31 protein-coding genes (1 of these 31 only partly in view) are annotated in these 41,498 nt (G+C 36.3%); 23 read left to right on the top strand and 8 right to left on the bottom strand.

The features are described 5' to 3' along the window. Positions 1-223 precede the first annotated feature (223 nt). Entirely contained in the window at positions 224-2,971 is a 2,748-nt protein-coding gene (locus tag HX004_RS04425; RefSeq protein WP_286441120.1) for a TonB-dependent receptor, read from the bottom strand. 185 nt (positions 2,972-3,156) lie between these two features. Here HX004_RS04425 and HX004_RS04420 point away from each other — a divergent pair, with 185 nt between their 5' ends. The 5 genes from HX004_RS04420 to HX004_RS04400 all read left to right on the top strand — a co-directional run bounded on the left by HX004_RS04420 (position 3,157) and on the right by HX004_RS04400 (position 6,621). Further along, complete coding sequence (locus HX004_RS04420) at positions 3,157-3,846, top strand: response regulator transcription factor (protein ID WP_286441119.1); 690 nt, start codon at positions 3,157-3,159, stop codon at positions 3,844-3,846. A gap of 4 nt (positions 3,847-3,850) precedes the next feature. Next, entirely contained in the window at positions 3,851-4,918 is a 1,068-nt protein-coding gene (locus tag HX004_RS04415; RefSeq protein ID WP_286441118.1) for a sensor histidine kinase, read from the top strand. 75 nt (positions 4,919-4,993) lie between these two features. Beyond that, positions 4,994-5,665, top strand: coding sequence for a tRNA (guanosine(46)-N7)-methyltransferase TrmB (trmB, locus tag HX004_RS04410; RefSeq protein WP_286441117.1), 672 nt, complete (start codon positions 4,994-4,996; stop codon positions 5,663-5,665). 3 nt (positions 5,666-5,668) lie between these two features. Beyond that, positions 5,669-6,292: an amino acid permease gene (locus HX004_RS04405; RefSeq protein ID WP_286441116.1), complete on the top strand. Its 624-nt coding sequence runs from the start codon at positions 5,669-5,671 to the stop codon at positions 6,290-6,292. Next, the gene (locus tag HX004_RS04400) at positions 6,292-6,621 is read left to right on the top strand and encodes an MGMT family protein (RefSeq protein WP_286441113.1); all 330 of its coding nucleotides are present in this window, start codon (positions 6,292-6,294) and stop codon (positions 6,619-6,621) included. Before HX004_RS04405 ends, HX004_RS04400 begins: the two co-directional genes overlap by 1 nt. Position 6,622: 1 nt before the next feature. On the opposite strand, the gene HX004_RS04395 is transcribed toward HX004_RS04400, so the two are convergent. Together HX004_RS04395 and HX004_RS04390 are read right to left on the bottom strand one after the other, a co-directional pair. Further along, positions 6,623-7,948 (bottom strand): sensor histidine kinase, encoded by a 1,326-nt coding sequence (locus tag HX004_RS04395; protein ID WP_286441111.1) that lies wholly within the window; start codon positions 7,946-7,948, stop codon positions 6,623-6,625. Positions 7,949-7,960: 12 nt separating this feature from the next. After that, on the bottom strand, positions 7,961-9,304 hold the full coding sequence (locus HX004_RS04390) for a sigma-54-dependent transcriptional regulator (RefSeq protein ID WP_286441108.1): 1,344 nt from the start codon (positions 9,302-9,304) through the stop codon (positions 7,961-7,963). Between the two features lie 154 nt (positions 9,305-9,458). Between HX004_RS04390 and HX004_RS04385 the strand changes: the two genes are divergently transcribed. The 12 genes from HX004_RS04385 (at position 9,459) to HX004_RS04330 (ending at position 24,546) form a co-directional block, all read left to right on the top strand. Continuing rightward, the gene (locus tag HX004_RS04385) at positions 9,459-10,703 is read left to right on the top strand and encodes an efflux RND transporter periplasmic adaptor subunit (RefSeq protein ID WP_286441106.1); all 1,245 of its coding nucleotides are present in this window, start codon (positions 9,459-9,461) and stop codon (positions 10,701-10,703) included. A gap of 2 nt (positions 10,704-10,705) precedes the next feature. Then, entirely contained in the window at positions 10,706-11,410 is a 705-nt protein-coding gene (locus HX004_RS04380) for an ABC transporter ATP-binding protein (RefSeq protein ID WP_286441104.1), read from the top strand. A gap of 12 nt (positions 11,411-11,422) precedes the next feature. After that, entirely contained in the window at positions 11,423-12,178 is a 756-nt protein-coding gene (locus HX004_RS04375; RefSeq protein ID WP_286441102.1) for a GIN domain-containing protein, read from the top strand. A 9-nt stretch (positions 12,179-12,187) separates the two neighbouring features. Continuing rightward, positions 12,188-14,569: an ABC transporter permease gene (locus HX004_RS04370; protein WP_286441100.1), complete on the top strand. Its 2,382-nt coding sequence runs from the start codon at positions 12,188-12,190 to the stop codon at positions 14,567-14,569. A gap of 2 nt (positions 14,570-14,571) precedes the next feature. Continuing rightward, positions 14,572-16,980 (top strand): ABC transporter permease, encoded by a 2,409-nt coding sequence (locus tag HX004_RS04365; RefSeq protein WP_286441098.1) that lies wholly within the window; start codon positions 14,572-14,574, stop codon positions 16,978-16,980. A gap of 17 nt (positions 16,981-16,997) precedes the next feature. After that, positions 16,998-17,807, top strand: a complete 810-nt coding sequence (locus tag HX004_RS04360; protein WP_286441097.1) for a GIN domain-containing protein — start codon at positions 16,998-17,000, stop codon at positions 17,805-17,807. 10 nt (positions 17,808-17,817) lie between these two features. After that, a complete protein-coding gene (locus HX004_RS04355; RefSeq protein ID WP_286441096.1) occupies positions 17,818-20,244 on the top strand; it encodes an ABC transporter permease in 2,427 nt (808 codons plus the stop codon). Beyond that, on the top strand, positions 20,237-21,532 hold the full coding sequence (locus tag HX004_RS04350) for a TolC family protein (RefSeq protein WP_286441095.1): 1,296 nt from the start codon (positions 20,237-20,239) through the stop codon (positions 21,530-21,532). The genes HX004_RS04355 and HX004_RS04350 overlap by 8 nt, the downstream gene beginning before the upstream one ends. Positions 21,533-21,649: 117 nt before the next feature. Further along, positions 21,650-22,780 carry an Mrp/NBP35 family ATP-binding protein gene (locus HX004_RS04345; protein WP_286441093.1) on the top strand — a complete coding sequence of 377 codons (1,131 nt, stop codon included), beginning with the start codon at positions 21,650-21,652 and terminating at the stop codon, positions 22,778-22,780. A 22-nt stretch (positions 22,781-22,802) separates the two neighbouring features. Then, complete coding sequence (locus tag HX004_RS04340; protein WP_002987908.1) at positions 22,803-23,042, top strand: NifU family protein; 240 nt, start codon at positions 22,803-22,805, stop codon at positions 23,040-23,042. A 110-nt stretch (positions 23,043-23,152) separates the two neighbouring features. Then, positions 23,153-24,205 carry an NAD(P)/FAD-dependent oxidoreductase gene (locus HX004_RS04335; RefSeq protein WP_286441091.1) on the top strand — a complete coding sequence of 351 codons (1,053 nt, stop codon included), beginning with the start codon at positions 23,153-23,155 and terminating at the stop codon, positions 24,203-24,205. Between the two features lie 2 nt (positions 24,206-24,207). Next, positions 24,208-24,546 carry a 2Fe-2S iron-sulfur cluster-binding family protein gene (locus tag HX004_RS04330; protein ID WP_286441089.1) on the top strand — a complete coding sequence of 113 codons (339 nt, stop codon included), beginning with the start codon at positions 24,208-24,210 and terminating at the stop codon, positions 24,544-24,546. 69 nt (positions 24,547-24,615) lie between these two features. Here the strand turns inward: HX004_RS04330 and HX004_RS04325 are convergent, their stop codons facing one another. Continuing rightward, positions 24,616-25,308 carry a DedA family protein gene (locus tag HX004_RS04325; RefSeq protein WP_286441088.1) on the bottom strand — a complete coding sequence of 231 codons (693 nt, stop codon included), beginning with the start codon at positions 25,306-25,308 and terminating at the stop codon, positions 24,616-24,618. 33 nt (positions 25,309-25,341) lie between these two features. Further along, positions 25,342-26,589, bottom strand: a complete 1,248-nt coding sequence (locus tag HX004_RS04320) for a dicarboxylate/amino acid:cation symporter (RefSeq protein WP_286441086.1) — start codon at positions 26,587-26,589, stop codon at positions 25,342-25,344. A 285-nt stretch (positions 26,590-26,874) separates the two neighbouring features. Here HX004_RS04320 and HX004_RS04315 point away from each other — a divergent pair, with 285 nt between their 5' ends. From HX004_RS04315 to HX004_RS04305, 3 genes are all read left to right on the top strand, one after another. Beyond that, positions 26,875-28,776, top strand: a complete 1,902-nt coding sequence (locus tag HX004_RS04315) for a S9 family peptidase (RefSeq protein ID WP_286441084.1) — start codon at positions 26,875-26,877, stop codon at positions 28,774-28,776. Between the two features lie 185 nt (positions 28,777-28,961). Next, the gene (locus tag HX004_RS04310; protein WP_286441083.1) at positions 28,962-30,161 is read left to right on the top strand and encodes a C1 family peptidase; all 1,200 of its coding nucleotides are present in this window, start codon (positions 28,962-28,964) and stop codon (positions 30,159-30,161) included. A 25-nt stretch (positions 30,162-30,186) separates the two neighbouring features. Further along, the gene (locus HX004_RS04305; protein WP_286441082.1) at positions 30,187-31,014 is read left to right on the top strand and encodes a mechanosensitive ion channel family protein; all 828 of its coding nucleotides are present in this window, start codon (positions 30,187-30,189) and stop codon (positions 31,012-31,014) included. A gap of 344 nt (positions 31,015-31,358) precedes the next feature. Here HX004_RS04305 and dusB read toward each other — a convergent pair whose 3' ends face one another. After that, positions 31,359-32,351 carry a tRNA dihydrouridine synthase DusB gene (dusB, locus tag HX004_RS04300; RefSeq protein ID WP_286441081.1) on the bottom strand — a complete coding sequence of 331 codons (993 nt, stop codon included), beginning with the start codon at positions 32,349-32,351 and terminating at the stop codon, positions 31,359-31,361. 138 nt (positions 32,352-32,489) lie between these two features. On the opposite strand from dusB, the gene HX004_RS04295 reads away from it, so the two are divergent. Next, complete coding sequence (locus HX004_RS04295) at positions 32,490-34,856, top strand: hypothetical protein (RefSeq protein ID WP_286441080.1); 2,367 nt, start codon at positions 32,490-32,492, stop codon at positions 34,854-34,856. On the opposite strand, the gene HX004_RS04290 is transcribed toward HX004_RS04295, so the two are convergent. Then, the gene (locus tag HX004_RS04290; protein WP_286441079.1) at positions 34,837-35,994 is read right to left on the bottom strand and encodes a Pycsar system effector family protein; all 1,158 of its coding nucleotides are present in this window, start codon (positions 35,992-35,994) and stop codon (positions 34,837-34,839) included. The two genes, HX004_RS04295 and HX004_RS04290, sit on opposite strands and share 20 nt — an antisense overlap. Before the next feature lie 27 nt (positions 35,995-36,021). On the opposite strand from HX004_RS04290, the gene HX004_RS04285 reads away from it, so the two are divergent. Beyond that, entirely contained in the window at positions 36,022-39,729 is a 3,708-nt protein-coding gene (locus tag HX004_RS04285; protein ID WP_286441078.1) for a metallophosphoesterase, read from the top strand. Here the strand turns inward: HX004_RS04285 and HX004_RS04280 are convergent. Beyond that, complete coding sequence (locus HX004_RS04280) at positions 39,712-40,593, bottom strand: SdiA-regulated/phytase-like domain-containing protein (RefSeq protein WP_286441077.1); 882 nt, start codon at positions 40,591-40,593, stop codon at positions 39,712-39,714. The genes HX004_RS04285 and HX004_RS04280 overlap by 18 nt on opposite strands. A gap of 339 nt (positions 40,594-40,932) precedes the next feature. Between HX004_RS04280 and lepA the strand changes: the two genes are divergently transcribed. After that, positions 40,933-41,498, top strand: the start of a protein-coding gene (gene lepA / locus HX004_RS04275; protein ID WP_286441076.1) for a translation elongation factor 4. The gene runs 1,231 nt beyond the window's last position; the window shows 566 of its 1,797 coding nt (coding positions 1-566); its start codon is at positions 40,933-40,935; its stop codon lies beyond the right edge, outside the window.

The raw sequence follows: 41,498 nt of genomic DNA, 5'->3' as shown, positions 1-41,498 counted from the left end.
AAAGAGGAGAGAGGAGAAATCCCGTAGTGGCAAATGGTAATTTGCCAACTAGCTGGATGACAATTTCACAAAAAGGAGAGAGGAGAGAGGAGAAATCCCGTAGTGGCAAATGGTAATTTGCTATTAATCGAGAATTGACTCCTTTCTTCTTTCCTCTCTCTTCTCTCCATAAAAAAAGCCTGTGGCAACCACAGGCTTTTTTGTAAACAGGGATTTATCTTTTTTAGAACGTATATTTAAATCCTAAGCTAAAGTTTTGGCCAAGTTTGTAGGATTGTACCAATACATCTTGTGTTAGGTTTTCTTGTTTTCTTTCAATGGCTGGATCCAATAAGTTTTTAGCATTAAAACTCATTCCAAAGTTCTTCGTGAAATCGTATTTAAAGGTGAAATCTAAAAATCCGAATGCTTTATCTACTAAGTTTCCGCTTTGCTCAGTTCCTAAGGAATATAGTTTATCAGAGAAGTGTGCATAAGAAAGGGTTGCCATTAATTTTTGATCATTTGCCCATTCTTTGATATAAGAAATATCTGCATTAAGCAACAAATCAGAAGCTCCAGTAAAACTCGCATTGTCATGGGTGAATGAAGTGCTTAAATATTTATTCTCTTTATTTACTTTTTCGTTATCTAGCTTTTGGTATGTCTTCATAAAAGAAGCGTTTAATCCTCCAGTAATTTTATTGGTCAAAGCATCGTCAAAGCTAAATAAGTTTTTGCGAACTTCGATTTCCAATCCTGCAGCATATCCGTAGTCTCCAGTATTAGCATACGTAATATCATTTGATGAAGAGGCAGAAACGATTTCGTTAATTGGATTTTTGATGTATTTTCCAAACACAGTAGCAGAAATTACTTCATCTGTTTTAGGGAAATACTCCCATTTTAAATCCGCGTTGTAATCGTCTGATGCATATAAATCAGGGTTACCCACTTTGATTTCGGTTACATCTTCGTAGATGAAACGCGCTCTTTCTTTGAATTGCGGTAAGGTATAGGTTTTAGATAAAGCAAAACGCAAGTTGTTGTTGTCGTTTACTTCATATTTTAAAGATAAGCTTGGTAAGAAAGCATTTTTGGTAAACTTATTACTGGTTTTATCAGCGTCTAATTGGGTTTGCCACGTAACATCTTGTGAGATGGTTTCAAAACGAGCCCCTAATGATCCTGATAATTTATCTGTTAAACGGTATTCTACATTTACAAAACCAGCGTGGATAAATAATTCTCCATCATAGGTTTGAGGTAATAAAGCATTGGGTGTTCCTGCTCCTCCTCTAAAGGTATAGATATCAAAATATCCATTGGCAAAATTCGATTGATTGAAGAATTGATCTAAAGCACTTGGATTGATGTTATTGTTGTGTTCTCTGTTGATTTGGAAAACAAATTGTGTCGCTTTAAAGTTTCTGTCTTTTTTTCTGAAGTTATAACCAACCGTTAATTTACCGTCGTATAGATTCTCTTCATTTTTTCCGAATTTATAATCAGCAGCAATATTCGCTGCTAATTCGTTTTCTTTTAGATCTTCGTAATAACGGTTGTTGTCTGATCTTGAATTGATCGAGAATTGGTAGCTATCGCTGTTTTGTAATTTATTTAGAGTGTATTGCTGTCTGTCTGGTGTTTGAGCGGAGATATTGTTGAACGCTGCCCCCCAGTTTAAATCCAATTGATCGGTTAGTTTGTGATTACCCAATAATTGGTTCACCATTAATTGATCTTGGCGATATGTTTGTCTATTGATATAGGTATGATCTGAATTGTCTAAAGTAATATCTCTTACATATCCACGGTAGTCTTCATTTTTTTCTTTGGAATCGTTGACAAATAAGAAGTTGTATTTGATTGAGTTCGAATCGTTAATGTCAAATTTAGCATTTAACATTCCCGTTGTATTGGTGCTGTACTCGAAAGCCTCTAGATTTAAATCTTTCGTAAATGAGTTTTGTGCTTGAGCAGTGCGTGTAATTCCTTCTTTTTGTTTGAAGTTGTTTCCAAAAGAGGCTGTTGCAAATAAATGCAAAGCAGATTGACCAAAGAAGAAAGATTTTCCTGTATTGATATTCAATCCAGCTCCCCAAGGACTGCGTGTATCGGTCTGTGTAGAATTCTTGAAGTTATATCCTTTTAAGGCATTTCCTGGTATCTTCGTATCTGAAAAACCAAAGAAACTGCGATCAGATAACGTTTTAAAATGATCTTGTTTTACTGCATTGGTATTCATATTTGCACTTACTCCAACTTCTATAAAACCTTCTCCTGAGTGGTTTTTTGACGTGATGTCGATATTTCCCCCTGCAAAGTCTCCATAATTTCTAGCGAAATAAGTTTTGTCAATGGCAATATATTCAACGATATCAGTAGAGAAAATATTTAAATCAATGTTTTTCTTTTCAGGATCATTAGAGGCTAAAGGCAATCCGTTTAATGAAGTACTGTTGTAGCGATCTCCTAATCCTCTTACGAAAATCGTTCCTGTTCCTTCTTGTTTCGCTACTCCCGTTGTTTTAGCTACGGCACTTGCCACATCGCTTACTCCTTTTCTTGAAAGTTCTTGCGAACCAATGTGCTGTTTCATTTCAACAGAGCGTTGTTGTTCTATTAATAAGGTCGCTTCTCTAGACTTTGATCGGGTAGCCTGTACGACAACACCTTCCAGTTGTACACTCTCTGAGATTAAGTCGATAGTAATTTCAATGGTTTCGTTTGCTTTTATTTCAATCGCTTTATCAGCAGCAGTGTACCCAACATAATTGAAGGTTAAGATTTGTTTTCCTTCAGGTACTTCAAGGGTAAAGAAACCGTCTAAATCTGTATTCACTCCTTGTGTTGTTCCTTTCACACTTACAGAAGCAAAGGCCAGTGGTTCTTTTGTTGCTGAATCTTGTAAAATTCCTTTAATCGTTCCATTAGATGCCCCAACTATTTGGCTAATAAATAATAGGGCGAATAATAACTTTGATTTCATATTTATTATTTTATTTAAGCTAGTGCAAAGAACAAGCGTAAATATTTCTTGTGTGTTACCGCTAGTTTAACACATTTTACGATAAACGTTATTAAATCGTTACTAGATTAAATAATTGTAAACTTTACTTCACATAATGTATTATCTTTATCTTTGAACTGATTTATAACACACACAGATAAAGAATGAAAAATTCAGACATTAAAGTCTTATTAGTTGATGATGAGCAAGATATCATTGAAATCATCAGTTATAATTTAGAAAAAGAAGGCTATCAAGTAAGTACAGCAAGGAATGGGAAAGAGGCTATCGAAAAGGCAAAAAAGGAGCTTCCTCATCTGATTATCTTGGATGTTATGATGCCCGAGATGGATGGAATGGAAGCTTGTGAGAACATTCGAAGAATTGACAGTTTACAAAATGTAATTATTGCGTTTTTAACTGCAAGAGGAGAAGATTACTCTCAAGTGGCTGGATTTGATGCAGGGGCTGATGATTATATCACCAAACCGGTGAAGCCTAAGGTATTAATGAGTAAGATTAAAGCGTTATTACGTCGATTAAAAAATGTAGAAGAGACGGAAAATGGCGATATCATTCAAATTGGCAATATTGAAATCAATCGTGATGAATATAAAATCTTAATTGATGGAGTGGAATTGTCTTTGCCTAGGAAAGAATTTGAGTTGTTGTATTTATTGGCTTCAAAACCAGGAAAAGTGTTTACAAGAGAAGAAATCTTGGATCGCGTTTGGGGAAATGAAGTTGTGGTAGGAGGAAGAACCATTGACGTACACATCCGCAAGTTGAGAGAAAAAGTAGGAGACGATTGTTTCAAGACGATTAAAGGGGTTGGATATAAATTAGATATGTAATTTAATGTCGATACGGTTTAAAAGATCCTATAAATTTGCTGTTAAGTCAGCGTTGTTAATAACAATATGTTCACTTGTTATTACTTTACCTTTCGTTTTTTTAGTAAAACACGGGCCTTGGCCACTTTTAGCTATCCATACTGTTTTGGTTTATTTTGCCTCTTTTTTCGTGATTCAGTATAGAGTAGAACACTTTATCTACCGTCGAATCAAAAAGATCTACGATAAAGTTTCGCTTTTAGAACACACGGATCTTCGTGCTAGTGCAGTAACTACGGATATGAAAACCCTCACAGAGGAAATTGAAAAATTTGCTACCAATAAAAAGATTGAAATTGAATCCCTACAAGTTCGAGAAGAATATAGACGAGAGTTTCTTGGAAATATTTCTCATGAATTAAAAACGCCTTTGTTCATGATTCAAAGTTATTTGGAAACCTTGAGTGATGGCGCTATTGATGATTTAGAAGTTCGCGATCGCTATTTAGAACGCGCTGAACAAGGAGTAGATCGATTAATTTATATTGTAAAGGATTTGGATATGATTGCCAAATTAGAATCGGGAGATTTACACTTGAATATCGTTGAATTTGATCTGATTGAAATGATTCAAAATGCTTTTGATTTCTTAGAGTATAAGGCAAAGAAGAAAAATATTTCCCTTCTTTTTGATATGGGGTATAAAAAGCCGATTTACGTTAAAGGAGATAAAGAACGCATTGGTCAGGTGATTACGAATTTAATAGAGAATTCGATTAAATACGGCAAGGAGAAAGGAACAACAGAAGTAAGTATCGAAAACTTGGTCAAGAATAAATTAATCGTACGTGTAACCGATAATGGATTAGGTATTCGCAAAGAGCATATTCCGCGTTTATTTGAGCGTTTTTATCGCATTGACAAGAGTGGAGCGCGAAGTGTTGGAGGGTCTGGATTGGGCTTGTCTATTGTAAAACACATTGTTGAAGCTCATGATGAACACATCTATGTAGAGAGTAGTTATGGTTATGGGTCGGAATTTTCTTTTACTTTGGAAAAAGCGGTAAAAGAGAAAACGCAAAATGTAACTTAATTTGCGTTCCCTATAAAAAGGTTTTACTTTCGTTATATTTATTTAATTTTGCGTCAAATTTAAACGAGTAACCCTGTGGGAAGTAAAAACAAGTTAAAGCGATTTAGAGAAAACGAAACTTTTGGTAATGTTTTCCAACCATCAAGAGAAGAAGTGATTGTTAATTTGCCTCAGAAAGGCAAATGGGCATCGGAAGTATTTAAAAACAATAATCCTATTGTTTTAGAATTAGGCTGTGGAAAAGGAGAATATACAGTAGAGTTAGCGCGTCGTTTTCCCAATACAAACTTCATTGGTATTGATATCAAAGGAGCTCGTTTCTGGAGAGGAGCTAAAACTGCTGTAGAAGAAGGGTTGACGAATGTAGCCTTTTTGCGTACACAGATTGAGTTGATTGAATTTGCTTTTGAAAAAGGAGAGGTAAGTGAAATTTGGATTACCTTCCCTGATCCACAAATTAAATATAAACGAACTAAACATAGATTAACGAATACGGAGTTTTTACAACGTTACAAACGCATCTTAACGGATGATGGAATAGTAAACCTAAAAACGGATAGTGAATTTATGCATGGGTATACGTTAGGTTTATTACATGGAGAAGGACATGAAGTACTTTATGCCAACCACCACGTATATAAGAACGAAGGGGCACCTTCAGTAGTAACTGAAATCCAAACGTTTTATGAATCACAATATTTAGAACAAAATAAGGCCATTACTTATATTCAATTCAGAATTAAATAAAGAATGGACCATTACTTTATATTATTATTCTTAGGCTTTTTAGCAGCAGTGATAGGCGTTTCTCTTCCAGGGTTATTGAATATGACTGCTGTTAAAGTGGCACAAGAAAGAGGAAAAAAAGCGTCTATTTTATATATAGCAGGAGCTTTATCCGTTATTTTTATCCAAACCTATGTCGCTATTTTCTTTGCGAAACTCATCGATTCAAGCCCTTTTATAACTGAAATTTTACACGAAATAGGATTGGTTATTTTTGGATCCTTGACCATTTATTTTTTGGGATTTGCCAAGCAAAAGAGGAAAGAGGAAAATACGGAGGTTAAACGCTTAAAGAATCCTTATGTCTATGGCGCTTTATTAGCACTGATTAACGTATTCTCCATTCCATACTACGTGTTTTTAAGTGTAACATTGGCTTCTTACGCTTATCCTATTTTTGAATGGATTTACACGGTTATTTTCTCTGTTGGCGTAGTCATCGGTTCGGGATTAATGTTCTATGCTTATATTTCTATTTTCAAGAAAGTAGCCAATGAAGATGCTTTTCTATTGAGAAATATCAACTATGTTATTGGTTCAATAACGGGAATTATTTGTTTAATTACGCTTTATAAATTACTGCGTTAGTGAAGGATTCGGCTAACTTTTTTGAACGGGTTTACGATGTGGTTCGCGAGATTCCCTATGGGAAAGTAACGACCTATGGTGCCATTGCAAAAGCAATTGGAGCACCTCGTTCTGCGCGTATGGTAGGTTATGCAATGAATGCCTCTCATTTTGACGATTCTGTACCCGCACATCGCGTAGTGAATCGCCTGGGAATGCTCAGTGGTAAACATCATTTTGACGGTACCAATTTGATGCAACAACTCTTAGAAAGTGAAGGAGTAGTTGTAGAAAATAATCAGGTACAAGATTTTAAATCCCTCTTGTGGATTCCTCCTGTTGAATTCTAATCTATAGTAAAGGGAAATTAATGCTAAAATAGGTCAAAGCTTCTTTTCTATTGAAGGTTAAATAACCATTGTGCATTTCTACAATATTCTTGGATAGAGGCAGCCCAATTCCAGCTCCATCTTCTCGTGTGGTGTAAAACGGAATAAAAATTTTGGGTTTGATTTCCTCGGGAATACCACTTCCATTATCCACAATGTCAATCCACAATCGATTGTTGCGCTCATATACATGAAGGGCAATTTCTTTTTTTTCTTGATTTCGCACCGCATAAATAGCATTGGTCAATAAATTGATAAATACTTGTTCCATTTGTTTGGCATCCCAATACTGAGAAACCTGTGTCTCAATGTTCGTGTTAACAGTGATATGGTGTTGCTGACATATGGGCTTGAGGATGGCTAAGCTATGGACTACAATTTCTGCACTGTTTACCCATGTTTTAATAGGACTTGGCAACATGGTGAGTTTGCGGTAATTGTCAATAAAATGACGCAAGTGATCTGTTCTATTGGCAATGGTTTGTATACTGAGCTTTAAATCATCCATGTCATCCGCAGACAAGGTCGTTTCCTCCTCCAGAATTTCTAAGGTATTATGCGCTAGAGAGTGAATAGGAGTCAAGGAATTCATAATCTCATGTGAAATTACTTTCATCAGATTTTCCCAAGTATCTTTTTCTTTTTTATCTAATACTTTTTGAATCGAATCCAATAAGACAATATAGAATTCTTGATTTTGACTTATGGTTGTAGAGGTCTGCAACATAAAGGTTTGTTTTTCCTCTCCTTCTAGGCGCATATCCAAGGAAGTTTTAGATTCTTTGAATTCTAATTGCTCGATGTATTGTGTCAAATTGGGCAGTAAACGCGATAGATTTTGCCAAGATTTTACCTTGGGGATATCAAACAGCTTGGAAAAGTAGTCGTTAATTAAAAAGATGTTCCAATCGTTTTCTTTTCGTTCAAAGATGACGATACCTGTTTCTAAGTTGTTTAGAATGTTGAGATAGACTAATTCCTTTACTTCGTGTTGTTCTTGTTCTTGTTGTAGTTTTTGATACAATTGCTGTAGGTGATGAAAGGTTTCATTGGCTTGTTTTTTATTTGATTTCAGTGAAAAGTCATTGTAAATCATAGCCAAAACCAAACGGTCAATGAGGCTGTAATATTTGCGCTGAAAGGTATAGAGTTCAATAAGACAAGCTCCAATACTAAGTATCACAATAAAAAAAGTATAGTGATACTGCTGCTGAAAAAGCCATACGGCTAGCAGCGATAGACCAATAATGGCTAAGATGCGCATGAAAACTCTCAAGTGAAATGACATAGTACAGCTGTTTTAGTTCTTAATGTTATATTTTTCGAGTCTTCGGTATAGGGCTGCACGTGATAATCCTAACTCATCTGCGGCTTGACTGATATTACCCTGACACTTTTCTAAGGTTCGAATAATAGTGGTTCGCTCGATGTCTTGTAAGGTGAGGTCATCGGTTTGTGTTTCTTTGATACTTGAGGCTGAAATACCGAAATCCATTAGATTTAGTTCATCCGCTTCCGTTAAAATTAAGGCGCGTTCCACGCGGTTTTGCATTTCCCTAATGTTTCCCTTCCATTCATAATGACACAAAGCATCTAAGGTACTCGAATGCAGTAGAGGAATTGTAATTTGGTATTTGTTGGCGTATTGCTGCATAAAAAAATCGAGCAAAGCAGGAATATCTTCTTTGCGTTCTCTTAAAGCTGGCAATTGAAGCACGACGGTATTAATTCGATAGTACAAATCTTCTCGAAATACTTTTTGCGCTACTTCTTGTTCAATATCTACATTGGTTGCTGTAATAATGCGTACATCTACAGGACGCGGTTGAGATTCTCCTAAGCGGATGACAGATTTGGCCTGGATTACTTGTAAAAGCTTGGCTTGCAAATGCAAGGGAACATTGCCAATCTCATCCAAGAAAATGGTTCCTCCATGAGCGGCTTCAAAACGACCTGCTGTGTCTTGTTTTGCATCGGTAAATGCACCTTTAGCGTATCCAAATAACTCACTTTCAAAGAGATTTTCGTTGAGTGACCCTAAATCTACATGTACAAAAGGTTGATCTTTGCGTGTGGAATTGTTGTGAATGTATTCGGCTAAAACGTATTTTCCTGTTCCATTTTCACCGAGTATTAGGGTATTTACTTCAGTTTGCGCGACGCGTTGTGCCATGCGATATGTTTTTTGAATGGCAGGAGAGTTGCCTTCAAAATAGTTAGACTGTACAACAGTAGGAATTTCTTGTTCTTTTTTGCGTCTTTGTTGCACTGCTTTTTTTACTAGATCAATTAAATGCTCATTGTCCCACGGTTTTAAGATATAATCAATCGCTCCTAGTTTTATCCCTTCCACCGCAGTTTCTACATGGCCATAAGACGTCATGAGAATAATCTGAGCTTGAGGATAGTTTGCGCGTATCTCCTTGAACCAAAAAATCCCCTCTTTTCCATCCTCAAAACCCACACGGTAATTCATGTCTAATATAATAACATCCACAGGCGAATCTTGTAGAATTTCAAAGATCTTTTTGGGGTTATTATTCGTCAATACCATCTCGAAATGACGCTTTAAAAGTAGTTTAGCAGCGATTAAAACTTCTGTATTGTCGTCTAAAACCAGAATGGTGGCATTTGTTTTTCTCATGGTTGTACGTGGTATTGTTTAATATCGAACATTTTTATGTTCATTATCGGACACTTTTATAATACGTTTATTTGTATTCTGTTGATTATTAGTACTTTGTTTTTAATTTGTTTTATGGCACGTTTTTGTTGATATACTTGTAAAAGAAAGTGCTATGGACAGAGTATTACCTCGTAAAAATAAAAAAAAACACAAGATATTACTAATTGTTGGTGGTGTGATCCTTTTAGGACTGGCTTCTTATTATACCTTTTTTCAGGATATTTCACTGAATGTTTCTAAAAAAGAAATTCGAATGACGGAAGTGAAAGAAGGGCTTTTCGAGGAGTATATTTCTTTTCAGGGGAAGGTAGAACCTTTACAGTCGCTGTTAATCAATATTGCGGAGGGAGGAGCTGTAAGTGAAATATTTGTAGAAAATGGAGCTGTGATTCAAAAGGGAGATCCTTTGGTTTTGTTACACAATCCCAGTTCGGAGTTGACGTATATGTCGCAAGAATCTTCGCTCATTGAACAAATGAATAATTTGAATGTCAATTTGATGAATATACGCAATCAGGAAATAGGACTGATGAAAGATTTAATTAGCATTGAATACGAATACAAAAATGCTGAGCTACAATATACTTTAAATAAGAAATTATTTGATCAAGAGATTTTATCTTTGAATGAATGGAATCAGACGGTTGAAAGTTTCTCCTATCAAAAAAAAAGAAAGGCCTTGATGGAACAAAGTGTAGAAAAAGAGAAGCAGTCTAATCAAGTACAGGTACGTCAGATCAATCAATCCTTAGCAGTGATTCAACGCAGTTTAGAAAAGTTGAAAGAGAACAAACAAAATTTTTTGCTCAAGGCGCCCATTTCAGGTCGATTGTCTTCGTTTGAGCCTATGTTGGGAAAGACGTATAGTGCAGGAGAGAGTATTGGTAAAATTGATGTATTGGAAGGATATAAGTTGGTCGCTAATGTCGATGAGTTTTATTTGGATCGCATTGTGGTTGGACAAAAAGGACAAGTGGATATCAAAGGGAAGCTTGTTCAGGTAGAAGTAAGTAAAGTTTTGCCTGAAATTATCAACGGCCGATTTGAGGTACAATTGCATTTTGTTGGTGGGGTAGAGGAATTAAAGTTACAAGAAGGAAATAGTGTGGGAATAAAATTATTTTTATCAGGAAAAGAACAGCGTTTGCTTTTGGCAAAGGGAAGTTTTTTTACGGATACAAAAGGGGAATGGGTTTATGTAGTGAAGGAGGGAAAAGCGGAAAGACGCCAAATAGAGGTAGGACGTGAAAATCCATCATATTATGAGGTTATTTCTGGTCTATCAGCAGGGGAACAAGTGATTATATCTAGTTATAAAGATTATTTAAGAGTGAATTATTTACAGTTAAAAGATTAACTATGGTTATAGCAATTAAACAATTGTCTCGTATTTTTCAAACAGAGGAAGTAGAGACAACCGCTTTAAATGAAGTGTCATTAGAAGTAAAAAAGGGGGAATTTATCTCTGTGATGGGGCCATCAGGATGTGGTAAGTCGACCTTGTTGAATATTATAGGGTTATTAGATGATGCTACTTCAGGAAGTTATCACTTATTGGATAAAGAGATGGTGGGATTAACGGAAAATCAGCGTGCATTAATTCGCAAAGCCAATATTGGATTCATTTTCCAAAATTTTAATTTAATTGATGAATTGTCGGTATATGACAATATTGAATTGCCGCTGATTTACAATAAAGTTCCCAGTAGTGAGCGAAAAAAACGCGTGATGGAAATTGCAGAGCGCTTGAATATCGTACACCGTTTGAAACACTATCCGCAACAACTTTCGGGTGGACAACAACAACGTGTGGCGGTTGGACGCGCATTGATTAACAATCCAAAGATTATTCTGGCTGATGAGCCGACAGGAAACTTGGATAGTAAGAATGGAGCCGAGGTAATGGAATTGTTGACTGAGTTACATCAACAAGGAGCAACCATTATTATGGTTACGCACTCTCATCACGATGCCTCGTATTCAGAGCGCACCATTTTGATGAAGGATGGAATGATTTTATCTGAAAAAATCAATACCAAGATTGTAGATGTTTTTACCGTATAATACCATAAAATTATGATACGTTTTTTCTTGAGTTTAGTTTTGATGCTGTTCAGTTTACTGATGCAGGGACAAGCGAAGCAAACACATACCATTGCAGGGAATGTGGGCAAGTTAGTGGCGTCTATGCCCATAGAGGTCTCAGTTGATGCAACTTCTGAGTCTAATTCGGTTCGCGTAGAAGGGGCACAAGAAGATATTGAAAAAATAGGAATAAAACAGGTGGGCAACGTACTGTATATTGATATGAGTACGAAAAAAAGTAAAAATATTTTTACGTATAAAAATAAGGTAAAAGTATTTATTGCTCAACCTAAAATTGTAGAGTACAACGTAAGTACAACAGCTCGAGTGCAGGTCAATGGTCGCGTTCAAGGAAATCAAGTAACGATTAAAGCGGATGCGGCAGCTTCGTTAAAAGGAGATTTTACCGCGAGTAGTGTAACGATTAGTTTAGACTCGGCCTCTAAATATGAAGGAGATATTACAGCAAAGAATATCAAGGTTAATTTAGATAGTGCTGCTCAGGTAACCGTGACAGGAGATACAGAGAATTTGACTATTAATGTGGATAGCGCAGCTAAATTTGATGGAAAAAGTCTGAAGGCAAAATATGTGAAAGTAGAAGCGGATTCTATGGGGAAAGCTGAGGTTTATCCCATTGAAAGTTTAAATGCTTATGCCGATTCGATGGGAAAAGTGGTGTATTACAATACCCCAAAAGAATTAAAAAAATATACGGATTCTATGGGGTCAGTAAAGTCGAATTAATCCTTTGTTATGTTGTACAGTTGGTTCAATACATTTAGAAAAAATATCCAAACATCCTTTTTGTTCTTTTGTTGGACAATTTTAGGTTTGGCCATTGGTATGGCTTGTTTACTGTTGGCTCTTTTCTTCATACAAGATGAATGGAGTTACAATAAATGGATGGCAGATGTAGACCAATCACATGAAGTCAATGTTACTGTAGGAAAAGAAGCCAATGCGATTGTCGTTCCAGCTGCAGTAGGGCCTCAATTATTGCAACAACAGCAAATCGAAAACTACTGCTACTATGCTTTAGATTATATTGATTTTTATGCAGAAAGTAAATATCATCAAGCGGTTGTTGGAAAGATATTGAATACTCAATCAACATTTTTCGATTTTTTTAATTTTGAATTTGTACGTGGAAATGTAACAGATGTGGTTGAGAACCCTATGCATATTGCCATTTCTGAAAAAATAGCGCAACAGTTTTTTCCACATCAGGATCCTATTGGGCAAACCTTGTCTTTAGCACATAGCCCTTATCAAGTAGGAGGAGTGTATAAACTCAATCAAAAAGCAACAATTATGCCTGATGTTGTCTTGATGAATATGGAGTGGAATGAGGAGGTTGAGCCTGCTTTATGGCAAGAAAATGGAGGAGGACTCTTAGTTAAAGTCAAAAAAACAGCGCCAATTCAAACCATTGAATCAAATTTGGTTGTCTTGGTTGAAAACAACCAAGATCAGGTTTTTGACACACAAGAACGCGTGGAGCAATACAATGTTTTTTTATCCCCTTTAAAGGAAGGGCGTTTTATTTCTAAACAAACTGCGTTATTAGAAGGTAGTACTAAATTAGAAACGCTTTATTTATTAGTTGGTTGTTCTATTTTAATCTTTTTATTAGCTGTTCTCAATTATATTAACCTAAATCAAGCGGGAATATTGTCACGCTTGAAGGAGTTTCAAGTGCGCAGTATGCTTGGAAGCACCAAAGGACAATTGCTGTTGCAAATCGGCTTTGAAACGCTGTTAAACGTTCTTATGGCGTTGGGAATTGCCCTCATGCTCATTGAATTTAGCATGCCCATTTACAATCAATTCTTGCACAAAACGATTGCCATTAAGCATCAAGTACTCTGGAGTGGCATTGTTTTCGTCATATGTTTGGTTGTGCTGTTGGCTGGCGGTATTCTTTCTCTTTATGCTACTCGACTTGTTCGTCAGTTGTATAAAGGGAAAGTGTATAGAAAGCGAAGCAAAGGATTGCACTTGCGAAAAGGCAGTTTATTTGTGCAGATGACCATTGCCTTTTTCTTTGTTGTAGGTGGATGGATTATCGCGAAACAAGTGCACTTCATGGAAGAGAAAGACCGCGGTTTTGAAGGAGATCACGTGGTTCAGGTTAAGTTATTTACCCAGCAAATTCGCCGTAAGTTATATCGCAATGACAAAGTAATACAAGAGATTCAAAAAATAGAAGGAATTAAAAATGTAGCCTTGTCCACGATTGCTTATGAAGATAAATCCATTAAAACCAAATATACGGCGTATTATGGGATGCGCAAAATTCCAGATTTTGTAATGGAAGGGATTGATGAAGAATATATCGATATGGTGGGGTTTGAGAAGGTTGCTTACCGTCCAATAGCAGTGGATAGTTTACCAAAGGTTTGGATTAATGAACAATTTGTTGCTCAAATGGGGGTCACTGCAGATGAAGCTTTAGGTAATGTAATTTCCTATGATCGAAGTACGTATTTGATTGAAGGGGTAATCAAAAATTATTTTAGCAATGGCTTTGAAGAAACTGTACAACCCTTGTTGTTATTTCAATGGAAGGATATTGAATTTTTGCCTTATGGTTTGAATTACCTTTCTATAGAACTTGATGAAACGGCGAATACACAAGAAACATTAGAGCGTTTACACGCGTTTTGGATTGTCAATATAGATTATGAATACCCGTTCCATTATCAAACGATTTCCAATCAGTTCAAAGCCAATTATCAGCATATTGAATCGCAAAAGCATATGTTTGTCATTTGGAGTATTGCGGTAGTTTTTATGGCTTTGTTTGGGCTCTACGCTAGTTTGTCACTTCATGTAGAACAAAAGCAAAAGGAAATTATCATTCGAAAAATGCTAGGGGCTCGTACATATGAACTCTTCTTTTTGATTGGTAGACCTTTCTTTTCCTCTGTCATCCTCGCTTGCTTGATGGCTGTATATCCCGTGTATTGGGTGATGAATACCTGGTTGCATCGATTTAAGTACAAACATGAAATCGAAGTTTTTCCCTTTGTTTTTTCATTTCTCTTCTTGATTGGACTTGTGTGCTTTATTATCTGGAGAAAAGTTCGAGTAGTTACAAAAGTTGACTTTATTAAGTATATGAAATACGAATAAGTATGTTGAAAAATTGGTTTAAAATATATGTTTATAATAGTAAGAAAAACAAAGTTTATTTCTTGCTTACTCTTTTGTGTTTAGCGATAGGAATCGCTGCGGTATTACTATCTACGCTCTATTGTAAAGAAGAATATTCGTTTGATCAATGGAATGCAAATAAAGAAACGATTCACTTTGTTGAGAATAAAGGGGAAAAAATGGCGATGAATGGTCATCCTTTTGCTTTGGGAGCTAAACTAAAAGAAGAGTATTCTTTTGTGGAAGACTATTTGTTATATGGTTACTATCAAGATTTTGCAGTAGAATATAAAGGCAAGTCTTTTGCATTTGAAAAAATACTGACAACGAATGAAACCTTCTTTGATTTCTTTCCTTATGAGATTATCTATGGAGCAAAGCAACAAATCTTTAAAGCGCCAAATGAACTTGTTTTAGAAGAGCAGAAAGCCATAACATTGTTTGGAAAAGGCATAAACCCAGTAGGGGAAGGAGTAAAGATTGAGGACAAAATATTTACTGTGGTTGGAGTTTATCGCATCGGAGATAAACGCAGCAGTTTTATGCCAGAAGCTGTTGTTAACAGTTTCCAGTTTTTAACTGAGGAACAAGCCACTAGTTGGGATCAGATATCAGGATCTTTGCTAATCAAAACTTCAAAACCAGAAGAAACAGCGAAAGCCATCGATGCGTTGTATTTGAAGTATTATTTTGAGCCTTGGGCTGCGAAGTCAAATATAACGCTAGCAGAATTATTAGAACGTTTGGATGGAATGCTTATTTCTAATGCTTATTTACATCCTCTATCTGTGTTGCATTTTCAAAAAGATGGACCAATCGCGGGGTATATTCCTGAACCCATTGCCAATGTAAAGCTGCTGTATATTATCTTGGGATTATCTTGGTTAATACTGCTATTATCACTATTTAATTACGTGAATTTATCGCTTTCTCAAGCACTCTTTCGTGCAAAAGAAGTTGGAGTTCGCAAAGTGTTAGGCGGAATGAACCGCGATATTGTTAAGCAAAGCTTATTCGAAACTTCGATTACGATTTGTTTGGCTTTTATTGTAAGTATGATTTTGCTCTTTTTGATTCTGCCTTTCACCAATCTATTCTTACAAACAAACATTGCTGTGCGCATTCAAGATTTTGTTCTCCTATTTGTTGTGGTCTATGGATTGATTATTCTGTTTGCCGGTTTAATTCCCGCTTTTTATATCTCGAAGTACCGTGTATTAGAAGTGCTAAAAGGAAATTTTCACCGCAGTCGTTCAGGAAATTTGATTAAAAATACTTTTTTAATTATCCAATTTGCGAGTGCCTGTTGGTTTATTTCAGCAACGTATATTGTGTACCAACAAGCGAACTATATGACGACCAAAGATCTTGGGTTTAATGGGAATCAAATTATTAGCGTTCCCTTCTTAATTGAAGAGGATAGTGAAGGCAAATATCAAAAATACCAGACCTTCAAGCAAGAAGTCTTAAAAATAAAAGGAATTGAAGAAGTAGCTGTAGCTAGTTTGGAATACGGCGATCAACGCGGCGGTTCTTCTTTTAATCTATTTCCCTATAAGAATCAGAATATTATGAGCATGAAAATAAATGTGGAAGGAAACTATTTTGATATGATGGAGATACAATTAAAAGAAGGTCGCTTTTTAGATCAGAACTTAGCTACAGATAGTATTCAAAATGTGTTGATTAACGAAAGTTTGTTGGCTACACTTGGAGAAACAAAGATAGAGGATGTCCAATTGTCCGATTATCAAATTGTAGGATTGATTCGCGATTTCCATACAGGGGGATTCGAATCGGAAGTACAACCGATGATGTTTAGTTTATTCTCAGAAGGGGACAATAATTTTTACGGTGTCAAGATGAAGGTGGATGTTGATCAGTTAGAGACATTGATACCGGCTTTAGAACAGGTGTGGCATACATTCAATAAAGGAGCAAAATTGCCTTTCGAATATCAATTTGTCGATCAACAATTTGCCCAAACATTCGATAAAATACAGCAACAGAAACAAGTGTTATTGTGCTTGGGGAATATTGTTGTTTTTATTGCGCTTTTCGGTCTTTTTGCCGTATCCTCCTTTACGATTGGAACAAAATTGAGAGAAATCGCGATTCGCCGTGTATTGGGAGCAAATTCGAATGAACTCATTCGAAAGCTGTCGTATCAGTATTTGATATACTGTGTTATTGGTTTTGGCTTATCCCTTTTTCCTAGCTATTATCTGTTGCAACAATGGTTAAAGGATTATGCCTATCACATTGAAATTGGATATGGAGTCTATGTGGTTTGCTTTATACTTATCGTAGTATTAACCTTGATTATTGTGGTGAGTAGAGCGTATAAAGCAACAAAAGTGAATGTATTGGAATATATAAAATACGAGTAAATTTAACAATATAACTTATGAAAAAATTAGCGATAATCTTTCTTTTGATAGGAAGTACAGTTTTTGCACAAAAACAAGAAAAACGACAAGTTGCAGACTTTGCAGCAATCAAAGTATCACAAAGTATTCAATTGGACTTCACATACGGAGGTAGTAAATCTGTTGAGGTACACGTAGAGGATGCTGATGATATGCAATATGTGAAAACAGAAGTAAAAAATGGTGTTTTACATGTATTTATCGATACCCCTACGGGAATTTTTAAAGGAAGAATCAGTCCTGTTCACGTACAAGTGAGTAATCCTACGTTATCAGGAGCTTATGTCTCTTCGTCTGCAAGTTTAAACGTACAAAACAAAATATTGACCAAAGACTTGAAAATAACGGCAAGCAGCTCTGCAAAGTTTAGCAGTAATCTTGTGCAAGCAGATAACCTTGTTATTGAGGCGAGCTCTTCGGCAAAGGTGGAGGGTAAATTTGAAATAGCAAATAGTACGGCAATTGACGTGAGTTCATCCGCTAAAGTTGACCTGGATTTAAAAGGAAACAAAGTAGATTTAGCAGCGAGTAGTTCGGCAAGAATTGAATTAGATGGATCGGCAAAAACGGTAGAGGCAAAGGTGTCGAGCTCTGGTAAGATTGATGCAAGAGATTTCGCGGTAAAAACACTTGATGGAAAAGCAAGTTCATCTGGAGTTATGACATTTACAGCATCAGATGAAGTGAGAGGAAAAGCGAGTTCATCGGGGAAAATATCCGTGTATGGTTCAGCTTCTTTGGTAGAAGTGAAAAAATCGTCTGGAGGAAAAATTGAGAAAATAAAATAGTATTAGCTGTATGGTTTCAAATTGGTTAAAGTTATATTGGCGACATTTTAAAAAAAATGTCTGGTTTTCAACACTTAATATTTTAGGGTTAGCCATAGGAATGGCAGCCCTAATTATTGTGCTTTTCTATTGGAAAAATGAACATAGCTTTGATCAATGGAATCCATACAAAGATAGAGTATATGAAGTAGAAGGGACAACAGAATCTTATTTCAGAAGTTGGTTTCCTGCTCCTATTGCCAACCAATTAGATCAAGCTTCTTCTCTTATTGAATCATACAACTTTGGCTATATGTCTTCCAAAGTAATGAGCGTTGTAGTGGAAGGGAAAGCAGATTTTTTATATGATATTGATGAACGACAAGCGAATTTCTTTACGTTTTTTCCTTTTACAACGGTGTTTGGAAGTTCAGAGGATTACCAACAAAATTATGAAGATGCTTTAGCTTTAGAAAAGAAAGAGGCAGACCGTTTGTTTGGTGTGGGTATTAATCCCATAGGTAAACTTGTGCAATTAGATAACGGAAAAGTTTTAACGGTTCGATTTGTCTTTGAAATACCAGGAAATAGTTCTATTGTGTTTAAGGGATTAACCTCATATTTGACAGAGTCTCAAATAGCGTACAATCGAGCGGATAATTGGGGAGATCATAATTATACGCTGCTCATTAAGTTAAAAAAAGGTCTTGCTATCGATGACGTAAGAGAGCAATTGCATGAGGTATTTTACAAGGATATTATACAGTTGTATGCTAAAGCAGAAGGTGTTTCTGTTGTAGAATTAAAAGAAAAAATGAAAGGCTATTTGGTCTTTAATTACAATGAGTTAAGTGGGGTTTATCTAAATCCCAAATCTACTGGATTAGGAGCTGGACCTACTGCAAGTAAAATTGTGAATATCATGTTGTTTTCTGCGCTCCTACTTTTGGTGTTAGCGCTTGTAAATGCAATTAATCTCGCGCTTGTACAGAGCTTTAAACGCGCAAAAGAAATTGGAATCCGAAAAGCGATTGGTAGCACCCGTAATCAGTTGATGAGGCAAATGCTGTTTGAAGCGGGAATTACTACTTTATTGTCTTTTGCCTTGGCGCTCGTCTTAGTCGAATTGGGAATGCCTTATTTTAATGTACTTGTTAATCGAGCGATAGAAGCTGATTTTTTTTCCTTAGGGAGTATTATCGGGATTATCGTTTTGGGAGTATATCTCCTTTTAGGAGTTTTACCAAGTTTGTTTGTGGTTTCTTTCGATGCAATAAAAGTGTTGAAAGGCAATTTTATTCGCAGTAAATCAGGAATGAGTTTGCGTAGTACCTTATTGGTTTTTCAATTTGTTATCGCCTTTTTCTTTTTGTCTACCGCTATTTTTGTTCAAAAACAAGTAGAGCATATTTTACATGAAGATTTGGGATTTAGTGGTGATCAAGTAGTCAATATACGATTTAAGGTTAAAGATGATAATCAGCGAAATAGCATCTACCAAAGAATAGAAGCAGATTTACAAAAAATAGAAGGAGTTAAAGCTGTTGTAAACCATTCTATGCTTATGGGAGTTGGATATGGAAGTAGTTCTAATAATACGATTGATGAAGTTTCTGTTCAAAGTAAAAACGTCCCAGTAGGTTATGATTTCTTGAAAGTGTTTGATGGTCAGTTGATTCAAGGTCGATTTTTTGATCGTACGTTAGCTTCGGATAGTATCAATAAAATTGTCGTTAATGAAACCTATAAGAGAACCTTTAATTTTTCAGACGGAATTATAGGAAAAAAGATGCGATGGAATGGTCGAGATTTTGAGATTATTGGAGTTGTCAAGGATATGAAAATTGAGGGATTTTCACAGGTAATTCCTCCTGTAACCTATTTTATGCCTAGTTCTGTAAATTGGTTTACGGTACTTATTGAAAATATCTCCGTTAAAATAGAATCGAATAACGTACAACATACAATGAATCAATTAGAGGATTTTTGGAGTAAACGCGTAGAGCCTACCTATCCGATGGAATATGAATTTGCTACTAGGGATTTTGCAGCAAGTTATGAAAAGACCTTGTATCAACGTACTTTGTTTTTATGTATGGTGGGGGTATCGATGTTTATTGCTTTGTTTGGCTTAATGGCGATTGTTTCCTTTAGTATTGAAAGTCGATTAAAAGAAATTGCTATTCGCAAAGTATTGGGGGCAAATAGAAGCAAACTCTTAGTCAATTTATCTGTTCGTTTTTTGATGTATTGTATACTGGGCTTCCTTATTTCTGTCTATCCTGTTTACTATTTGATGCAGATTTGGTTAGAAGATTTTGTCTATCGCATTGATTTGTCTTTATGGCCTTTCCTATTAGCTTTTTTGGCATTGACACTATTTTCTATGCTATTAGTTTTATGGAAATCCATACAAGCAACTCGCATAAACACATTGAAATATATAAATTATGAATAAGCCTATTGGGTTGTTTTTTGGTTTGCTTTGTATGCAGTTTTCCTTTGCTCAGGAAAAATGGACCTTGCATGATTGTATGCGTTTAGCAGAAGAAAATAGTTATGAATTGATGATTGCTCAACTTGAAAAACAAGTGGTTGAAGTGCAACAACAAAGCGTGGCTTCTTATTACGTACCTCAAGTTGGATTTAACACCACTCAAAGCTTTAATTACGGATCCGCAATTAATCCAATGACAAATGCGAGAGTGAGCTCTAATATCCAATCCTTGCAAACAGCTGTTGATGCGTCTATTGGCTTATTTGATTGGTCGGATTATGTAGACCGTCAAATGAAAAAAAACAATACTTCCTATGCAGGGCTACAAGCAGAAGAAGTCAAGTACTATTATCAACAACGCGTCTTGGACTTGTTTTTTAAGATCATAGGGACGCAAGAGTATTATAAACTTCAAACCTTGCAATTGAAAAATAGCCAATTGAATCTGGATCGAGTAGTCAAAGAAGTAGAAGCGGGCGCTAAACCACAAAGTGATCAATACGATATAGCGTATATTTTTAATAATGAACAACTCAATATTCAAACAACGCTAAATGAACTGAGTAATCAAAAATTACAACTTTTACATCTATTGGATGTTTATACGGTTGGAATGACCGATTTTGAACTAGTGTTTGAAAGGGAATCGGTTGGATTTAATTCGGATTATGAGTTCAATCCAATGCTCGAAAAAGTGCGATTGTATCAAGTGATTTTAGAGACTGAAAAAAAGGCGATAAAAGCAAAAAACTACCCTCGATTGACAGGGAATTATCAGTGGGGAACTTTTTATTCCAAACCCTTTAATACGAGTTTAGATTGGGATGTTGCTTCTTTCTCTAAACAGTTTGGTGATAACAAAAGTCACTATATCGGAGTGGGACTTAGTATTCCCGTTTTTCAGGGAGGAATCGTATCAAGGCAATTGCGAAAGAACAAAGCAGAAAGGCAGCTGAATACGTGGAAAATCAAGGAAAAGGAACAGGCAATTGCCAAAGAACAAGAACGCTTGGTACAAGAAATAAATCAGGTTGAAAACTTGAACGGAGGATTGAAAAACAGCATTGAATTAGCTCAAAAATCCTTTCATACCACACAGGTAAAATACGAGAATGGAAAGGCTGATATTTTCTCCTTTAACGCAGCAAAAAATCAGTTGTTGAATGCTGAATTTGCCCTAATTCAAAATGAAATAAAACGCGTTTTTTTAAGTAAAAAAACTACCCTGAATTTTACAAATCACCTATAATATCAAGTATGCTAGGGATTTGCATTTAGAATATATTAACATCAAAATTTCAAATATAACTGCTATATTTGCGTAAGTCAAGATTTATAGTAAAATATTGAAAACTAATCGCATATAATGAAATTAGATAGAAAAGATATTCTGAAGGCATTAGAGACCATTTCTATTGCTGGAGAAGGGAAAAATATGGTTGAAAGTGGGGCAGTTAACAACGTTATGACCTTTGGAGATGAGGTAGTTGTTGATTTAGTTTTATCAACCCCTGCTTTACACATCAAAAAAAGAGCAGAAGTCGATGTGATGAAAGTGATACACGAACAGGTGTATGAAAAAGCAAAAGTAAAAGTAAACATAAAAGTTGAAGCTCCTGAAAAACCAGAAATCAAAGGAAAAGCAATTCCAGGTATTAAAAATATCGTTGCGATTTCTTCTGGAAAAGGAGGAGTTGGAAAATCTACAGTTACCGCTAATATTGCCGCTAGTTTAGCGAATATGGGCTTTAGTGTTGGGGTTTTAGATGCAGATATTTATGGGCCTTCTATGCCGATTATGTTTGACGTAGAAAATGCGAAACCAATCTCGGTTGAGGTGGATGGACGTTCAAAGATGAAACCGATTACGTCTTATGGAGTAGAGCTTTTATCAATTGGATTCTTTACTAAGGCAGATCAAGCCATTATCTGGAGGGGACCTATGGCTGCCAAGGCATTAAATCAAATGATTTTTGATGCTGATTGGGGCGAACTAGACTTCTTACTATTGGACTTACCTCCAGGGACAGGGGATATTCACTTGTCAATCATGCAATCTTTACCCGTAACAGGTGCCGTTGTGGTATCTACTCCTCAGGCAGTTGCGCTAGCAGATGCGAAAAAAGGAGTGTCGATGTTCAACTCAGAAAGCATCAATGTACCGGTATTGGGAATTGTTGAAAATATGGCGTATTTCACACCGGAAGAATTGCCGAATAACAAATATTACATCTTTGGAGAAAACGGAGCTAAAAACTTAGCAGAAGATTTACAAGTGCCTTTCTTAGGAGAAGTTCCCATTGTTCAAAGTATTAGAGAAGCAGGAGATTTTGGTCGCCCAGCGGCTTTACAAAAAGATACGATTGTCGCAAAAGTGTTCGAAGAAATCAGCAGAAATGTTGTAGAACAAGTTGTTATGCGCAACGATTCATTGCCACCAACAGAGGCAATCAAAATTACAACTATGGCTGGATGTTCAGCAGTAGGAAAAAAATAAAACCATTTTAGATACTAAATATATGGCATCAGAAACTATCAGAGAAAACGTTATGAAGGCGTTAGACGAGATTCGCCCGTTTTTGCAAACCGATGGAGGAGATATTACATTAATTGATATAGTTGATGACAAACACGTGAAAGTTCGCTTAGAAGGTGCTTGTACAGCTTGCAGTGTGAATCAAATGACATTGAGTGCAGGGGTTGAAACTACAATTAAAAAATATGCACCCGAAATCGAGACGGTAGTTAATGTTGGATAAAAATAACAGGTCAATTATCTACTAAAGCAAATAGAGTCTTTGTAGATGATTGACTTTTATCATTTTTAATAAACGTTACAAAGGATACCTTTGTATTAAAGAACTACATCATGATTGAAACCGATATAATTATTATTGGAGCTGGACCAACTGGTCTATTTGCTGTTTTTGAAGCAGGCCTATTAAAGCTTAAATGTCATATCATTGACGGATTGCCTCAACCAGGAGGTCAGTTGACTGAGCTTTATCCGAAAAAGCCTATTTTCGATATCCCAGGATATCCATCCGTAGGAGCAGCAGAATTAGTCGATAATTTAATGGAGCAAATCAAGCAATTTCAACCGGGGTTTACCTTAAATGAAGTTGCGGAATCAATTGAAAAACAAGAAGACGGTACGTTTATCGTTACAACCAATAAAGGAACAAAACACCACGGAAAAGCGGTGGCTATTGCTGGAGGTTTAGGTTCGTTTGAACCGCGTAAACCAGAATTGGAAAACTTGGCGTTTTATGAAGATAAAGGCGTGGAGTATTTCGTGAAAAAACCAGAAATGTTCGCAGGTAAAAAGATTGTTATCGCCGGTGGTGGTGACTCTGCTTTAGATTGGAGTATTTACTTAGCAGATATAGCTGCAGAAGTATATTTAGTACATAGACGTAACGAATTCAGAGGCGCTTTAGATTCTGTAGAGAAGGTACAAGCACTCAAAGATCAAGGGAAAATTAAGTTGGTTACACCAGCGGAAATTGTTGAACTAAAAGGAACAACAAAATTAGAAGCGGTAGTAGTGGATCGCGAAGGAACACGAGAAGAAGTGTTTTGCGATTACTTTATTCCTTTGTTTGGGTTAACCCCAAAATTAGGACCAATCGCAGACTGGGGATTAGAGATTGAAAAAAATGCAATTAAAGTAAATAACGCATTAGATTATCAAACGAATATTCCAGGTATTTATGCAATTGGGGATATTAATACTTATCCAGGTAAATTGAAGTTGATTTTATGTGGATTCCACGAAGCAACTTTAATGTGTCAAAGTGTGTATAACATGTTGAACCCTGGTAAGAAATATGTATTAAAATATACAACAGTTTCGGGTATTAATGGATTTGATGGTACACGCAAAGAAGCGGAGAAAGCGGTTGTTAAATCAATTGAATAATCATGTCAGCAGATATTAAAATTACAATTATTGATAGAGAAGGAGTTGAGCACGTAGTCGATGCACCAACAGATATGAGTATGAATATCATGGAAGTGGTTCGTGCCTTTGAATTAGCGCCAGAAGGAACTATTGGTATTTGTGGTGGGATGGCCATGTGTGCTTCTTGTCAGTGTTATGTACACAACGCAGACGAAGTTGAATTACCAGAAATGAATCCGGATGAAGAAGCAATGCTTTGGGAGGCATTAAATGTCAAGGATAACAGCCGTTTAGGTTGTCAAATTGGGATTGCTCCTGAGCTTGAAGGGTTGATCGTAGAATTAGCTCCCGCTGAATAATCCAAAGTGTTTCAATACACTTTTAAATCATAAAAAAAAAGCGACGTTTTTACGTCGCTTTTTTGTTTATTATTCTTCGATAGTTGTATCGCTTTTCTTTCTTTTTGCCAATTTAATAACGATGGGTAAAGTAGTCGCTAATACTAAGATTAAGACAATATACTCGATATAATCTTTTAAGTTGATTCCATAGCTATCCAATAACCAAACTTGTAGGTAATGTCCAGCAAAAATCAAAGTAGTTGCCCATAAGAACGAACTGATTACGTTGTATAACATGAAGCGTTTGATATCCATGCGAACAATTCCTGCAATGATTGGAGCAAAAGTTCTTACAACCGGTAAGAATCTCGCAAAGATAATGGCTCTTCCTCCGTGTCTTTCAAAGAAGACTTTTGACTCGTATAAGTATTTTTTCTTGTATATAAAGTTGTCTTTTACATTGTAGAGGTAATTACCGCTTCTGGCGCCAAACCAATAGCCAAAGGAGTTGCCGAGAATCCCCGCCAAGGCGACCAATGTAGAGAGTAGAGCCACATTTAGAAAGTCGCTTTCTATCGGGAAAATTTCTTGCATTAAAGCTGTACTATAAATACCGGCTAAAAAAAGTAAACTATCTCCTGGTAAAAAGAAACCAGCAAATAAACCTGTTTCGGCAAATACAATAAAAAGTACAACGTATATTCCAATAGAATGTCCGGCAATCTCTAAATTGATGTAGAACTCAGGATTGATTAATTGTGAGATGTGAAATTCGTCCATAGTTTGTTTTTATTCTGTGCTTATCGTGTTGTTTTAATTCTCAGTAAGTGTGGGATTAGTATCGTTGTTTTCAAATTTGTCAATAGAAGCAGTAGACAATGCATTTCCCAATACGTTAGTCATACTTCTTCCCATATCACAGAAGTGATCAATTGGCAAGATAAAGGCAATGCCTTCAGGTGGTATATTAAACATGGCACAAGTGGCTACAATAACAATTAACGAAGCACGAGGTACGCCTGCAACCCCTTTACTCGTTACCATTAATACCAATAGCATTAATATTTGATCGCCTATGGTCATGGGTACATCGTAGATTTGCGCAATAAAAATACTGGCAAAAGTCAGATACATCATACTTCCATCTAAGTTAAAAGAATAACCCAAAGGCAAGGTAAAGGATACAATTTTTGGAGAACAACCGAATTTGTTTAATTGCTCAACTAATTTCGGAAAAACAGCTTCACTACTTGTGGTAGAAAAAGCAATTAATAAAGGTTCTTTAATTGTCTTTAGCAAGCGCCAAACATCTTTTCCAAGGATTAGGTATCCCACCAAGATTAAAACCGCCCAAAGCACGATTAATCCAGAAACGAAGGCTAATAAATACTTTGCATACGTTAAGAAGATACTTAAACCATACAAAGCAACAGCACTAGCAATGGCCCCTAAAACCCCTAAAGGAGCTGTCCACATGATGTATGTTACCATTTTGAGAACAACTTCAGCAATGCGATCGAATAATTTGATGATAACTTTTCCTTTTTTACCTATACTCGCTAAGGCAACGCCAAAAAAGACCGCAAATACAACAATTTGAAGAATTTCATTGTGTGCAAAGGCTTCAAAAATACTTTTGGGAATTAAGTGTTCAATAAAGGATTGAAGACTTAATGCATTTGTTTTAGTTAGTAAGTCGTTCGCTGATGAAGTATTTTCTAAATTGAAATTTGCATTAGCCCCTGGTTTAAACCAGTTTACTAAGACTAATCCAATCCCCAAAGAAACCAATGAGGCTGTAATAAACCATCCCATTGCTTTTCCTCCCACTCGACCAACCATTTTCATATCGCCCATTTTAGCAATTCCAACAACAAGGGTACAGAAAACTAATGGAGCTATAATCATTTGAACCAATCGAATAAAGATGGTCCCTAGTAATTTGATGTTTTGTGAAAAACCAGCAACGTATTCGGGAAGTGAGTAGTGAATGATACTTCCAAAAATAACACCTAAAACTAAGGCGATGATGATAGCAATAAAAAGTTTATTGTTTTTCATAGGTAAAAAAATTTGTCCGTGAAAATAGTTATTATTTTTATAATAATTCTATGTTTTAGATAAAAATAACACTTCAAATGGTAATCTAATTGATATGAATCTTGATGTTTTTTTTCGATTTATTACATTTTATGTGGATAAAAGAGGTGAATCTATACGCTAAATTGTGATTTTTGCTGTATTTTGTAGTACAGACTTCTCTTGTTGTTCGTGGTTTTAGGGGAAAAAACGGCTGTTTTAATCAAAAGAAAACAGTAAATTTACCGCTCAATAAACCTACTGAATATGAAAAAAATAGTTTTGTTTGCCTTGAGTTTAGCGTGTTTGAATACGTTTGCTCAAGATGTAATGACAAAAGAACTCTTGTGGAAATTAGGAAGAGTGAGTCCTGTGGGAATAACAAAGGACGGAAAAAATCTTATTTATAAGGTGACTCATGCTAAAATGGAAGAAAATAGTTTTGATTCTAAAACCTATCAAATCCCATTAACAGGAGGAAAGCCTGTGGCAATTGAAACCTATAAAGATGTAGTAAGCGATGCAAGTATTTCGCCCGATGGGAAACACATTGTGTTTGATGAAGCGGTAAAAATCAACAACGTTTTAGGAAAAGATCTATATCCAACGATGCAAAAAGCAGAAGCTTATGTATTTGACGGATTGGATTACAGACATTGGGATACTTGGAATGATGGTACACATAACCACGTATTCTATGCTGCTAAAGACAATAAAGACAACAAGATTGACATTATGGAAAACGAACCCTATGATGCTCCTCAAAAACCATTTGGTGGTTCAGAGGATTATGTATGGGCTCCTGATGGAAAATCAATTGTGTATGTTTCTAAAAAGAAATTCGGTACCGATTATGCCTTAAGTACAAATACAGATTTATACGAGTATAATCTTGCAACAAAACAAACGAAGAACTTAACAGAAAAGAATGTAGGATATGATACACACCCTACGTATTCTCCGCAAGGTCATTTGACTTGGTTGCAAATGAAACGCGACGGATATGAGGCAGATAAGAACGATATCATCGTTCGCATGGGAGAGGTAGAACAAAATCTTACAGCTAATTGGGATGGTACGGTTGATAGTTACAAATGGAGTCCTGACGGAAGCAGAGTGTATTTTGTAGCTGCTGTTGGTGGAACTGTGCAATTATTTGTTGTAAACTTCCCTGGATTAAAACGCATTGCACCTGTTGTTGTTCAATTGACAGATGGTAACTTTGACGTTACGGGAATCGTTGGATTTGACGGAGATAAAGTAGTTTTGACTCGTACAGATTTCAATCATGCTACAGAAATCTTTTCTTATGATTTAAAGAAAAAATCATGGAATCAAATTACAAAGGTAAACGATGAGATCTATTCGAAAATTGCGTTGAGCAAAAGCGAAAAGCGCATTGTTAAAACAGTAGACGGTAAAGACATGGTAACGTGGGTTGTTTATCCACCGAACTTTGATCCAAATAAAAAATACCCAACATTATTGTATGCACAAGGAGGGCCGCAATCGGCTTTATCTCAGTTTTATTCTTTCCGTTGGAACTTCCAATTGATGGCTGCAGAAGGTTATATTATCGTAGCGCCAAACCGCAGAGGAATGCCAGGACATGGAGTAGAATGGAACGAAGCAATTAGCAAGGATTGGGGTGGAAAACCAATGCAAGATTACTTAGCTGCTATTGATGATGTAGCCAAAGAAAAATATGTAGATAACGCACGTTTAGGAGCAATTGGAGCAAGCTATGGTGGGTACTCTGTATTCTATCTTGCTGGAATTCACGAAAATCGATTCAAAACATTTATTTCTCACTGTGGAGTATTTGACCTAGTGAGTATGTATGGAACAACAGAAGAAGTATTTTTCCCTAATTTTGATACAGGGGGAGCATACTGGGAAAAAGACAATAAAGATGTGCAAAATGCACTTCAAAACTTTAATCCAATCAACAATGTGGACAAATGGAATACGCCTATCTTAATCATCCAAGGAGGGAAAGATTACCGCGTGCCAATCGGACAAGGACAAGAAGCTTTCCAAGCAGCACAGTTGAGAGGAATTAAAAGTAGATTCTTGTATTTACCAGAAGAAAATCACTGGGTAGTACAACCGCAAAACGCACAAGTATGGCAAGGTGAATTTTTCCGTTGGTTGAAAGAAACACTATAGTTAACGAGATAAATAAAGCAAAAACAGCAATTCAATTTTGAATTGCTGTTTTTTTTTATCGATAGCTTCACAAATTTAAAAATACGTAAAGACAAAAAACCAAAAAGACGATAAACCATTTTCGTCATTGATTTACGGTCATTCGCCAATGTTTTTTTATCTTTACGACTATAACAACAAGTACAATGAATAAAAAAACAATCCAATCATGGGTATTGACGGCGGTTTTATCTGTTATAACGGCGTCAACGACAGTAGCACAAGACAATCTTGTTAATGCGTTAAAATTAAATGCAAGTGACAAAAGCAAGGAGCTTTTTCAGTTTAAGCCCGTTGTAGATATTGAAAATACATCAATTAAAAATCAAGGATCTTCGGGGACTTGTTGGAGTTATTCCGCCAATTCTTTCATCGAATCCGAAATGATGCGCATGGGAAAACGCCCTGTAGAAATCTCTCAGATTTACTCAGCGCGTAATGCTTATGTTGAAAAAGGGAAAATGTATGTACGCATGCAAGGTGCTGTGACTCTAGGAGATGGTGGCGCTTTTCACGATGTAATGAATATGTACCGCATGTATGGTGCAGTGCCACAAGAAGTGTATACAGGATTAAACTACGGGACAAAAAAGAACCAATTTGCCGAAATGGCAGCAATCCAAGAAGGGGTGTTAAAAGCAGTAGTTTCCAATCCAAATGGAAAACTAACGCCAAATTGGGAGAAGGCGTATACCGCTGTAATTGATGCGTATTTAGGGGAAGTTCCTGAAAAATTCAAATGGGAAGGAAAAGAATATACGCCTAAAACATTTGCAAGTGAGGTAATTGGAATTAATCCAGAGGATTATATCGAAATAGGATCGGATATGAACTATCCATACTATGATAAATTTGTGTTATTAGTGCCAGATAACTGGGCTTTTGATCAAGTGTATAACGTACAGGTGAACGAAATGACGGACATTATCGACTTGGCTATTAACAACGGATATACTGTTGCTTGGGGCGGAGACGTAAGTGAGAAATATTTTAGCTGGAAAAACGGAATCGCTTATGTTCCTGAAAAAGATTGGGAAGATATGAATGAGGAAGAACGCAAAGATATTTTCAACGGACCTAAACCAGAGCGTAAAGTAACAGCAGAAATGCGTCAAGAGGCGTTTGATAATTATTCAACCACAGACGATCACGGAATGCATATCGTTGGAATCGCAAAAGACCAAAAAGGACGTGAATTTTATATTGTGAAAAACTCTTGGGGGATTTCAAATGATCACCAAGGATATATGTATATGTCAAAAGAGTACGTAAAGTACAAAACGACAGATTTCATGGTGCACAAAGACGCTTTGTCTAAAGACATGAAAAAGAAATTGAAAATCTAAGAAAGAAAATTAAAAAAAGAAAGCTATGGAAATGTTATTAAAAGGATTAGAACAGATGCTCGATTCCATGTGGCATGCAATCCCCAAAATTATTTTGGGTTTTGTCATCTTGGGAATCGGATCTTATTTGGTTAAGCTCATTTTAAAGATGATTCGCAGGCGTTTAGAAAAACGCGAGGTAGAATTGTCTTTACGCGGGTTTTTACTAAGTGTTGTAAAAGCAACATTGTATATTATTCTGCTTATTGTAGTGGCTGCTACGATGGGATTCCAAGTAGCGGGGATCGCAACGATTTTTGCCTCTGCAGGTTTAGCTGTAGGTTTAGCACTACAAGGGAGTTTATCGAATTTCGCTGGTGGGGTTTTAGTTTTATTATTTAAACCATTTAAAGTGGGTGATTATATCTCTAATCCCAGTGGAACGGAAGGAACAGTAGAACGTATTGATTTATTATATACAACGTTAACAGGTCCAACGGGATTAAAAGTATTTAGTCCCAATGGCCCTTTGGCGAATTCGGTGATTACCAATTATTCTGAAATTACTTCAAGAAGACACGATTTTGTGGTGGGAATCGGTTATAATGAAAACATCAAAGAAGCTCAAAACATTATTTTGGCTACGTTGGCTAAACACAAAGCGGTGTTGCAAAATCCTGCACCAATTGTATTTGTGAGTAGTTTAGGCGATAGTTCAGTTGATTTAAACGTGCGTACTTGGATCGGCAAATCAGATTATTGGAATACCGTATTCGAAATTCAGCAAATTGTAAAAGTGGCTTTAGACGAAGCAAATATTGAAATCCCTTTCCCACAACGCGATTTGCATATCGTTTCAGATAAAACGAAATAGGTTATTAGAAATCGAAACGCAGTGGAGATTCATCGAATACCAAAACAAAATATAAATTCGGTGAGATAGAGAGGAAAGAGGAAAAATATGTAGGGTCAAATGGTAATTTGCCCTTTATTTTGAATAATAATTGGAAAGAGGAGACTTTTCTTGAAACGAAGATTTCATCACCTCACCATCCAACAAAAAGCTATAAAAAAAGACCTCGCAGGAGGTCTTTTTTATTTTAAAAGAATCGCCTGTTTTGCAAGCATCATTCTTTGTAAGTTTTAACTAAAAAAAAATCGAGCAAACTTCTCATCATCTCACCTCTTTCCTCTCTCCCTTTTCCTCTCTCTTCTTTCTTATTCTATCACATAATCGCGGTATTCTTCTGCGATTTGGTCAAACAAGTTTAAGAGTTCTGTTACATCATCCGTAGTGACTAATTTCAGGCGGTGTGGTTTAAAACCGTGAATTCCCTTGAAGTAATTGGTATAGTGGCGACGCATTTCGACAATACCCAAACGCTCTCCTTTCCATTCCATTGACCAAATTAAATGGTTTTTAGCCGCTTCTAAGCGATCTTCAATCGTTGGAGGTGCAAGTAGTTCTCCCGTTTCAAAATAATGCTTTATTTCGTCAAAAATCCAAGGATACCCAATAGCTGCTCTTCCGATCATCATCCCGTCTAATCCGAATTTCTCTTTGTATTCTAAGGCCTTTTGTGGACTGTCAATATCTCCATTTCCAAAAATTGGAATTTGAATACGCGGGTTGTTTTTGATGCGTTCAATATGCGTCCAATCCGAATGACCTTTATACATCTGTGCACGTGTTCTCGCGTGTATCGTCAAAGCCTGAACTCCCACATCTTGTAAGCGTTCTGCAACTTCGTCAATATTGATGGATTCTTCATCCCAACCCAAACGCGTTTTTACAGTTACAGGCAAAGAAGTACTATTGACAACCGCTTTGGTTAGGCGAATCATCAAATCGATATCTTTCAATACGCCAGCACCAGCTCCTTTGCATACCACCTTCTTTACGGGACATCCAAAATTAATGTCTACTAAATCAGGGCGAACCGTTTCTACAATACGCGCAGACATCGCCATGGCTTCTTCATCTCCACCAAAAATTTGAATACCAACCGGGCGTTCGTAATCAAAAATATCCAACTTCATTTTGCTCTTTATTGCATCGCGAATCAATCCCTCTGAGGAAATAAACTCTGAATACATCAAATCCGCTCCGTGTTTTTTACACAGACGGCGGAAAGGAGGATCACTCACATCTTCCATAGGAGCCAAAAGAAGCGGATGATCAGGTAGTTCTATATTGCCAATTTTAATCATAATCGTTTTCGAAATTTCCAGCAAAAGTACAATATTTTATTTTTTTACCTTTTAGAACTTTTTACAGAAGATAATTCAAGCTGAAACCAATTAAAATTCAAGGATTCCGTATCTTTAGACTTTATAGCACTAAACAACATGAGATTAAAAGCTTTTGAATTAACGCCTTTCCACATTGAATTTTCTTTTGATAAGTTAAAAGAAGAATTGAAAAAATTTATCGCAAAAGAGAATGGAAATCCTTATCGTAAAGCGTATTATGAAGATCTGTTGGATAGGGCAAATCAACAACTAGTTATTGATGCAGCTTGTCTAGATCATGCATTGGAAGATATACATGAAAATTTAATAGTTGAATTGTTTGATGTTATCTTTCCTTCTGCTTTGTCTGACAATGAAATCAAAGCCGTTTCTATGCCCTTTCAAAACATTATGTTTAATCACACCAGGCGATTCAAGCAAATTATAGAAGATGCTGGAGGGAAATACACAGGGGAGATTCGAAACTTTAACCAAAATGAATACTATATCGCTTGTTGTTGTATTATCATGAATTATTATTTCAAATCAAATTTTGATTTGACGCAACCCCTCTTTATAGACTTACCTGATAAACGAGGAATTACACGCTATTATCGCGTATTGTATAATGCTGATTTTGTAGAGCTAACTCCTCGAGAAAACGCGGTTATGCTCTCCCAAACAGATATTGAACTTCTACAGGATAATTACGATGATTTTGAACTTTGGCAGCGTTATTTTCCACAAAAAAGTTGGAATTTAAAAGGATTTGGACTGTTGAGTTTGGTGGATGTAACCTTTGAAAATGCGCTTTCTCTTCTAAAGGAAAGCTTTTTGAAAACAGAATTGCAGCGCAAACCTTTGGGTGATTTTGTCAATCAATTGTTCAGTTCTATTTTTAAACTACCTAATTTAAAAATTGGATTGACGGTACTTCAAGGTGATAAAACAGCCCAATCCGAACTAAAAAACGTCATGATTGTCAATAGCTATCTACTCAATGAAGAAGAAAGCCAAATTGTGATTTCTGCTCAGGCTTATCGCCGCTTGATGGTGCAAAAGCAATATTTTAGTATTTCTGATGTTGAAGCAGAAACGCACAAAGGTGAACACCGAGAGATGTGTTTGAATTTAGTGCAAAAAGGAGTTCGAAGCTGTTTGTTTAGTCCCATTATTACCTCTACTGGAATTGAGGGAATCTTGGAAATTGTCTCGAGTAATCCTCGAGATTTACACAGTGTCAATGCGCAGAAATTGAATGAATTGATGCCGATTATTTCTGAAACAATGGAACGTGTAAGAACCGATGCATTGAATCACATTGAAGCGATTATTCAACGTGAATACACGACCATTCATCCAAGTGTATATTGGAAATTTCTTGAAGAGGCACAAAAAAACTACATTGACAGCGTAACAGACAAGAACTATATTCTTACGCCTATTGCATTTCCTGATGTTTTTCCTCTCTATGGAGAAATTGACATTAAGGGATCCAGTCAATTGAGAAATGACGCCATTCAGAAAGATTTAAAAGCACAATTGGATCAGTTGATCCATTTATTAGATGATTATGCCAAAGAAATAGAGAATATTCTATTAGAAAAACATCGCTTGAAGCTCAAAGCGTACAATAAACAAGTAAAAAATCACTTTTATTCTGGATTAGAGCAACGCATTCAAACGTATATTCGAGAAGAGATTCATCCATTACTGCAAAAAGAAAGTTACCTCTTTAATACCGAGCAATTGAATACCTATTTTGGGTTTATTGATTATGAATTGGATGTATACTACCGCTATCGCAAGGTATTTGATAAGCAAATTGGACGCATTAATAAGTGCTATTCCGATATTTTAGATAAGAGACAAAAAGAAGCTCAGGCGGTCTATCCACATTATTATGAGCGATTTAAAACCGATGGCGTAGAGCACAATATTTACATCGGTGATTCTATTTGTCCGGATCGCGCTTTTGATATTACCTATCTCCAAAATCTGAGATTGTGGCAATTGCAAGTCATCGCTGAACAAATGTGTATTCACTACCGCAACAATATTCAAGATGAGATTCCAATGGATGCTACCTCGCTTATTTTAGTTTACGATACTTCTTTGAGCATTCAGTTTCGAATGGATGAAAAGCGATTTGATATCGATGGATCTTATAATACGCGTTACGAAATCATCAAAAAGCGATTGGACAAAGCTGTGATTCAAAATTCTGAAGAGCGAATTGTTCAACCGAAGAGCATCGCTATTGTTTTTGCCTCTCATGTAGATCGTGATGAGTATATGGCTTATATTAAGTATTTACAATACGTAGGAGTCTTGCAATCTACTATTCAGGCATTTGAAGTAGAAGATTTACAGGGAGTAGCTGGATTAATTGGACTTCGTGTATTGGTTAATCTCAATTACAACTTAGAGGCATTAGACTATCAACAATTGATGGTGAATTTCCTTAGAAACCAATACCTCTAAAGGCTAAGACAAAAGCAATTACGGAAGCCAAGATTCCAATGGTAAAGATCGTATAGGTTATACGCAATAAAGTGTACTTTCTGTTTAATACTTTACCTAAATAGTATAAATCAGTCGTTAGGGCTTCGTAAATATTTTCCTCTTTGCGGATTAGATTTCGCAGCGTTTTGTAATATTCGTCCAACGGCATTTTGTGAAATGAGCCGAAGAAAAGTAGATTAACAGTGTGATTGTCAACTTCTTCTTGTGAAAAGGTTCCAGTGGTTACCTTAGGTCTTGTAGACATAATGGCAAAAATAATCGTAGCTACACTAAAGAAGATTAAGACAAAAGTGGGCATAATTAAATGTGCATTTGATGGGCTATCTAATTTTGGAATTAAAGTGGATAAACAAATCGAAATGATAATTGCATTTACTGACAGCAAAATATTCGCTTTACGGTCGGCGATGGCACTTAGTTGAGTGTGATTGCGCAAAGTAGTGCGAAATAGGGTATCAATGGATCTGAAATGTTCCTTTTTTGTGGTTTTCTCCTTTTTCTTTTTATCTTTTTCGATGCATGCTCTGATGTTGAATATATTTTCTTGTTTTTTAGGTTGCCATTTCTGACGAGCATAATCGGTATAAAAACGGTGTTTATAGAGTAAAAAATCTAAATTTTGTTGATTCCATTCTTCGGGTGAAAAAGGAAGATTACAAGTGACTTTCAATTCTTTCAATAGCAAGTTGCTGATGTCCATGAAATTATCATCAGAAATATGAGCAAAATCTGCATCTTTGATGATGCATTCCAATAAATTAGTCGGTACGTGGTCTAATTTTGTTGCTAAAATGAGGGATTTAATGCATTCGATATCTGCGGTTGGAACTCCTTCAGCAATCAAATAAGCTTCAGCAATTGCTGCTCCGTGTTGTTCGTGTTCTGTACAGGATTGGGTATAGCCAATATCGTGAAACCAAGCAGCTAGTTTTAAGTTTAGTGCTTCTTGTTCACTGACCTCTATTTTCTTTAATAATTCCTCTAAACCATTCACTACACGTGTAGTATGTTGGAAATTATGATAGGTATATTGTTGTGATAATGTATCTTTGTATCGTTGAAAGATATACTCTTCAACTTTTTGTAAAATAGTCATAGCAACCCTCTTTTGATGTCTAAAAATATGAAATTATTTAGTCAAAACCCCGATAATCGCGTTAAAATTAAGCCGATGGCTTATTTTCTTCTCTTGGTCTTCTTTTATTCTTGTGCAACGTTGAGCCCTCAACAACGAGAATATGACGCGTCTAATGCAGAGATAAAACGCCAAAGTAACGATAAAATTGTGCATACATACTATTTCGTTGGAGGTTTGTTGGAGGCGAAGTCACAAGAAGAACAAGCACATCTAGAGCAATTGACTCAAGTATTTAATCAAGCGGACAAAACGTCGACTTTGGTTTTGTTAGGAGATAATATACAAAAAAAACAACTCAAAAGCGAATCGGATTTTCAACTGAATACGGCACTAAATTGGGCGAAGCAGTTTAAAGGGGAAACGGTGTTCATCAATGGTGAATCGGAATGGAAAAAAGGGTATGAGGGAATTAAAGATATTTCGAAGTACCTAACGGCTAATCTAGAAGATAAAAAAGCGCTGTTACCGCGTAAAGTATGTGGATTTGAACGATTAAAAATTAACGATGAAACAGTTTTAATTGTTGTGGATAGTCAGTGGTATTTGGAGAATTGGGATCAACAACCCAATATGAATGAAGATTGTGACATCAAAACTAGAGAGGATTTCTTTGATGAATTGAGAGGAGAAATTAATAAAAATCAAAATAAAATTGTGGTCTTAGCACTACATCATCCCGTATATAGTACAGGAAACCACGGAGGGTATTTTTCGTTACACGATCATTTGTATCCCTTGGAAGCGAAAATCCCTTTGCCTTTTTTAGGATCATTGATTAATTATACGCGTGCTGTATCTGGAATCAACACCCAAGATCTGCAAAGCAAGAAGTATAATGCCTTGAATAAGCGACTTCAAACAATGGCTCAAATGTATGAGAATGTAGTCGTGGTGTCAGGACATGAGCGAAATTTACAATATCACGAGAAAGATGGAGTGAAGCAAATTGTCAGTGGAGCATTGGGGAACTTATCTCCAGCAAGAGCCATTGAAAAAGGGAGTTTTTCTGCCGGACAATTGGGGTATGCTACACTAGAAATAACGGCGGACAAAAGCGCATTCCTTCATTTTTATACCTTTCAAAATGGAGGGCATCAACTCACTTGGCGACAGCAAATTTTTCAGCCGGAAATGACGTCAACGGATGATTATGGTATACCAACTGTCGATTCGACTGTGGCTAGTGTTTACCCAGAAAAATGGACCCAAAAAAGTGGGTTCTATCGCTTCCTTTGGGGAGATCACTATCGCTCTACTTATGGTCAACCGATCTTAGCACCAGTGGCAAATCTAGATTCGTTAAAAGGAGGGTTAACACCGCTAATATCAGGGGGAGGAAACCAATCACTATCGCTGCGTCTGGCTGATAAAAATGGCACCCAATATGTGATGCGTGGGGTTCGAAAAAGCGTTTCTCGTTTTTTGCAAACGGCAGTATTTCGAGATAATTATGTCATGGAATCTTTTGACAATACTTGGGCAGAAGGTTTTATTTATGACTTCTACACTACTGCTCACCCTTATACGCCTTTTATTATTGGAGATTTATCGAAGAAGGTAGGGATTTATCACACCAATCCTGAATTATATTATATTCCTAAACAAGAAGCGCTTGGCGCTTTTAACGCTAAATATGGGGATGAGTTGTATATGATTGAAGAGCGTCCGAGTGAAGGACATGAAGAAGAGAGTTTTGGAAACGCAGCTAAAATCATCAGCACAACAGATGTCATTGCCAACTTGAGAAAGGATGAAAAATATGCTGTAGATCAACAAATGTATCTGCGTGCGCGTATTTTTGATATGCTCATTGGTGATTGGGATCGACATGGAGATCAGTGGCGATGGTCGGAATTTAAAGAAGGGGATCAAGTCATTTATCGCCCAGTGCCTCGAGATCGAGATCAAGCGTTTGCCAAAATCGACGGAGCTTTATTATCCTTAATTAAAAAGTTGCCGATGTTGCGCCATATGCAAAATTATACCGAAGATTTTGCCAATCCACGTTGGATTAATCACACTGCATTTCCATTGGATCAATATTTATTGAAATCAACAACAGAAGCAGATTGGATTACCCAAGCGGAGTCTATTGTGCGCGATTTAGATGATGAAAGTATTGAACAAGCCTTTGCAAAATTACCTCAAGAAGTGCAAGGAGAAGATGTAGAACACATCAAATACGTTTTGAAAGAACGCAAGAAAAAAATAGCGGATTTTGTGCCAAAATATTACCGTGAATTGCGTAAGTACGTCGTGTTGTCAGGAACAGATAAGAAGGATGTATTCCTCGTTAATCGAATGGAAGATGGATCGGTTCACTTGGTTCAAAATAGAGAGAAAAAATCAGGGCAAGAAACGGTATTTGAGAAGACTTATAATCCTCAAGAAACCAAAGAAATTTGGATTTACGGATTGAATGATGAAGATACATTCATCGTGCAAGGAAGTGATAAAGCCAAAATTAAACTGCGTTTGATTGGTGGAAAGAACAAGGATACTTTCCAAATTGAAAACAACAAAAAAGTAGTGGTTTACGACTATGCAGATAAGCAAAACGAATTGACGGAAGTCGGCAAAAAAACGAAGCATTATTTTACCAATCGCTACGACTTAAATAATTTCAATTACGAGAAATTGCCCTTAACGGTGAATATGTTGTTGCCCAATGTGGGATATAATCCTGAAGATGGAGTAAAGCTGGGCTTTTTGTATTCGTCAAAGCGCTTGAAATTTGTGCAGGATCCCTATGCGGCGAAACATACACTTAAAGGATTTTATTCGTTTAATACCAAAGGAGTAGAGGCAGAATATGCCGGTCATTTTCCCAATGCAACAAACAACTGGGGATTCACGTTGAATGCTAGAGCGACAAGCCCGAATTTTGCAGTGAATTACTATGGAATTGGAAACGAAACGCACTATTTTGATGAGGAGATGGGAGATGAATATAAAAGAGTGAGAATTGAGAGTTATTCCGTATCACCTGGATATAAATTTGAAGGAAAAAATGGAAATTCGTTTGAAGTAAATGCAGTGTATCAAGCGATGAAGGTACAAGATAAAGCCAATCGCTTTATTACGAGTAGTCCTGATTTAGTAGACCAAAAAGTATTTGATTTCCAACAATACGGAACAATAAAGGCAACCTATGATTTCCAACAATACAACAATGTGGCTAATCCAACCAAAGGTTTTGCTTTTCATGCTACTATGGGATGGAGAACGAATCTTGAAGATAACAAACAAAATTTTCCTTTTCTGGATGCTAAAGTTAGTTTCGCTCATTATTTAGAACGCAGTGAGCGTTTGATCTTGGCAACGAATTTTACCTATCAAACGCGATTGAATTCGAATTACGATTTCTATCACGGAGCGACGATTGGTGGTAATACCAATTTAAGAGGATTCAGACCCGAGCGTTTTACAGGTAAAACCTCTTTCGTACAAACCACAGATTTGCGTTTTAATGCCGGACAGTTTACCGCTGGATTTATTCCGATGTCTTATGGGGTATATGCAGGTTTTGATTATGGACGTGTTTGGACACCACAAGAAAGTTCTTCCAAGTGGCATAATGCCTATGGAGCTGGATTATGGGTGAATGCCATTGAACAAGCAACCTTGCATTGTTCGTATTTTTACAGTAAAGATGGAGGACGATTCGTCTTCGGATTAGGATTTGGGTTTTAATTGATTCAGGTCTACTTTATAAATTTTACCTCCCGATTTCTTTTTTACTTCATCTGAAATATAAATGGTGCTGTCATCTCCAAAGGTGACAGCTTCTTTTTGTGTATCGTGATGTAATTTATGTACCTCGATTTTACCGTCTAAAATTGCGTTGGGATTGAAGTTGTCAATCACCCAAAGTTTAGTGTGTGACAGTAAAACGAAGGTCTTCTGATCCGGACTAATCGCTGCTCCTGTTATAGCACAGTGTTTATATACATTACAGCCTCTGAACGTTTGAACGTATTCTGCCTGATGATGTCCAGGAGTATTGGGAATTTTATAGACTAAAGAAGTACCGTCAAACGCTTTGCTTCTGTTTTTCGTGAAGAGGTAAAAGTGGTCGTCATAATAAAAGAAAGCTTCTGCATCATAGAAAAGTTCCGTTGCCTTAGGTGGAAATTCACGTTGCTCAGGATAGTCAAACGTGATAACATAGTCTGCTTCTGTTTCCTTCGCATGGAGTTGATCTTTATTGATTTTAATAATTTGTAAATTCTTACGCGTATTTTTGTTGTTACCAAAATCGCCAATGTACAAATTACCTGCAGGATCTGAGGCTAACTCTTCCCAATCATTGTTTTTTTGGTTTTTCACTTTTAGGGTGTGCATCACCTGTCCTAAGGAGTCTATTTGATATAATTCATTCGTATTACCGCTGTCTTGTAAAACCCAAAAAGAATGGGAATTAGCATCGAAAGACATGCCTGAAACTTCTTTTAAATAAGGAGGAAGTGTCGCGTAATCTTGGATAAGATCGCTCTTTTGACTGCAACTGACAAAAGAAGTAAAAACCAATACTAGGGCAGGGAAATATTTTTTCATGATAGCGTAAATTTTGGAACTCTAAATTACGGAAAAACTTTATAGGAAACGAAGGAAGCAAGGGGATTATTGTTGGAGGATGAAGGAGAATTTTAGAAAAAGGAGAGAGTGACCATACCATGGGGAGGGGCAACTATAAAAAAAAGGGACAATTTCTCGCGATTAAAAGTGAATATCCCGTCAAAAAATTGAAACTTTAAAGTATATTTGCAAAATATAGGTGTATTGTTTGTAATTGAAATAAAACGAAAGCCTTACAACTTAGATCACGGGGATAAGAAGTCCTATTTCTTCTGACTTTTTTACTTTATTGATCTTATAATAATGGATATAACCAAGATGAAGAACATTAGAAACTTTTGTATTATTGCTCACATTGACCATGGTAAGAGTACGTTAGCAGATCGTTTGTTAGATGCTACACAAACGGTAACTGCACGTGAGCAACAAAATCAGCTTTTGGACAGTATGGATTTGGAGCGTGAAAGAGGGATTACAATTAAATCTCATGCTATCCAAATGGAGTACGAATACAAAGGCGAAAAATATATATTAAACTTAATTGACACACCAGGACACGTAGATTTCTCTTACGAAGTTTCTAGATCTATTGCTGCATGTGAAGGTGCGTTGTTAATTGTCGACGCTGCTCAAAGTATCCAAGCACAAACGATTTCAAACCTTTATTTAGCACTAGAAAATGATTTAACGATCATTCCTGTTTTAAATAAAATTGATTTGCCAAGTGCTAATCCTGAAGAAGTAAGCGACGATATTGTAAACCTATTAGGTTGTGATTACGAAGAAATTATTCCTGCTTCTGGTAAAACAGGATTAGGAGTGGAAGAAATATTAGCCGCAATTATTGAAAGAGTTCCTGCGCCAAAAGGCGATGTAGAGGAACC

This window comes from Myroides sp. 1354 (assembly GCF_030324495.1).
In the GTDB taxonomy this organism is placed as follows: domain Bacteria; phylum Bacteroidota; class Bacteroidia; order Flavobacteriales; family Flavobacteriaceae; genus Flavobacterium.
Note: the sequence above shows the minus strand (reverse complement) of the source record. Positions and strands in the feature narration are given on the sequence as shown.

Excerpts from the sequence above, each read along its gene's own strand:
- HX004_RS04425 (WP_286441120.1), bottom strand. The coding sequence starts at position 2,971 with ATGAAATCAAAGTTATTATTCGCCCTATTATTTATTAGCCAAATAGTT.
- HX004_RS04420 (WP_286441119.1), top strand. The coding sequence starts at position 3,157 with ATGAAAAATTCAGACATTAAAGTCTTATTAGTTGATGATGAGCAAGAT.
- HX004_RS04415 (WP_286441118.1), top strand. The coding sequence starts at position 3,851 with ATGTCGATACGGTTTAAAAGATCCTATAAATTTGCTGTTAAGTCAGCG.
- HX004_RS04405 (WP_286441116.1), top strand. The coding sequence starts at position 5,669 with ATGGACCATTACTTTATATTATTATTCTTAGGCTTTTTAGCAGCAGTG.
- HX004_RS04395 (WP_286441111.1), bottom strand. The coding sequence starts at position 7,948 with ATGTCATTTCACTTGAGAGTTTTCATGCGCATCTTAGCCATTATTGGT.
- HX004_RS04390 (WP_286441108.1), bottom strand. The coding sequence starts at position 9,304 with ATGAGAAAAACAAATGCCACCATTCTGGTTTTAGACGACAATACAGAA.
- HX004_RS04385 (WP_286441106.1), top strand. The coding sequence starts at position 9,459 with ATGGACAGAGTATTACCTCGTAAAAATAAAAAAAAACACAAGATATTA.
- HX004_RS04380 (WP_286441104.1), top strand. The coding sequence starts at position 10,706 with ATGGTTATAGCAATTAAACAATTGTCTCGTATTTTTCAAACAGAGGAA.
- HX004_RS04375 (WP_286441102.1), top strand. The coding sequence starts at position 11,423 with ATGATACGTTTTTTCTTGAGTTTAGTTTTGATGCTGTTCAGTTTACTG.
- HX004_RS04370 (WP_286441100.1), top strand. The coding sequence starts at position 12,188 with ATGTTGTACAGTTGGTTCAATACATTTAGAAAAAATATCCAAACATCC.
- HX004_RS04365 (WP_286441098.1), top strand. The coding sequence starts at position 14,572 with ATGTTGAAAAATTGGTTTAAAATATATGTTTATAATAGTAAGAAAAAC.
- HX004_RS04360 (WP_286441097.1), top strand. The coding sequence starts at position 16,998 with ATGAAAAAATTAGCGATAATCTTTCTTTTGATAGGAAGTACAGTTTTT.
- HX004_RS04355 (WP_286441096.1), top strand. The coding sequence starts at position 17,818 with ATGGTTTCAAATTGGTTAAAGTTATATTGGCGACATTTTAAAAAAAAT.
- HX004_RS04350 (WP_286441095.1), top strand. The coding sequence starts at position 20,237 with ATGAATAAGCCTATTGGGTTGTTTTTTGGTTTGCTTTGTATGCAGTTT.
- HX004_RS04345 (WP_286441093.1), top strand. The coding sequence starts at position 21,650 with ATGAAATTAGATAGAAAAGATATTCTGAAGGCATTAGAGACCATTTCT.
- HX004_RS04340 (WP_002987908.1), top strand. The coding sequence starts at position 22,803 with ATGGCATCAGAAACTATCAGAGAAAACGTTATGAAGGCGTTAGACGAG.
- HX004_RS04335 (WP_286441091.1), top strand. The coding sequence starts at position 23,153 with ATGATTGAAACCGATATAATTATTATTGGAGCTGGACCAACTGGTCTA.
- HX004_RS04330 (WP_286441089.1), top strand. The coding sequence starts at position 24,208 with ATGTCAGCAGATATTAAAATTACAATTATTGATAGAGAAGGAGTTGAG.
- HX004_RS04325 (WP_286441088.1), bottom strand. The coding sequence starts at position 25,308 with ATGGACGAATTTCACATCTCACAATTAATCAATCCTGAGTTCTACATC.
- HX004_RS04320 (WP_286441086.1), bottom strand. The coding sequence starts at position 26,589 with ATGAAAAACAATAAACTTTTTATTGCTATCATCATCGCCTTAGTTTTA.
- HX004_RS04315 (WP_286441084.1), top strand. The coding sequence starts at position 26,875 with ATGAAAAAAATAGTTTTGTTTGCCTTGAGTTTAGCGTGTTTGAATACG.
- HX004_RS04310 (WP_286441083.1), top strand. The coding sequence starts at position 28,962 with ATGAATAAAAAAACAATCCAATCATGGGTATTGACGGCGGTTTTATCT.
- HX004_RS04305 (WP_286441082.1), top strand. The coding sequence starts at position 30,187 with ATGGAAATGTTATTAAAAGGATTAGAACAGATGCTCGATTCCATGTGG.
- dusB (WP_286441081.1), bottom strand. The coding sequence starts at position 32,351 with ATGATTAAAATTGGCAATATAGAACTACCTGATCATCCGCTTCTTTTG.
- HX004_RS04295 (WP_286441080.1), top strand. The coding sequence starts at position 32,490 with ATGAGATTAAAAGCTTTTGAATTAACGCCTTTCCACATTGAATTTTCT.
- HX004_RS04290 (WP_286441079.1), bottom strand. The coding sequence starts at position 35,994 with ATGACTATTTTACAAAAAGTTGAAGAGTATATCTTTCAACGATACAAA.
- HX004_RS04285 (WP_286441078.1), top strand. The coding sequence starts at position 36,022 with ATGAAATTATTTAGTCAAAACCCCGATAATCGCGTTAAAATTAAGCCG.
- HX004_RS04280 (WP_286441077.1), bottom strand. The coding sequence starts at position 40,593 with ATGAAAAAATATTTCCCTGCCCTAGTATTGGTTTTTACTTCTTTTGTC.